The organism is Acidobacteriota bacterium, assembly GCA_016716715.1.
Classification (GTDB): domain Bacteria; phylum Acidobacteriota; class Thermoanaerobaculia; order UBA5066; family UBA5066; genus Fen-183.
The window spans coordinates 115,344-173,014 of the sequence record JADJVE010000006.1 but is presented as its reverse complement, the minus strand read 5'-3'; the positions used below and the strand labels follow the sequence as shown (position 1 = coordinate 173,014).

Annotated in this window: 49 protein-coding genes (2 of these 49 cut by a window edge); 29 read left to right on the top strand and 20 right to left on the bottom strand. The window is 71.5% G+C overall.

The features are described 5' to 3' along the window. The 4 genes from IPL89_11350 to IPL89_11335 form a co-directional block, all read left to right on the top strand. A protein-coding gene (locus IPL89_11350; protein ID MBK9063774.1) for an NAD-dependent epimerase/dehydratase family protein crosses the window boundary here: on the top strand, positions 1-494 show its 3' end. The gene continues 529 nt to the left of window position 1, outside the view; 494 of the gene's 1,023 nt are visible here — the last part of the coding sequence; its start codon lies off the left edge, out of view; the stop codon is at positions 492-494. A 110-nt stretch (positions 495-604) separates the two neighbouring features. Continuing rightward, the gene (locus IPL89_11345) at positions 605-988 is read left to right on the top strand and encodes a cupin domain-containing protein (protein MBK9063773.1); all 384 of its coding nucleotides are present in this window, start codon (positions 605-607) and stop codon (positions 986-988) included. 32 nt (positions 989-1,020) lie between these two features. Then, positions 1,021-1,599 carry a TetR family transcriptional regulator C-terminal domain-containing protein gene (locus IPL89_11340; GenBank protein MBK9063772.1) on the top strand — a complete coding sequence of 193 codons (579 nt, stop codon included), beginning with the start codon at positions 1,021-1,023 and terminating at the stop codon, positions 1,597-1,599. After that, positions 1,596-2,306, top strand: coding sequence for a DNA alkylation repair protein (locus IPL89_11335; GenBank protein ID MBK9063771.1), 711 nt, complete (start codon positions 1,596-1,598; stop codon positions 2,304-2,306). The genes IPL89_11340 and IPL89_11335 overlap by 4 nt, the downstream gene beginning before the upstream one ends. On the opposite strand, the gene IPL89_11330 is transcribed toward IPL89_11335, so the two are convergent. Continuing rightward, positions 2,303-3,163, bottom strand: a complete 861-nt coding sequence (locus tag IPL89_11330) for an NAD(P)-dependent oxidoreductase (protein ID MBK9063770.1) — start codon at positions 3,161-3,163, stop codon at positions 2,303-2,305. The genes IPL89_11335 and IPL89_11330 overlap by 4 nt on opposite strands. A gap of 23 nt (positions 3,164-3,186) precedes the next feature. On the opposite strand from IPL89_11330, the gene IPL89_11325 reads away from it, so the two are divergent. From IPL89_11325 to IPL89_11305, 5 genes are all read left to right on the top strand, one after another. Next, positions 3,187-4,590 (top strand): FAD-binding protein, encoded by a 1,404-nt coding sequence (locus tag IPL89_11325; GenBank protein ID MBK9063769.1) that lies wholly within the window; start codon positions 3,187-3,189, stop codon positions 4,588-4,590. Between the two features lie 80 nt (positions 4,591-4,670). Further along, the gene (locus IPL89_11320; GenBank protein ID MBK9063768.1) at positions 4,671-5,816 is read left to right on the top strand and encodes an MFS transporter; all 1,146 of its coding nucleotides are present in this window, start codon (positions 4,671-4,673) and stop codon (positions 5,814-5,816) included. Positions 5,817-5,854: 38 nt separating this feature from the next. Beyond that, positions 5,855-7,318, top strand: coding sequence for an Asp-tRNA(Asn)/Glu-tRNA(Gln) amidotransferase subunit GatB (gatB, locus tag IPL89_11315; protein ID MBK9063767.1), 1,464 nt, complete (start codon positions 5,855-5,857; stop codon positions 7,316-7,318). Continuing rightward, positions 7,315-8,025, top strand: a complete 711-nt coding sequence (gene ftsE / locus IPL89_11310) for a cell division ATP-binding protein FtsE (protein ID MBK9063766.1) — start codon at positions 7,315-7,317, stop codon at positions 8,023-8,025. Before gatB ends, ftsE begins: the two co-directional genes overlap by 4 nt. After that, positions 8,022-8,927: a hypothetical protein gene (locus IPL89_11305; GenBank protein ID MBK9063765.1), complete on the top strand. Its 906-nt coding sequence runs from the start codon at positions 8,022-8,024 to the stop codon at positions 8,925-8,927. Before ftsE ends, IPL89_11305 begins: the two co-directional genes overlap by 4 nt. Positions 8,928-9,058: 131 nt before the next feature. Here IPL89_11305 and IPL89_11300 read toward each other — a convergent pair whose 3' ends face one another. The 6 genes from IPL89_11300 to IPL89_11275 form a co-directional block, all read right to left on the bottom strand. After that, positions 9,059-10,219 carry an AI-2E family transporter gene (locus IPL89_11300; protein ID MBK9063764.1) on the bottom strand — a complete coding sequence of 387 codons (1,161 nt, stop codon included), beginning with the start codon at positions 10,217-10,219 and terminating at the stop codon, positions 9,059-9,061. Positions 10,220-10,266: 47 nt separating this feature from the next. Then, positions 10,267-11,652, bottom strand: a complete 1,386-nt coding sequence (locus IPL89_11295; GenBank protein MBK9063763.1) for an OmpA family protein — start codon at positions 11,650-11,652, stop codon at positions 10,267-10,269. Between the two features lie 146 nt (positions 11,653-11,798). Beyond that, entirely contained in the window at positions 11,799-12,698 is a 900-nt protein-coding gene (locus tag IPL89_11290; protein ID MBK9063762.1) for a DUF4388 domain-containing protein, read from the bottom strand. 50 nt (positions 12,699-12,748) lie between these two features. Continuing rightward, entirely contained in the window at positions 12,749-13,279 is a 531-nt protein-coding gene (locus tag IPL89_11285) for a crossover junction endodeoxyribonuclease RuvC (protein ID MBK9063761.1), read from the bottom strand. Then, complete coding sequence (locus IPL89_11280; GenBank protein MBK9063760.1) at positions 13,280-14,020, bottom strand: YebC/PmpR family DNA-binding transcriptional regulator; 741 nt, start codon at positions 14,018-14,020, stop codon at positions 13,280-13,282. A gap of 32 nt (positions 14,021-14,052) precedes the next feature. Further along, on the bottom strand, positions 14,053-15,387 hold the full coding sequence (locus tag IPL89_11275; protein MBK9063759.1) for a MiaB/RimO family radical SAM methylthiotransferase: 1,335 nt from the start codon (positions 15,385-15,387) through the stop codon (positions 14,053-14,055). Positions 15,388-15,413: 26 nt separating this feature from the next. On the opposite strand from IPL89_11275, the gene IPL89_11270 reads away from it, so the two are divergent. The 12 genes from IPL89_11270 to IPL89_11215 all read left to right on the top strand — a co-directional run bounded on the left by IPL89_11270 (position 15,414) and on the right by IPL89_11215 (position 29,116). Next, positions 15,414-18,479: a protein kinase gene (locus IPL89_11270; protein MBK9063758.1), complete on the top strand. Its 3,066-nt coding sequence runs from the start codon at positions 15,414-15,416 to the stop codon at positions 18,477-18,479. A gap of 22 nt (positions 18,480-18,501) precedes the next feature. Beyond that, a complete protein-coding gene (locus IPL89_11265; GenBank protein MBK9063757.1) occupies positions 18,502-18,723 on the top strand; it encodes a hypothetical protein in 222 nt (73 codons plus the stop codon). Positions 18,724-18,740: 17 nt separating this feature from the next. Next, positions 18,741-19,541 carry an ABC transporter substrate-binding protein gene (locus IPL89_11260; protein MBK9063756.1) on the top strand — a complete coding sequence of 267 codons (801 nt, stop codon included), beginning with the start codon at positions 18,741-18,743 and terminating at the stop codon, positions 19,539-19,541. Next, entirely contained in the window at positions 19,538-20,545 is a 1,008-nt protein-coding gene (locus IPL89_11255; protein ID MBK9063755.1) for an iron ABC transporter permease, read from the top strand. Before IPL89_11260 ends, IPL89_11255 begins: the two co-directional genes overlap by 4 nt. Next, on the top strand, positions 20,542-21,327 hold the full coding sequence (locus IPL89_11250) for an ABC transporter ATP-binding protein (protein MBK9063754.1): 786 nt from the start codon (positions 20,542-20,544) through the stop codon (positions 21,325-21,327). Before IPL89_11255 ends, IPL89_11250 begins: the two co-directional genes overlap by 4 nt. 15 nt (positions 21,328-21,342) lie before the next feature. Next, positions 21,343-22,188 carry an acetyl-CoA carboxylase carboxyltransferase subunit beta gene (locus IPL89_11245; protein ID MBK9063753.1) on the top strand — a complete coding sequence of 282 codons (846 nt, stop codon included), beginning with the start codon at positions 21,343-21,345 and terminating at the stop codon, positions 22,186-22,188. Between the two features lie 65 nt (positions 22,189-22,253). Further along, positions 22,254-23,462: a bifunctional folylpolyglutamate synthase/dihydrofolate synthase gene (locus IPL89_11240; GenBank protein MBK9063752.1), complete on the top strand. Its 1,209-nt coding sequence runs from the start codon at positions 22,254-22,256 to the stop codon at positions 23,460-23,462. A gap of 8 nt (positions 23,463-23,470) precedes the next feature. Next, a complete protein-coding gene (locus IPL89_11235) occupies positions 23,471-24,973 on the top strand; it encodes a hypothetical protein (GenBank protein ID MBK9063751.1) in 1,503 nt (500 codons plus the stop codon). Positions 24,974-24,983: 10 nt separating this feature from the next. Next, positions 24,984-26,345 carry a dNTP triphosphohydrolase gene (gene dgt, locus IPL89_11230; protein ID MBK9063750.1) on the top strand — a complete coding sequence of 454 codons (1,362 nt, stop codon included), beginning with the start codon at positions 24,984-24,986 and terminating at the stop codon, positions 26,343-26,345. Positions 26,346-26,367: 22 nt separating this feature from the next. Continuing rightward, positions 26,368-27,654, top strand: a complete 1,287-nt coding sequence (locus IPL89_11225; GenBank protein ID MBK9063749.1) for a serine hydroxymethyltransferase — start codon at positions 26,368-26,370, stop codon at positions 27,652-27,654. 18 nt (positions 27,655-27,672) lie between these two features. Continuing rightward, positions 27,673-28,779 (top strand): hypothetical protein, encoded by a 1,107-nt coding sequence (locus tag IPL89_11220; GenBank protein MBK9063748.1) that lies wholly within the window; start codon positions 27,673-27,675, stop codon positions 28,777-28,779. Positions 28,780-28,816: 37 nt separating this feature from the next. Beyond that, the gene (locus IPL89_11215; GenBank protein ID MBK9063747.1) at positions 28,817-29,116 is read left to right on the top strand and encodes a hypothetical protein; all 300 of its coding nucleotides are present in this window, start codon (positions 28,817-28,819) and stop codon (positions 29,114-29,116) included. Here the strand turns inward: IPL89_11215 and IPL89_11210 are convergent. Genes IPL89_11210 through IPL89_11190 form a run of 5 tightly spaced genes read right to left on the bottom strand, consistent with a single transcriptional unit; the run spans position 29,109 to position 34,979 of the window. After that, positions 29,109-29,885, bottom strand: coding sequence for a glycosyltransferase family 2 protein (locus tag IPL89_11210; protein MBK9063746.1), 777 nt, complete (start codon positions 29,883-29,885; stop codon positions 29,109-29,111). The genes IPL89_11215 and IPL89_11210 overlap by 8 nt on opposite strands. Then, on the bottom strand, positions 29,882-30,580 hold the full coding sequence (locus IPL89_11205) for a class I SAM-dependent methyltransferase (protein ID MBK9063745.1): 699 nt from the start codon (positions 30,578-30,580) through the stop codon (positions 29,882-29,884). Before IPL89_11205 ends, IPL89_11210 begins: the two co-directional genes overlap by 4 nt. Continuing rightward, positions 30,577-32,271, bottom strand: coding sequence for an NAD+ synthase (locus tag IPL89_11200; protein ID MBK9063744.1), 1,695 nt, complete (start codon positions 32,269-32,271; stop codon positions 30,577-30,579). Before IPL89_11200 ends, IPL89_11205 begins: the two co-directional genes overlap by 4 nt. Positions 32,272-32,279: 8 nt before the next feature. Next, positions 32,280-32,978, bottom strand: coding sequence for an RDD family protein (locus IPL89_11195; GenBank protein ID MBK9063743.1), 699 nt, complete (start codon positions 32,976-32,978; stop codon positions 32,280-32,282). A gap of 15 nt (positions 32,979-32,993) precedes the next feature. Continuing rightward, the gene (locus tag IPL89_11190) at positions 32,994-34,979 is read right to left on the bottom strand and encodes a hypothetical protein (GenBank protein MBK9063742.1); all 1,986 of its coding nucleotides are present in this window, start codon (positions 34,977-34,979) and stop codon (positions 32,994-32,996) included. A gap of 67 nt (positions 34,980-35,046) precedes the next feature. Between IPL89_11190 and ftcD the strand changes: the two genes are divergently transcribed. Together ftcD and IPL89_11180 are read left to right on the top strand one after the other, a co-directional pair. Then, positions 35,047-35,955: a glutamate formimidoyltransferase gene (ftcD, locus tag IPL89_11185; protein MBK9063741.1), complete on the top strand. Its 909-nt coding sequence runs from the start codon at positions 35,047-35,049 to the stop codon at positions 35,953-35,955. Beyond that, entirely contained in the window at positions 35,952-37,367 is a 1,416-nt protein-coding gene (locus IPL89_11180) for a M20/M25/M40 family metallo-hydrolase (GenBank protein ID MBK9063740.1), read from the top strand. Before ftcD ends, IPL89_11180 begins: the two co-directional genes overlap by 4 nt. Before the next feature lie 9 nt (positions 37,368-37,376). Here IPL89_11180 and IPL89_11175 read toward each other — a convergent pair whose 3' ends face one another. The 8 genes from IPL89_11175 to lpxC form a co-directional block, all read right to left on the bottom strand. Further along, positions 37,377-40,691, bottom strand: coding sequence for a hypothetical protein (locus IPL89_11175; protein ID MBK9063739.1), 3,315 nt, complete (start codon positions 40,689-40,691; stop codon positions 37,377-37,379). A gap of 199 nt (positions 40,692-40,890) precedes the next feature. Beyond that, positions 40,891-43,494, bottom strand: a complete 2,604-nt coding sequence (locus tag IPL89_11170) for a CHAT domain-containing protein (protein MBK9063738.1) — start codon at positions 43,492-43,494, stop codon at positions 40,891-40,893. Positions 43,495-43,498: 4 nt separating this feature from the next. After that, positions 43,499-44,155, bottom strand: a complete 657-nt coding sequence (locus IPL89_11165) for a zf-HC2 domain-containing protein (GenBank protein ID MBK9063737.1) — start codon at positions 44,153-44,155, stop codon at positions 43,499-43,501. Then, positions 44,139-44,696, bottom strand: a complete 558-nt coding sequence (locus tag IPL89_11160) for a sigma-70 family RNA polymerase sigma factor (protein MBK9063736.1) — start codon at positions 44,694-44,696, stop codon at positions 44,139-44,141. The genes IPL89_11165 and IPL89_11160 overlap by 17 nt, the downstream gene beginning before the upstream one ends. 36 nt (positions 44,697-44,732) lie before the next feature. Next, entirely contained in the window at positions 44,733-46,139 is a 1,407-nt protein-coding gene (locus IPL89_11155; protein MBK9063735.1) for a sigma-54-dependent Fis family transcriptional regulator, read from the bottom strand. Positions 46,140-46,146: 7 nt separating this feature from the next. Further along, positions 46,147-48,327, bottom strand: coding sequence for a HAMP domain-containing protein (locus tag IPL89_11150; protein MBK9063734.1), 2,181 nt, complete (start codon positions 48,325-48,327; stop codon positions 46,147-46,149). Next, positions 48,303-48,881, bottom strand: a complete 579-nt coding sequence (locus tag IPL89_11145; protein MBK9063733.1) for a DUF4390 domain-containing protein — start codon at positions 48,879-48,881, stop codon at positions 48,303-48,305. Before IPL89_11145 ends, IPL89_11150 begins: the two co-directional genes overlap by 25 nt. Before the next feature lie 9 nt (positions 48,882-48,890). Further along, positions 48,891-49,775 carry a UDP-3-O-[3-hydroxymyristoyl] N-acetylglucosamine deacetylase gene (lpxC, locus tag IPL89_11140; protein MBK9063732.1) on the bottom strand — a complete coding sequence of 295 codons (885 nt, stop codon included), beginning with the start codon at positions 49,773-49,775 and terminating at the stop codon, positions 48,891-48,893. A gap of 213 nt (positions 49,776-49,988) precedes the next feature. On the opposite strand from lpxC, the gene IPL89_11135 reads away from it, so the two are divergent. The 6 genes from IPL89_11135 to IPL89_11110 all read left to right on the top strand — a co-directional run. Beyond that, complete coding sequence (locus tag IPL89_11135) at positions 49,989-51,722, top strand: HD domain-containing protein (GenBank protein MBK9063731.1); 1,734 nt, start codon at positions 49,989-49,991, stop codon at positions 51,720-51,722. 22 nt (positions 51,723-51,744) lie between these two features. Then, positions 51,745-52,257: an SsrA-binding protein SmpB gene (gene smpB / locus IPL89_11130; protein ID MBK9063730.1), complete on the top strand. Its 513-nt coding sequence runs from the start codon at positions 51,745-51,747 to the stop codon at positions 52,255-52,257. Positions 52,258-52,478: 221 nt separating this feature from the next. After that, positions 52,479-54,257: a hypothetical protein gene (locus tag IPL89_11125; GenBank protein ID MBK9063729.1), complete on the top strand. Its 1,779-nt coding sequence runs from the start codon at positions 52,479-52,481 to the stop codon at positions 54,255-54,257. After that, positions 54,254-55,639: a hypothetical protein gene (locus tag IPL89_11120; GenBank protein ID MBK9063728.1), complete on the top strand. Its 1,386-nt coding sequence runs from the start codon at positions 54,254-54,256 to the stop codon at positions 55,637-55,639. The genes IPL89_11125 and IPL89_11120 overlap by 4 nt, the downstream gene beginning before the upstream one ends. Beyond that, complete coding sequence (locus IPL89_11115; GenBank protein MBK9063727.1) at positions 55,639-57,561, top strand: VCBS repeat-containing protein; 1,923 nt, start codon at positions 55,639-55,641, stop codon at positions 57,559-57,561. The genes IPL89_11120 and IPL89_11115 overlap by 1 nt, the downstream gene beginning before the upstream one ends. A 71-nt stretch (positions 57,562-57,632) precedes the next feature. Continuing rightward, on the top strand, positions 57,633-57,671 hold the 5' end (the start) of the coding sequence (locus tag IPL89_11110; GenBank protein MBK9063726.1) for a hypothetical protein. It continues 417 nt past the right edge of the window; the window shows 39 of its 456 coding nt (coding positions 1-39); its start codon is at positions 57,633-57,635; the stop codon falls past the right edge of the window.

Sequence of the window (57,671 nt, the reverse complement as noted above, 5' to 3'; positions counted from 1 at the left end):
CCGAGAACCAGGGCGGGCGCGTGGACTTCCGCTGCCTGCGTTTCCCGGGCCTCATCTCGGCCGTGACGGTCCCGTCGGGCGGGACGTCCGACTACGCGCCCGAGATGATCCACGCGGCCGCGGAAGGGAAGCCGTACGCGTGCTTCGTCCGCGAGGACACGCGGATCCCGTTCATGGCGATGCCCGACGGCGTCGACGCGCTGCTCAAGCTCGCCGCCGCGCCGGGCGGGACCCTCTCGCGGCAGGTTTACAACGTCGGCGCGTTCGCGCCGTCAGCCGGGGAGATCCGCGACCTCGTCGTGAAGTCGTTCCCGGCCGCGCAGGTCACGTTCGAGCCCGACGACAAGCGGCAAGGCATCGTGGACTCGTGGCCGGCGGACGTCGACGACAGCGCCGCGCGTTCCGACTGGGGATTTGCGCCGAAGTACGGCCTCGAGTCGGCGTTCTCCGGGTACCTCATCCCGACGATCCGCGAGCGCTACCGCCGGGCTTGAAGCCCGGCGGAGAGCCGGCGTCCCATTGACAGCGCCCGTGAAGGGTGTAGGCTTCGAGAATTAGACCGATCGGTCTAGTTCGAGAACCCACCAACAGAGGAGGTACGGTCATGAGGGTCGCGAAGGACAACGTGGATGTGAAGATGCAGATTCCGGGCGCCGTGATCCGTCAGCGAACGGACTTCGGCGATGCGAGCGGATTCGACAAGATCAGCGGCGAGTACTTCACGCTCGCGGCGGGCGTCGACACGACGCCTCTCTTCCAGGGGCTGGAAGGCAACCTCTGTCAGTGTCCGCACTGGGGCTTCGTCGTGCGCGGCCAGCTCACGACGACCGACGCCAGGGGCGCGCAGGAGACGGTGAAGACGAACGATCTCTTCTACTGGCCGCCCGGCCACAACGTCAAGGTGGACGCCGACGCGGAAATCGTCATGTTCAGTCCGCAACGCGAGCACAGCCAGGTCATCGCCCACATGATCGCGAAAGTGAAGTAGAAGGTCGTTTCGGAGAAGATGGCCCGACTCCGATGACGCATCCGACCAAGCAGCGCCTCCTCGACGCCGGATTGAAGATGCTCCTGGAGCATGGGTACAACGATCTGGGCATCCAGGCGCTGCTTGCCGCCACGGGCACTCCGAAGGGCTCCTTCTACCATCACTTCCGGGACAAGGAGGACTTCGCGCTCCAGGTCATCGACCAGTACATGCAGGGCGTGCACGGGGCCCTCGACGCCTGTCTCTCAGACGAGGGCCGCCCCCCTCTAGGGCGCGTTCGCCGCTTCTTCGAGCTGACGCAGGAGCACTACCGGAAAGAGGGTTACATGGGCTGCCTCCTGGGCGGACTCGGGCAGGAACTGTCCGGCGTGAGCGACACCTTCAGGCGCAAGATCGAGGGGTGCTTCTCCGAGATAGCCGGGCGCCTCGCGGTTTGCCTGGAAGAGGCCCGGAGAAGGGGCGACATCCAGTCCGGCTCGGATACGCGGCGCATGGCGAGCGTCCTCGTCGATTGCTGGGAGGGCGCAGCACTTCGTAGCAGGCTGCGGGGGAATGCGGCACCGCTGAACGCGATGCTCGACTTCTACTTTCAGTCCGCTGCCGTCCGATGAAGACCCGCGCGACGGCATCGGCCGGCCCGGATCTCCTCGCGGTCCTCCGCCGGGAGCTGGCCCGGGCCGGCTCGCCGGAGCGAGCCGCAGGCGCACGGGCGTACATGAAGTCCGAGATGCCGTTTCACGGCGTCGGCGCGGTCCCGCTCCGGGCGATCTGCAGGGCGGTCTTCGCCGCGCACCCGGTGACGGGCGCGGCCGCGTGGCGGAGGGACGTTCTCGCGCTCTGGCGCGGCGCGAAGTTCCGAGAGGAGCGCTACGCCGCGATCGGTCTGACGGGCGACCGGCGGGCTCGGCCGTTCCAGACGATGGACGCGCTCCCGATGTACGAGGAGATGATCGTGACGGGCGCGTGGTGGGATTTCGTGGACACTCTCGCGTCGAAGCGCCTCGGGGACATCCTCCGGAACGAGCCCGCGCCGATGCGCAAGGCGATGCGCGCGTGGAGCCGGGGCGAAGACATGTGGAAAAGACGCAGCGCGATCCTCTGCCAGAACTCGTTCAAGAGCGAGACGGACCTCGATCTTCTCTTCAAGCTGATCGAACCGTCGATCGGGTCGAAGGAGTTCTTCCTGAGGAAGGCGATCGGCTGGGCGCTCCGGTCGTACGCGTGGACGGACGAGCGTCCCATCGTGAGGTACGTCGAGAAGAACCGGGCGCGCCTTTCGGGCCTCTCGGTCCGCGAAGCGCTGAAGAACGTCTGCTAGCTCTTGAGGAACTTGAGGACGTGCGAGAAGTCCTTCTCGCCTAGGCCCGCCTTTCGCGCGCGCTCGTAGTCGGCACGCGCGGCCTCGACGACGGGCGCTGCCGCCGGGCCGCCGCCCGCCTCAACCATGAGGCGCAGGTCCTTTTCCATGAGGGCGAGCTGGAACGCCGGCGGCTCGCCGCCCGCCGCGAGGTGGTCCAGCTTCGCCTTGATGTACGGCGAGACGGACGGGATCGAGAGGAGCCACTCCGTCGTCTCCTTCTCGGGCAGGCCGAGGCGCCTGGCGAGGCCGAGCGCCTCGCCGAACGCTGCGAGCGTGACGCCGAAGAGGAGGTTGTTGACGAGCTTCATCGCCGAACCCTGTCCGACGGCTCCGAAGTGCAGGACGCCCTTCGCGACGGCCTCGAGAACCGGAATCGCCTTCTCGAGGTCCGCCGGATCTCCGCCCGCGAGGATCTTGAGGGTCCCGTCCGTCGCGGGCTTCACGCTGCCCGCGACGGGGACGTCGCAGAAACGCGCTCCCTTCTCGCGGGCGAGCGCTTCGAAGGAACGCGATGCCGCGGGTGTCACCGTCGAGAAGTCCAGCCAGAGCGCTCCGGGCGCGAGGCCCGCGAGGAGCCCGTCGGGGCCGGAGGCCACGGCCTCGACGGCCGCGGGGTCGGACAGCATCGTGCAGACGATCTCCGCCGCCGCGGCCGCCGCGCGCGGCGTCTGCGCGACGGAGGCTCCGAGCGCCGCGAAAGGCGCCGTGCGGGCGGGGTTGCGGTTCCAGACGGTCGTGGGAAGGCCGGCGGCGAGGATCCGCCGGGCCATGGGGGCGCCCATGGCGCCGAGCCCGAGAAAGGCGACGCGCGTCATGGGCGCCATCTTAAGATCGCCGCGTGGCGCGGCGCGAAATCTCTCCCGAGGAAGCGCGCGCCCTCGCGGCGATCGTCGGAGAGACGCACCTCCTCGCGGCTGCGGACGACCTCGCACCGTACGCGAAGGACTGGACGCGCGACCTCGTCGCCGTCCCGGCCGCCGTCGCGCGGCCGCGCACGACGGCGGAGGTGTCGCGCCTCCTCGCGTTCTGCAACGAGCGGGCGATCCCCGTCACGCCGCAGGGCGGCCGCACGGGGATGTCGGGCGGCGCGCTTGCGGTCTTCGGCGGGCTCGGCCTCGCCCTCGACCGGATGACGTCCATTCTCGAGATCGACACGGACAACTTCGTCGCCGTCGCCGAGCCGGGCGTCGTGACGCAGACGCTCCAGGAAGCCGTCGAGGAGAAGGGCCTGTACTACCCGCCCGACCCGGCCTCGCGCGGCTCGTGCACGATCGGCGGCAACGTCGCCGAGAACGCGGGCGGGCCGCACGCCGCGAAGTACGGCGTCACGGGACGCTGGGTGATGGGCCTCGAGGCGGTCTTCGCGGACGGCTCGGTCGCCGAGACAGGCGGCAAGACGCGCAAGGATGTCGCGGGCTACGACCTCACGTCGCTCCTCGTGGGAAGCGAAGGGACGCTCGCCGTCGTCACGAAGGCGTGGCTGCGCCTCATCGCGAAGCCCGCGGCCGGGGCCACGGTCCTCGCGCCGTTCGCGTCGCTGGAGTCCGCCGTCAAGGCCGTGTTCGAGATCCACCGCCGCGGCCTCGTGCCGTCGGCCTGCGAAGTCGTCGACAGGCCTGCGGTGGAGGTCGCGTCGAAGAAGAAGGGCGTTCCCGTGCCGTTTCCCGAGGCGGAGGCGCGGCTCCTTCTCGATTTCGACGGCGCGGCGGAGGAGGACGTCGAGCGCGAGATCACGGCGGCGGGAGAGGTTCTCCTCGAGTGCGGAGCGCTCGACGTCGCGCTCGCGGCCGACGAGCCGCGCCGCCGCGCGCTCTGGGACGTCCGCCGCGGCATCGCGGAGGCGATCCACGAGCTCGGGGTTTCGTTCGAGCTGGACCTCGCGGTCCCGCGCTCGGAGCTCGTCGCGCTCGTGACGGGCGTGAGGAAACGGGCCGCCGAGGCGCACCTCCGGGCCTTCGCCTACGGACACGCCGCGGACGGCAACCTCCACGTGCGCCTCCTCAACGAGGGGAGCGCCGCGTTCGACGAGGCGGCGGTCGAAGCGGTCATGGCGGCGGTGTACGAGGAGACCGTGGCGCTCGGCGGGACGATCACGGGCGAGCACGGCGTGGGCCTGACGCTCCGGAAATTCCTCCCGCTGCGCCGCCCGCCCGCGTTTCTCGCCGCGATGCGGGCCGTGAAGGCGGCGCTCGATCCCAAGGGAATCCTGAACCCCGGCAAGCTCGTCCCGGACGCGGGATGAGCGCGGCGCCTGCGCCCGCGGCCGATCCGCCGGGCCGGTGGCGCGTTCTCGTCCTTCTCTCCGTCGCCGAGTTCCTCGGCATGTCGCTCTGGTTCTCGGCGTCCGCGGTCTCGCCGCTCCTGAAGGCCGAGTGGGGGCTGTCGGATTCCACGGCGACCTGGCTCACGCTCGCCGTCCAGCTCGGCTTCGTCGCGGGGACGCTCGCGAGCGCGATCCTGAACCTGCCGGACGTCTGGGCGCCCCGCCATCTCGTCGTCGGTGCGAGCCTTCTCGGAGCCGCCGCGAACGCGGGCCTCGCGCTCTTCGCGCACGGGCCGGCGTCCGCGCTCGTCCTGCGTTTCCTGACGGGCTTCTGGCTCGCGGGCGTCTACCCGCCCGGGATGAAGATCCTCGCGACGTGGTTCAAGGCGCGCCGCGGGCTCGCGCTCGGCGTCCTCATCGGCGCGCTGACGCTCGGCAAGGGCGTCCCGTATCTCGCGAACGCGGTCTTCGGCGCCGCGTGGCGGGCGACGCTCCTCGCGACGTCCGGGGGCGCGGTCCTCGGCGCCCTGCTCGTATTTCTCTTCGTCACGGAGGGCCCGTTCGCGCCCGCGCCCGCGCGTTTCGACCCCGCCCAGGTCACGAAGGTCTTCGCGAACCGCGGCGTCCGCCTCGCGAGCTTCGGCTACTTCGGCCACATGTGGGAGCTCTACGCGATGTGGACGTGGATCCCCGTCATGCTTCGCGCGAGTTTCACGCTCAGCGGCCTGCCGCGCGCCGCCGCGGAGGCGGCATCGTTCCTCGTGATCGGCAGCGGCGCGGCCGGCTGCGTCGCCGCGGGCCTCGCGGCCGACCGGAAGGGGCGGACGCTCGTGACGTCCGTCGCGATGGCCGTCAGCGGAGCCTGCTGCGTCGCGATCGGCTTCTGTTACGGCGGGCCTCCGCTCCTCCTCCTCGCGGTCGCGGCCGTGTGGGGCTTCTCCGTCGTCGCGGACTCCGCGCAGTTCTCGGCGGCCGTGACGGAGCTGGGCGATCCCTCCTACATGGGGACGGCCCTCACGCTCCAGACGTCGATCGGGTTCTTCCTGACGGCGATCTCGATCGACCTCGTGCCGACGTTCCTGCCCGCGCTCTCCTGGAAGTGGGTCTTCGTCCTCCTCGCGCCCGGGCCGGCGCTCGGCGTTCTCGCGATGCTGCGCCTCCGGGGGTTGCCCGAGGCCCTGAAGATCGCGCAGGGCCGGCGCTGACGCCGTCCGAACCCACGCTCCTCCGCTACACTCGCGGGATGCCGACGTCCCCGTTCGAGCCGGTGATCGGGCTCGAGGTGCACGCGCAGCTCAAGACGAAGAGCAAGACGTTCTGCGCGTGCCCCGTGACCTTCGGCGCTCCGCCGAACACCGCGGTGTGCCCGGTCTGCCTCGGCTACCCCGGCACGCTGCCGGTCCCGAACCGCGAGATGGTCACGCTCGCGCTGCGCGTCGCGCTCGCGGCCGGGTGCGCGGTTCAGGCACGGTCCGTCTTCGAACGGAAGAACTACTTCTATCCCGACCTCCCGAAGGGCTACCAGATCTCGCAGTACGAGCGGCCGCTCGCGACCGGGGGCCGCGTCGCCGTCGAGACGGACGCCGGCCGCCGGGAGATCCGGCTGAACCGGATCCACCTCGAGGAGGACGCGGGCAAGTCCATGCACGAGGTCCCGTGGGACGACGTGGCGTCGTCCGCCTCGCTCGTCGACCTGAACCGGGCCGGCACGCCGCTCATCGAGATCGTGACGGAGCCCGAGATCGCCTCGCCGGAGGAGGCCTTCGACTATCTCCTGCGGCTGCGCCGCCTCGTGCGCTGGGTGGACGCCTCGGACGGGAACATGGAGGAGGGCTCGCTGCGCTGCGACGCGAACGTCTCGCTCCGGCCCCGCGGCGCGAGCGCGCTGGGCGTGAAGGTCGAGATCAAGAACCTCAACTCGATCGCGCACGTGAAGAAGGCTCTCGAGCACGAGATCGCGCGGCAGGCGGCGGTCCTCTCCGCGGGCGGCACGGTCGTGCAGGAGACGCGCCTCTTCGAGCCGGCGACGGGCGCGACGAAGACGATGCGGACGAAGGAAGAGGCGATGGACTACCGCTACTTCCCGGACCCCGACCTCGGCGCCCTCGAGGTGGACGCGGTGTGGGTCGACGCGGTGCGCGCCTCGCTGCCGGAGATGCCGGAGCCGCGCGCGGAGCGGTTTGCGGCGCAGTACGCGCTGCCGGACGCGGACGCGGAGCTCCTGTGCTCGTCGCGGCCCTTCGCGGACTGGTACGAGGCGGCCGTCGCCGCGCACCCGTCGAACCCGAAGGCGGTCGCGAACTGGCTCCTGTCGGACCTCCTCGGCCGGATGTCCGACGCGGACCGGCAGGCCGGGCGCGTGCCCGTTTCGCCGGGTCACCTCGCGGCCCTCGTCGCGCTCATCGACGCCGGGACGATCTCCGGAAAGATCGCGAAGGAGATCCTGCCGGAGGTCATCGAAACCGGGAAGGCGCCGGGCGACGTCGTGAAGGAGAAGGGCCTCGTCCAGATCGCGGACGAGGGCGCGCTCGGAGAGGCCGTCGCGACGGTGATCGCCGCGCACCCGGAGCAGGTCGCCGCCTACCGCGGCGGAAAGGCCGCGACGTTCGGGTGGTTCGTCGGGCAGGTCATGAAGGCGACGGGCGGCAAGGCCGCCCCGGCGGTCGTGAACCGTTTGCTGAAGGAAATGCTCGGGCCCCCCGCGTGATCGAGTTCTACCGGGTCGCCAAGGAATACCAGGGCCGCCGCGTCCTCAAGGACGTCACGTTCCAGGCCAAGAAGGGCGAGTTCCTGTTCCTGACGGGGCCTTCCGGCGCGGGCAAGACCACGCTCCTCCGGATGATCTTCCGCGCCGAAGCGCCCACCGAGGGACAGATCATCGTGAACGGAATGAACGTGAGCGGGATGCCGCCGTCGCGTGTCCCGTCGCTCCGCCGCTCGATGGGCGTCGTCTTCCAGGACTACAAGCTCCTGCCGCGCCGGACGGTCCTCGAGAACGTCACGTACGTGCAGAAGTTCCTCGGCGTGCCCGCGGCGGAACGCCGGCGCCGCGCGTACCAGACGCTGCGCCTCGTCGAGCTGCATCACCGCATGTCGGCCCTCCCCGAGGAGCTGTCCGGAGGCGAGCAGCAGCGCGTCGCGCTCGCGCGCGCGCTCGTGAACGACCCCGTGCTCCTCGTGGCCGACGAGCCGACGGGCAACCTCGACCACCGCCTCGCGCAAGAGGTCATGAAGCTCCTCGTCGAGATCAGCCTGCGCGGGACGACGGTGCTCGTCGCGACGCACGACCAGGACCTCATCCGGGAGACGGGGCGCCGCTGCCTGACGCTGGACGGCGGGGGCGTCGTCGAGGGGCTCGTGGAGGGGGCGCTTCCCCCGCAGGCGGCCCACCGCCGCGAGGAGTCGCCCCGGTGAAGGGCGCGGCGTCGCTCGGCGCGCTATGGAGCGAGACGGCCGAGAGTCTCGTGAGGGCGCGCCGCATGACGTCACTCTCGGTCGCGCTCATCGCGATCTCGATCGGCCTCGTCGGCGCGTTCTTCCTCGTCGCGGAGAACCTCCGGGGCGTGGTCGAAACGGTGCGGGACGAGTCGGCGGTGACGGTGTTCCTGAGGCCCGGCGTGACGGATGCGGACCGGGCGGACCTCGAACGCGTCGCGCGGGACTCGCGCCTCGTCGCGAAGACGAAGCGCGTGACGCCCGAGCAGGCGCGCGCGCGCTTCTCGGACTGGTGGCGCTCCCTCGCGCCCGCCGCTCGCGCGCTCCCGACGAACCCGTTCCCCGAGTCGCTCGAGCTGGAGCTCGAGCCGTCCGCCGTCGCGTCCGAGGCGATCCCGGGCTTCCTGAAGAACCTCGCCGCGCACCGCGCGGTCGAGGAGGTCCAGTTCGACGTGGACTGGATCCGCCGGCTGCGCGGCGCCGTGCAGCTCGCGAAGATCGCGGGCTTCGTCCTCGCGGCGCTCCTGACGCTGGGCGCCGCGTTCACGATCGCGAACGTCGTGCGGCTCACGATCCTCCTTCACCGCGACGAGATCGAGATCCTGCGCCTCGTCGGCGCGCCCGAGCTCCTGATCCGCGGCCCGTTCGTCCTCGGCGGCCTCGCGCAGGGCCTCCTCGGCGCGGCGCTCGCGGTCGGGGGGCTTTGGCTCGTGTACCGCGGGGTCATCGCGTGGGTCGCCGCGACGAAGAACGCGTTTCTCGGAGTCTTCGCCGTGCGGTTCCTGCCCGGGTCGACGTCGCTGCTCCTGCTCGCGTTCGGCGTCGCCGCCGGCGTCGCCGGCGGCCTCCTCGCGGTGCGGCGGAAGAACCTGGCCGGCTAGCCCCCCCCCCCCCCCCCCCCCCCCCCCCCCCCCCCCCCCCCCCCCCCCCCCCCCCCCCCCCCCCCCCCCCCCCCCCCCCCCCCCCCCCCCCCCCCCCCCCCCCCCCCCCCCCCCCCCCCCCCCCCCCCCCCCTACAGATTTGCGAGCAGGCTCTCGGGCTCTTCCGGAGGCTCGGGGTCCGGCGTCCGCTCGCCGAGGAGCGCGGCCCACGGCGCGTAGCGCTCGAAGCGCTCCGTGACGACCTTGATCGTCGCCGTGAGCGGCACCGCGAGGATCGCGCCCGGCACGCCCCAGAGGATGCCCCAGAACAGGAACGCGAAGAGCACGGCGAGCGGGTGCAGGCGCACGCGGCTGCCCACGATGAACGGCGTCAGGACGTTGCCCTCGAGGAACTGGACGACCGAGTAGAAGATGAGGACCTTCACGGGAAGGGCGGCGTCGCTCGACGCGAGGATCGCGACGAGGAACGCGGGCGTCGTCGACATGATGACGCCGACGTACGGGATCAGGACGCAGACGCCGGCCATCGGCCCGAGCACGTAACCATAGGGGACGCGCAGGACGAGGAGGCCGGCCGTCGTGACGCAGGCCGTGATGAGGACGACGAACACCTCGCCGAGCACGTAGCCCGACAGGACGCGCGCGACGCCTTCGGCGAAGTCCTGCGCGGCGCGTCCGCCCTTCAGCCGGAGGATCTTCGCGACGGCGCCGCCGTACTTCTCGCGGTCCTTGAGCATGAAGAAGGACAGCATCGGGACGGCGGCCGCGTAGAGGAGGAGCGAGAGGACCGTCTTGACCTGGAGGGCGACGCGCCCGAGCGCGTCGAACGCGTCGGCCTCGAGCCGGACGGAGCGCGTCGTCCGGTCGCTCTCGGGCAGCAGGGAGCGCGTCCGCTCCTCGAGCTGCGCGAACAGCCCCTGCGCCTTGGACGTGAAGGCGCGGATCTTCGTCTCGTAGGACGGAAGGTCGCGCGAGAACGCCTCGATCTGGCCGAGGGCGTTCACGACGAAGAAGACGACGAGCGCCGTGAGAAGCAGGATCACGACCAGCACCGCGAGCGTGCGCGGCAGATGGAGCCGCTCGAGGAGCCCGACGAACGGCTGGAGCGCGAAGGAAAGGAACAGGGCGAAGAAGAAGGTCACGAAAAGGACCTTGCCCGCCCACAGGAGCCCGACGACCGCGGCCGTCGCGAGGACGACGAGCGCGCGGGACCGGAATACGCCGCCGCCGCCCGGGCCGGCGCCCGTCGAAAACGTCCCGGTGGAGAAGAGCCCGCTCGATCCCGCGTCCACGGCAGCGTCAGTGTAACGCTGCCGTGGCGGGTCGAATCAGGAGAGGCTCAGGGGAACGTGACCGAGACGACCGCCCGGCGGTTGCGGGTGGCGTCGCCGGCGTCGCCGTCGCCCTTCACCTCGGTCGCGATGCGGGAGCCGTCGATCCCGTGCCTCTTCATGAGGTAGTCCTTCGCGGCCTCGGCGCGGGCCTTCGCGAGCGCCGCGCGGTCGCCCTTCTCCTTGGCGTCCGTCCAGGCTGAGACGGTGCACGCCGCCGCGAGATTGTTCTTCAGGCGGAGGGCGACGCCGTCCAGGATCGCCTTGGCGATGTTCGTCAGGCGGCTCTTGGCCGGGTCGAACAGGATCTCGTCCGTCGTCGAGGTCGCCGGGCGCGCGGCGGGAGCGGTCACGACGGCGGTCTCGGCCGGGGCCGGCGCGGGTGCGACGACGGGTGCGGGCGCGGGGGCCGCGGGCACCGGTTCCGGCGGCGGCGGGGGCTCGTCGGGCAGGACGATCTTGGTCTTCGCGGGCTGCAGGACCGGCGGCGCGTAGGCGAACTGGACGAGTCCGCCGATGGGGGTGGGGGTCGACCCGTACTTGGACCACTGGTCGATCGCGATGCGAACCGCGCCGGAGGCGGAGAAGTCGCCGAACCAGACGCGCCCGCCGATGAGCGCCTCGGAGTAGTCCGAGGCCTGGGTCGTTCCGCCGTCGTAGTGGACCCGGTTGATCTCGCCGATGGCCTTGAAGACCCTCGGCACGATGGGAACCGCGATGCCGACGGCGTTCCGCCACTCGTTGGAGAGGGTATAGCCGCTCGGGAACCCGCCCGGCGAGGGCGAGCCGGTTCCGATGGTTCCCTTGAGGACGTAGCTCGACTGGAACGTGACCCAGCCGTAGGTGAACGAGGTGCCGAAATCGTAGTCGGCGCGATACGTCCCGATCGCGTTCACGTCGTTCTCGGACTGCGTGGGGATCGCGATGCCGCCGAAAATCGTGACGCGCACCGGATCGCGCGGGTTGAGGAGGAGCTTCGTCCCGATCCGGACCTTGTCCATCTCGGAGTGCGTGAAGCCGCCGTAGAGAGCGCGGCCGTTGACCATGCCGTGCCAGGCGTACGAGTCGGCGTTGTACCGGTTCCCGCCGGTCCCGAACACGAGCTCCCAGCGGTCGGTGAGGCCGTAGCCGATGCTGCCGCCGATGCGCTGGAGGTCGTAGCGGAGCGGGTCGTCCGGATACGGCGACGAGTTGGGGACCGGCGCCGCCGTCCGGGGCCACATGCTCCACGACAGGCCCAGGGAGAATCGGCCGCCCGCAAGCATGTCGGCGGTCGTGATCTCGAACAGGCCCGTTTCGCCCGAGAGGGTCGGGGCGACCTGCGCCCGCGCCGGGAGGGAGAGCACGAAACACACGGCCGCGGCGAGGGACAGTCGGGTCCGCATCCGTCTCATCGAATCTCCTTTGCCGCCTGCATCGGGCGTGCGTGCCCGGGTTTGGCGGGGACTTGCCTCGAACCGATGCTCAGAAGACGGGAAATTGCCGATTGAGTCTAACCCGTCCCGGCCTTCGAGAGCAAACGAGGGGAAGGACTTAACGGTCAGAGGAGGGGATTCATCTTCTCGCGGAACCCGCGGGCGGCCGCCGGGCCGCGCAGCGCGGCGATCGCCTCTTCCAGGGTCCGGATCAGGTCGCGCACGACGTCGAGACCCCGGCCGCGGTCGAGTTCGGCCAGCGCCGCGCGGTACGGGCGCTCGATCGAGACGTCTCCGGCGGCTCCGGCCGCGCCCTCGGCCTCCTGTTTCACCTTCGTGCAGAGAATCTGGAGGCTGCGCTTCTCGTCGCCTTTCGAGAGAGCCTGGAAGGCGCCGCTGTGCGTCGAAACGTTCGCGACGCTCTGGCCCGTGGCGGGAGGCATGGCTGGCGCCGCGACCGTGGACAGAACCCGGGCGGTGGCGGCGCGCGCCTTGGAGATCTCGACGAGCTCGGCCGTCACGAGCCCGTAGAGGGTCTTGGCGACGTCGAAGGACGAGAGCTTCAGGCCGCGGGCGATGTCTTCGATCGAGCGCTGGCCGTCCGTCTTCGTCACGACCCGCCACTCGAGGGGCGTCAGCGTGACGGGGCCCGTCATGCCGTCGCGCGCGACGAGGACGGGCACGGAGTCGGTCGCCGGGATCTTGCGCGACAGGATCTTCCACTCGTCGCTGCGGCGGGCGGCTTCGAGGAGGAGATTCGTGTTCGAGCGCGTGATCGTGTGCGCGTCGCTCTCGACGCCCGGGGAGAACTGGAACGTGCCCTGGTTCCAGAGCGCGAGCGCGTAGATCGCGTCGTCCCCCTCGACGTCGCCGACCTTCGCGTGCGTGATCTGCCCGTTCTGGAGATAGACGTATCCCTTCTCGGACGCACGCGTCATCGAGAACATGCCCGTCTTGCCGGAAACCGCGACCAGCTGGACGATGTCGGCGAGCGGCAGCTCGTTCAGAGAACCTTGAAAAGACATCAGTTGCCGTCCGGACGATAGCAGCCGGAGGCGGCTTTCCTCAACACGCGTCAGCCCGCAGGGCGCCGGACGACGACGCGCGCGGCGGCGGTGAGCGCCTCCGGGCCGCGCGTCGCGCCCCGCCGGGCGACGACGAAGCCGTGCGCGAGGGCCGCCGCGGCCGCGTCCGATGCGTCGAGGGCGAGGCGCTTCCCGAGGAGGGCGGTGACCATCCGGCGGACTTGCTCCTTCTCGGCGGTGCCCGAGCCAGCCACGGCGCGCTTGATCTCGGCGGGCGTGATTTCGGCCGGAGCGAGACCGGCCTGGGCGAGCGCGAGGAGGAGGACGCCGCGCGCCTCGCCCAGGGTGATGAGGCTCTGGGCGTTGACGCCCGCGAAGACCTTCTCCACGACCGCGGCCTGAGGCGCCTCGCGCCCGGCGATCTCCGTGAGTGCGCGGTGGAGGTGGGCGAGGCGCTCGGCGAAGGGGAGGGCCGACGGGGGCCGGATGACGCCGGCCGCCACGAGCCGGGGCGCCGCCGTGAAGTCCACGACGGCCCATCCGGCCGCTCGGCTCCCCGGATCGACGCCGAGGATCCTCATCTACTCCTGGAGGTATTTCTCGTCGATGTCGCCGTTCGACCAGACCTTCTGCACGTCGTCGTTGTCCTCGACCATCTCGAGGAGCTTGATGAGCGCGGGAGCCTTGTCCTCAACGGCAACCGTGTTCTGCGGAACCATCTGGATCTCGGCCGTCTGGACGGCGATGTTCTTCGCCTCGATCGCGGCCTTCACGGTCTCGAAGGACATCGGGTCCGTGTAGACCTCGAAGACGTCCGCGTCCTCCGCCTTGAAGTCCTCGGCGCCCGATTCGAGCGCGAGCTCCATGAGCGCATCTTCCTTGACGGCGCTCTTCTCGACCGCGATGTAGCCCTTCTTCGAGAACTGGAACGCCACGGCGCCGGAAGCGGCCATGTTGCCGCCGTACTTCGTCAGGAGATGGCGGATCTCCGAAGCCGTACGGTTCTTGTTGTCCGTCATGACCTCGATGAGGAGCGCAGCACCACCCGGACCGTAGCCCTCGTACATCAGCTCCTCGTAGGTGACGCCCTCGAGCTCGCCCGTGCCGCGCTTGATCGCCCTGTCGATGTTGTCCGAGGGCATCGACGCCTTCTTCGCGGCGAGGACCGCCGAGCGCAGGCGCGGATTCGACTCGATGATCCCGCCGCCGACCTTGGCGGACATCGTGATTTCCTTGATCAGCTTCGTGAAGAGGTTCCCGCGCTTGGCGTCGGCGGCGCCCTTCTTGTGCTTGATCGTGCTCCACTTACTGTGACCGGACATGACTCACCTCAGGCTTTTTAGGGGGGCGAAGTCTAGCAGGGATGCGCTTCCAGCGTGCCGTCCTCCGGAGATGCGGCCAGGCGAACCGCGAGCCGGCGGCCGGGCGCCGCGTCGGCGGCCGGGAGGCGCAGCCCGACGTCGAGGTAGTGGTCGGTCAGGCCTCGTCCGCCGCGAAGGACGACGAGGTCCGCGACCGTGCCGGACGCGCGGGCCGCGAAGGAGGCGGCCTTTGCGTCCCCGAGGCGGCGAAGCGCACGTGCCCGCTCCGTCACCGTGCGGGCCGGCACCGCGCTCTCGCGGTGCCACGCGGCCGCGTCCGTCCCGGCGCGCGGGGAAAACGGGAAGACGTGAAGGGACGCGAACGGGAGATCCTCGACGAAGCGCAGCGTCTCCTCGAACTCGGCGTCGGTCTCGCCCGGGAAGCCGGCGATGAGGTCGGTCGCGAGGTGCAGGCGCGGGTTCGCGCGCACGGCCGCGAGGGCGAGGGACCGATAGCGCGACGGGACGATCCCGCGGCGCATCCGCCTGAGGACGGAGGCGGACCCCGACTGGAGCGGAAGGTGCAGGTGCGGGACGACGACGCGCGACGCCGCGACGCGCGCCGCGAGCTCGACGCCGGCCTCCATCGGTTCGAGCGACGAGAGGCGCACGCGGCACGCCGGTGGGTCGCGCTCGAGGTCATCGAGGAGGGCGAGGAGGCCGCGTTCGTCGCCTTCGCTCCCGCCGAACGCCGCGAGGTGGATGCCCGTCAGGACGACCTCGGGGACGCCCGATGCGCCCAGCGCCCGCACGGCGTCCGCGACGTCGGCGCGCGAGGCGCTGCGCTCGGCCCCGCGCAGCTTCGGGACGATGCAGAACGCGCAGCGCCGGCGGCAGCCGTCCTGGATCTTCAGGAACGCGCGCGTGCGGCCGGCGTCGAGGAGCGCCGACGCGGCCCGTCCCTCGGCGGGCATCGCGAAGAGTGCAGCGCCGCAGGTTCCGTCGTCGCCCGCGATCTTGCCGGGGAGAAGGCCCGCGTCGCGAGCGTCGAGGAGCGCCCCGAGGCCGGCGCGCGCGGCGAGAGGGACGACGAGGTCGACCTCGCGCATCGCGGCGAGGCCGAGGGCCTCGTCCTCGGCGAAGCAACCCGAGACGACGAGCGTCGCCTCCGGACTCTCGCGGCGGAGCCGGCGGACGGCCCGCCGCCCGTCGCGCAGGGCGCGCTCCGTGACCGCGCAGCCGTGGAGGAGGACGACGTCGGCCCCCGCCGGCGATGCCGCGCGGGCGAAGGTCGCCGCGGCCCAACCCGCGTCGATGCGGCTCACCTTGCAGCCGAGCGCCTCGACGAAGAGGCGCCTCTCGCGGGGATTCGTTGACACGCCCGACATGCGGGCGATAATAGATTTTTCGAATAATGAAATTCCTGTTGATCGAGTACGAACCGCGGTATCTCGACCGCATCCGGGGATTCCTGCTGACGCAGCCGGACGTCGAGCTCGTGGCGGCGCGCGACGGCGAGGAGGGCCTCGAGGCCTACCGCCGCGTCCGGCCGGACCTCGTCCTCGTCTCGTCCGTTCTCCCGAAGATGCGGACGCCGGACGTCATCAAGGGCATGCAGGCCATGGGGCCGACGCCGCCGATCCTGCTCATGATGTCGGGCTACAAGGGGCGCAACAAGCGCTCGGACGCCCAGCGCGTCGGCGCGACGAGCATTCTCGAGAAGCCCTTCACGGAAGAGGTCTTCCAGGCCGAAGTCGCGATGGCGCTGGGTCTGCGCCCGGTCCTCGACATGTCGCCCCCCTCGGGCGCCAGCGACCCCGGCGCACCTCTTCTCTCGGCGTACGACATCTTCTCGGACGTCCTGACCGGGCTCGGCGAGGGCGGCTCGAACGACACCGTGCCGTCTCAAATGGTGACGACCGGCATGCCGCCTCCGCGCTCCTCGTCCGCCACGAACCCGGCGTTTCCGGCTCCGCCGGCGAAGCGTGTCTCGTCACCCGCGGCGGACCCGGTTCTCCAGAAGCGTCTCGAGGACACGCTCTCGGGCCTCATGCCCCCTCCACGAAAGCCCGTGAGCGGCCCGTTCCCCGCCGCGGACGAGCCGCTGCGTCCCGTCCCGACCGAGCGGACCGCGCGCATCAACGTCGAGCAGGCGCTCGGCGCGCTCGCGCAGTCGGCCGCGTCCGGATCCGCCCGACCGGCCGATCCCGCCGCGAACGCATCGGTGGACAAGCTCCTCAAGGACACGCTCTCGGGGCTGATGCCGATTGCGAAGACGGTTCGCCCTGCCGCGCGCGAGGTCTCCGGCGAAACGCTGCGGCTGAAGACTCCGCCCCTCGAGCCTCCGGCGCCGCGGCCCGCGTCCGCGGTCCCGGCCCCCGCCGCGACCGCCGCGGCGCTGACGCCGTCTGCGCCGCCCCGCGTGGCGGCGCCGGCCGCCCCGCCGCGGCGCGTCACGCCGGCGCCCGGCCAGTTCGGGCGGTACCAGCTCCTCGAGAAGATCGGCTCCGGCGGCATGGCCGAGGTCTTCAAGGCCCGCATGCGGGGCGAAGAGGGCTTCGAGAAGATCGTCGCGATCAAACGCATCGTCCCGCACATGGCGGCGAACGACGCGTTCATCACGATGTTCATCGACGAGGCCAAGCTCGCGGCGCAGCTCAACCACAACAACATCACGCACATCTTCGACCTCGGGAAGGTCGACGCGTGGCACTACATCGCGATGGAGTTCGTGGAGGGCAAGGACCTCCGCACGCTCCTGAAGCTCGGCAAGGAGCGTTCGTACCCCCTCCCGCCGGAGCTCGCGCTCTTCGTCGCAGCCAAGATCGCGAACGCGCTCGACTACGCGCACCGCCGGCCTGCGGCGGATGGGACCGAGCTGAACCTCGTCCACCGCGACGTCTCGCCGCAGAACATCCTCATCAGCTACGAAGGCGACATCAAGCTCTGCGATTTCGGGATCGCGAAGGCCGCGAGCAAGGTCTCGACGACGATCTCGGGGGCTCTCAAGGGCAAGCTCCAGTACATGTCCCCGGAGCAGGCGTGGGGAAAGCGCGTGGACCGCCGCAGCGACGTCTTCTCGCTCGGCGCCGTCCTCCACGAAATGCTCACGGGGGCGCCGCTCTTCGAGGGCGACACGGACATGTCGGTCCTCGAGCGCGTCCGCGAGGGCGAGGTCGAAGCTCCGTCCGCGCGCGGCGTCGAGGTGTCGAAACGCGTCGACCAGATCGTCCTCAAGGCGCTCGCGAAGAATCCGCAGGAGCGCTACCAGAACGCGTCCGAGATGGAGAAGGACCTCCACGCGGTCCTCTACGCGTTCCAGCCGTCGCCCGGGCCCGCGGACGTCGCGATTTACCTGCACCGTCTCCTCGAGGCCCCCGAGTCGTCCCCGACGGGCGACGAGATCGACGCGGCGTTCGACAAGGCGCGCGACTCGGTGCCCGCGCCCGCGGCGGCTCCGGTGCTGCAGAAGAAGGGCAGGGGCCTCCTCATCCACCAGACGGGAGAGATGCAGATCCCGTACACGCCTCCGGCGCCCGCGCCGCGCGAGAGCGCTGCCGTGCCGCGACGGGAGGCGCCGCGCGCGGCCGCCGAGGCCGCGGCGTCGATCCCGGCGGCGGGCGAGTCGAAGGGGAGCCGCACGGGTCTCGTCGCGGGGATCGGCCTTGCGGCCGCCGCGCTCGTCGGCGTCGCGCTCTTCATGACGAAGGACAGGTGGTCGGGCCCGAAGGCCGCTCCGCCGGCGCCCGCGCCGAAGACCGAAGTCTCGGCGCCCGCGCCGGAAACGGCGTCCGCGCCGGCCCCGGCTCCCGCGGCCGAGGGGCCCAGGGTCGTCGACCCGAAGGCCGTCGAGGCCGAGGCGCGCCGGCTCGCCGCCGAGCGAGAGAAGGCCGCGACCGCCGCCAAGGCCGCAAGCGCGAAGACGGGAGCCGCGCCGGCGCCCGCCGTCCTGACGCTCCAGCCGAAGACCGTTGCCGAGGCCCCGAAGGAGGCGGCCGTGAAGGCGCCGGAGCCGCTGCCCGTCGCGGCCCCTCCCGTGGTGGCGCCGCCCGTCGTCGCGGCCGCGCCGAAGCAGGAACCCGCGGCCGCCGCGCCGGTTCCGACGGAAGTGTCCGCTCCCGAGAAGGCGCCGGTGATCCCGGCCGCAACGACTGCGCCCGTCAAGGAGGGCGAGCTCGTCGGCCCCGGTGAAGGCGTCGTCGAGCCGAGGCTCGTGCGCCTTGGGCCGATGAGCGGCCTGCCGATGCAGGCCCGGCAGGTCAAGCGGACCCCGGACGGATCCATCGGGACGCCCGTCATCATGGCGCTCGTCGACGAGAGGGGCGTCGTCGTCGAGACCCGCCTCATCCGGCCCTCGAGCTACAAGTTTGCCGACGACGCGGCCGCGCGCGCCCTGAAGGGTGCGACAATCGAGCCGGCGACCAAGGACGGCGTGAAGGTCAAGATGTGGAAGACCTTCCCGATCGCCGTTCGTCCGTGACCGTTCGCCCGAGGAGTTGCGCATGAGCCTTTCCGAAGAGCAAAAGAAGTTCTACGAGCACACGCGGTCGGTCACGAAGGCCGAGATCGACCAGCTCGAGGGCGACATCCAGGCCGAGCTCTCCAAGGTCAAGGAACGGCTGGCCGACCTGCAGAACGCCCAGAAGGCCGCGCGCCAGATGTACGCCGCGGCGTGCCTGAGGCTGGGCGTCCCGAACGACCTCGAGGAAGCCGAGGAATCCTGAGCCTCCGGCTCCTCCTGTTGGCGGCGCTCCTCGCCGCCCCGGTCCCGACTCCCGCTCCGCCCCGGCGCATCGTCGCGCTCGCCCCTTCGGCGGCGGAGATCCTCTTCGCTCTCGGCGCGGCGCCGCGCGTGGTGGGCGTCAGCGACTTCGCCCGCGACCTGCCCGGCGCCGCGGGCAAGGCGCGGCTCGGCGGCTTCGCCCCGGACCTCGAGCGCGTCGTGCAGCTGGCGCCGGACCTCGTCGTCGTCTCGCGGGACGGGACCGACCGCGCCGCCTGGGAGAAACTCACGGCGGTGGGGCTCAACGTGCTCGTGACCTCCGGGACTTCGCTCGACGGCGTGCTCGACGACGTCACGCGCGTCGGCGCGGCCATCGGCGAGCCGGAAAAGGCCGCGGCGCTCGTCGGGTCGCTGAAGGGCCGCATCGCGGCCGCCGAGGCGCGCGGGCGCGCGCACCGCGGGAAGACCGCCCTCGTCCTCGTGTGGCCCGACCCGCCGGTCGTCGCGGGCCGGGCGACGTTCGTGGGCGACGTGCTCGCGCGCGCCGGATTCACGAACGCGGTGCCGGCGGCCGCAGGCGACTGGCCGCGCGTCTCGCTCGAGACGCTCGCCGCGTGGAATCCGGACCTCGTCGTCCGGCCCGCCACCGCCGAGAACGCGGAGGCGTTCGGCGCGGCGCTTCAGGGCGGCGCGTTCCGCGTGGTGCCCGCGGTGAGGGACGGGCGCGTCGCGACGCTGCCCGGAGACCTCCTCGAGCGGCCGGGACCGCGCCTCGTGGACGCGCTCGAAGCGCTCGCGGCTCTCGGGAGCGCGCCGTGACGCCGGCCCCGTCCGGCCGCTCCGCGTGGGCGGCGGCGGTTCTCCTCGTCGCCCTCTTCGCCCTCGTCGGAACTTCGCTCCTCTTCGGGAGCGTGCGGCTCTCGCCCGGAGAGGTCTGGAACGCTCTCTTCGGCTCCGGCGACGCGCAGGCCGTGACGATCGTGCGCGAGCTGCGGCTTCCGCGCGCGCTTCTGGGCGCGCTCGTGGGCGGCGCGCTCGCGGTCTCGGGCGCGGCTCTGCAGGCGCTCCTCGGAAACCCACTCGCCGACCCCTACCTCCTCGGCGTCTCGGGCGGCGCGGCCTGCGGCACGCTCCTCGGCGCTCTCCTCGGCCTCGGCGCGCGCGGCGCGTGGGGAAGCTCGTTCGCGCTCCCGCTCGCGGGCTTCCTCGGCGCCCTCGTGGCGGTCCTCGTCGTGGGCGCCGGCGCGTCCGTCGGCGGGCGGCTGGACCGGGGGCGCCTCCTCCTCTCCGGCGTCGTCGTGAACGCGCTCGCGTCCGCGGTCCTCCTCTTCCTTCTGTCCTTCGGCGACGCGGCGCGCACGCAGTCGTTCGTGTTCTGGATGCTCGGCTCGCTCGCGGGCGCGACGCCGGGCGCCGTGAAGGCGCTGGCCGTCTATGCGGCGCTCGGCCTCGCCCTCCTCCTGCCACTCGCCCGCGCGTTCGACGCGCTCGCGCTCGGCGAGGAGACGGCCGCGACGCTCGGCGTCCGGGTCGAGACGGTGAAGCGCATCGCGTACCTCGCGGCCTCGCTCCTCGCCGCCGCCGCGGTCGCGACGACGGGGATCATCGGCTTCGTCGGCCTCCTCGTCCCGCACGCCGTGCGCCGGCTCGCGCCCGGACACCGCGCGCTCCTCGTCCTGTCGTTCCTCGGAGGCGCGGCCCTTCTCGTCGCGGCCGACGCCCTCTCGCGGTCCCTGTTCGCGCCGGCCGAGATTTCCGTCGGAGCCGTGACGGCCCTGCTCGGCGCGCCCGCGTTTCTCGTCCTCCTGAGGGCCCGCCCGTGACGCCGCGGCTCGAGGCGCGCGGCCTCTCGGCCGGGTACGGCGGGAAGGCCGTTCTCGAGTGCGTCTCGCTCGGCCTCGCGCCCGGGCGCGTCACGGTGCTCCTCGGCGAGAACGGCTCGGGCAAGTCCACGCTCCTCAAAGTCCTTGCCGGCGTCCTGAAGCCAAGGGCCGGAGTAGTCCTCCTCGGCGGGCGGAGCCTCGCGTCCGTGCCGCGCAAGGAAGCGGCTTGCGCGATCGGCTACCTTCCGCAGGGCTTCGAGCCTCTCTTCCCGATGCGGGCGCGCGACCTCGTTCTTCTCGGCCGCACCCCGCACCTCGGAGCGTTCGGAGCGCCGGGTCTCGCGGACCGCGAGGCGGCCGCCTCCGCGCTCCTCGAGATGGACGCGACCGCGCTCGCGGACGCGGACATCCGCGCCATGTCGGGCGGCGAGCGCCAGCGCGTGCTCCTTGCCCGCGTCCTCGCGGGCGCCCCGGACGTTCTTCTCCTCGACGAGCCGACCGCGAACCTCGACCCGCGCCACCGTTTCCTCGTCCTCGACGCGATGCGCCGCCGCGCCGCCGCGGGCGGGAGCGTCCTCTTCTCGACGCACGAGATCGACGTCGCCTCCGAGGGAGCGGACGACGCCGTCCTCCTCGCGGGAGGGCGGGTCCTCGCCGAGGGTCCGGTCGGCGCCACGCTCACGGACCGGCTCCTCTCGGAGCTCTTCGCCGTCTCGGCGTGCGTGAGCCCCGGCCCCGGCGGCAAACCTCTCGTCTCGTTCGGGCCACGCACGGCGCGGTAAGATCGTCGTTCACCCATGTGGTTTCGCAAGGACAAGGGCCCGCGCGCCCCGCGTGACCCCAAGACCGCGGCCTCGCTCGGCGAGGGGCTGTTCCTCAAGTGCGAGGGCTGCCGCGAGACGCTCTATCTCAAGGAGCTGGAGCGGAACGTGCGCGTCTGCCCGAAGTGCGGGTTCCACTTCCGGATGCCGGCAGCCGAGCGGATCAGGCTCCTCCTCGGCGACGGCGCCCAGCTGCTCTTCGAGGGCGTGCGCCCGATCGACCCGCTGAAGTTCAAGGACGGCAAGCGCTACCGCGACCGCCTGCGGGACAGCGAGGCGAAGACGGGGCGGCCGGACGCGATCCAGGCCGCGCAGGGCGAGATCGACGGCGTCCCGGCGGTCGTCGCCGTCCTCGACTACGCGTTCATGGGCGGCTCGATGGGCTCGGTCGTGGGTGAGGTGCTCACGCGCTGCGCCGAGCTCGCGCTCAAGGAGCGCAAGGCCTACGTGATCGTGAGCGCTTCGGGCGGCGCGCGCATGCAGGAGGGGATCCTTTCGCTCATGCAGATGGGCAAGGTCTCCGCGGCGCTCGCGCGGCTCTCCGCCGCGCGGATCCCGTACGTCTCCGTCCTGACGGACCCGACGACGGGCGGCGTCACGGCGTCCTTCGCGATGCTCGGCGACGTGAACATGGCCGAGCCGAAGGCGCTCATCGGCTTCGCGGGCCCGCGCGTCATCGAGCAGACGATCCGCCAGACGCTGCCCGAGGGCTTCCAGCGCGCGGAGTTCCTGCAGGACCACGGCTTCGTCGACCTCGTCGTCCCGCGCCCCGAGATGCGCGCGACGCTCGCGCGCGTGCTGCGGCTGCTCCAGACGAGCTGATGGCCGGGACCGGGAGAAGAAGATTCGGACTCGGATTTTCTTAGAAGGTTAATGGGGCCCGGGACTTGAGCGCCGTCGTCGCTTCTCCGGGGCTGGCGTGGCTGGACGCCCTCGGCCCGCAGCGCATTCGACCCGGGCTCTGGCGCACCCGCTCCCTTCTTTCATTTCTGGGAAATCCCGAATTTTCCTTTTCCTCGATCCTCATCGGAGGAACGAACGGAAAAGGCTCCACCGCCGCCTCCGTCTCCGCGATCCTCACGGCCGCGGGCGTGCCGTGCGGCCTCTACACGTCGCCGCACCTCGTGTCCGTCACGGAGCGCGTGCGCCTTCTGGATCGGGACGTCTCCTTCGCGGCGCTCGACTCCGCCCTCTCTCTCGTCGCCTCCGTCTCGGCGCCCGGCGACAGGGGGCCGACGTACTTCGAGGCGATGACGGTCGCCGCGTTCGAGCTTTTCAGGCGGGCGCGCGTTTCGGTCGCCGTCGTCGAGGTCGGGATCGGCGGGCGGCTCGACGCGACGAACGTCCTCGAGCCCGAAGTTTCCGTCGTGACGAACGTTTCCGCCGACCACCTCGACGTCCTCGGGCCCGCGCTCGAGGACGTGGCGCGCGAGAAGGCCGGCATCTTCCGCAGGGGCCAGCCCGCGCTCGTCGGGGCGGAGGGCACGGAGGACGGGCCGCGCGCCGTTCTCCACGCGGAGGCCCGGCGGATCGGCGCGCGCCTCGTCGAAATCCCGCCCGCGCCGCACTGGGAGGGCCTCTCCCCGCTCGCGGGCGCGCACCAGCTCGGCAACGTCTCCCTCGCGGTGGCCGCCGCGCGCGCGGTCGCGCCGCTCGACGACGCGGCGATCGCGCGCGGACTCGGGGCGACGCGCTGGCGCGGGCGGCTCGAGCGGATCGAAAGTTCGGGCCGGCGGCCGCTGCTCGTGGATGGCGCGCACAACCCGCCGGGCGCCCTCGCGCTCGCGGCGCACCTCGACGCGGCCGGCCTTTCGGGCACGGTCGACCTCCTCTTCGGCGGGATGGCCGACAAGGACCTCACGGCGGTCTTCGCGCCGCTCGCCGCGCGCGCACGCCGGATCGTTCTCGTGGCCCCGGCCTCGCCGCGGGCCGAGGACGCGCGCCGCCTCGCCGAGCGGCTCGGCCGGCCGGACCTCGAGACGGCGCCGTCCGTGGCGGAAGGACTCGCGCGCCTCGAGGCCGCGGGCGGCGACGGGCCGATCCTCGTCGCGGGCTCGCTCTATCTCGCCGGAGAGGTGCTCGCGCTCCGCGGCTAGAATCGCCTGTGCGAAGGAACCCGGGGCTCGTCCTCTTCGCGGGGTCCGCGCTCCTGCTCGGTGCGACCGTCTGGGCCCCGGCCCTCCGGGACGCGTTCTTCGTCTACGACGACTTCGCGCATCTCGACCTCTGTCAGCGGCATGTCTTCGCCGACGTCTTCAGGCAGACGATGGTGAGCACGTTTCGGCCGGTTGCCTTCGGCTCGTTGTGGGCCGAATTTCGGTTCTTCGGTTGGGAATGGCCGGCCGGGTACGTGGTGGTGACCGCGCTCCTCTTCCTGCTCAACGCTGCCCTCCTCTGGCGCGTTCTGCTTGCATTCGGTGAAACGGCGCTCGTTTCCGGGCTCGCCGCGACGTTCTTTCTCCTGTTTCCGGCCACGATCGAGGTTCGCGTATGGCCCGCCTGTCGGTTCGACGCGCTGTGTGCAACGGGAGTCCTGCTCTCCCTGCTTGCCTGGGCGGGGGCGTTGAGGTCGGAAACCAGGTGTGGCTTGCGCTTTGCTCTCGCCTTGATCGCCGTCACGTTCTTCTTCCTGGCCTTGCTTGCGAAGGAACCCGCGGTCGGGTTGCTCGCGTTGCTCCCCGTCCTGGCGATGGAGAGGCGTCGCCGGCCGCGATGTGGGAGTCGCGCCGGGGTTGGGATCGCGGTCGGCTCCTTGGCACTGGCGACGCTGGTCTTCCTTGTCGTGAGGTCCCGCGTCATGCCCTTGACTTCCACGCACTACGGCGAGGCGGTGGCGCTCTTCCGCGGTGCGCCGCTCCTGGAGCACATCGGCGCCTTCGCAAAGGGGTTCGCCGCCGCGCCGTACTTCGAGGCACCTTCCGCGGTCTGCTCTCTCGTCCGCGTTTCAGGTTTCCTGGGCGTGGCCGGGATCATTTCCGGACTCTGGTCGGCGGGAGCGCTCGCGGGCGCCGGCTTCTGTCTCGCATCCGGGGCGTTTCTCGGTCTCGTGATCTGGATGCCGTTCGTGCCGGGAGGAGCCGGTGGAGGCCGTCTCCTGTACATGCCTTCGCTCCCGGCGGCGATCCTCTTCGGAATCGGGGTGGCCGCCGCTCTCGAGACGCCGGCGGCGCTGCGCGATTCTCCGATCGCCGCTCGGGCCGCCCGTGCAGCGGCCGTCGTTCTCGTCGCGGGTTTCGTGCTTGGATCTCTTGCGAGCGGCAGTTCCGCGGGCGGCCGGTGGCGCGAGGCCGCGCGTCTTTCGCGGTCGGTCATGGCTCAGGCCGAGGCGAAGGCCGATGCGCCCGCGCTCTTCCTGAAGAACGTGCCGTGGGGCTTTCGCGATGGCCCACCCGTGATGTCCTGCTATGCCTTTCCGGCCTATCTCGGGCGTCGCGGAGCTCGCGTGCCGCTTTTCCGCTGCGACGGCGTGATCGTCGAGAGGGGCTGGCGGGCCACGATCGAATGGACTCCGCGCCGGCCGGATCCCTACTCCCAGTACTCCACGCCGAGAGAGGACGAGGCCGCCGTGGAGTTGGATCTTCAGAAGAGCGCGCCGGCCGGAGGCTAAGATCGGACGCGTGACGGAAAGCCCGGCGAAGAGCCTCGTCCCCGCCTACGACAAGAAGGCCCTCGAGGCGCTGGAAGACGCGCGCCTTGCCGTCTACGCCTCGCGCGCCTCGCGCGCCGTGCGCCGCTACCCGGTCGCCGAGGAAGGCAAGACCTACGACTACCGGACGGAGTACCAGCGGGACCGCGACCGGATCATCCACTCGCGCGCGTTCCGCCGGCTCAAGCACAAGACACAGGTCTTCATCCCGTTCGAGGGGGACCACTACCGCACGCGGCTCACGCACACGCTCGAGGTCACGCAGGTCGCGCGGACGGTCGCACGGGCCCTCGGCCTGAACGAGGACCTCGCCGAGGCCTGCGCGCTCGGGCACGACCTCGGGCACACGCCGTTCGGCCACTCGGGCGAGAAGGTCCTGAACCGCATTCTCACGGGCACCGAGCCCTCGTTCCCGCTCGACGCGAAGCTCGCGGCGCAGGTCGGCGCGTTCAAGCACAACTACCAGGCCGTGCGCGTCGTCGACGTCCTCGAGAAACGCTACGAACACCCGGGCCTGAACCTCACGAACGACACGCGCGAAGGGATCCTCAAACACACGACGTGGCGGCGGGATTTCCCGTTCCCCGACGTGGACGCCGAAGGGCTGAACCTCTCCTCGGGCGGCCACCTCGAAGGCCAGGCCGTCGCATGGGCCGACGAGTACGCGCAGCAGGCGCACGATCTCGAGGACGGTCTGAAGCTCGTGGACTTCGAAAAAGTCCTCGGGCTCGCCATCTCGAAGGCCGTCGTCGAGGCCCTCGGGCCCGCGTGGACGGGCGCGACGGACAAGGCCGTGCGTCAGGGGATGCTGATCCGCGGGATGATCCACCTCCTCGTCACGGACCTCATCACGTCCTCCCGGACGGCGATCGGGAAGTGGCTCGAGGCGAAGTCCGTGAAGACGCCCGACGACTTCTACGCGCAGCGGCGGAAGCTCCCGGGCTCGCTCGTCGCGCCGTCGAAGGCGGGGCAGCGCTTCTACGAGGAGCTCAAGGAGTTCATTTACCAGCACATCATCCACAGCCACCGAGTCGCGCAGCACGACGGGCGCGCCCAGCTCGTCGTGGCGGCGCTCTTCGCGGCGTGGTACCGGAACCCGCGCCTCCTGCCCGACTACGTCCTCCTGCGCTACCGCGACCTCGCGGGCGTGACCTACCTCCGGGACGTTCCGCTCAAGCGGCTGGATGCCGAGATCGCGGGGAACTACCTCAGAAAGCCGCTCTTCCTGCGTTCCATCGCGGACCACCTCGCGGGCATGACCGACAGCTACGCGCTCTCGGAGTACGACTCGATGTTCTCGGCGTACCCGCGCCACGCGCCCGGCGCGCCGTAAGATCGCGTTTCCGGAGGACCCCATGTCGACCGCCGTCCGCCCCGCCTCGCTCCTGAACCGCTCCCTCGCCGAGGCCGATCCCGAGATCGCCCGCATCGTCGCCGCCGAGACGGCGCGCCAGAACGAGGGGATCGAGCTCATCGCCTCGGAGAACTTCACGTCGCGGGCCGTCATGGAGGCCGTCGGCTCCACGCTCACGAACAAGTACGCCGAGGGCTACCCGGGCAAGCGCTACTACGGCGGCTGCGTCCACGTGGACGAGGCCGAGTCCCTCGCGATCGCACGCGCGAAGGCCCTGTTCTCCCCGGGCAACCCGGATGCGATCCACGCGAACGTCCAGCCGCACGCGGGCTCGCAGGCGAACACCGCCGTCTACATCGCGTGTCTCAAGCCCGGCGACACGATCCTCGGGATGTCGCTCGCGCACGGCGGGCACCTCACGCACGGCCACCCGCTGTCGATCTCCGGCAAGCTCTATCGCGTCGTCTCCTACGGCGTCTCGAAGGACACCGAAACGATCGACTGGGACGCCTTCGCGGCGACGGCGGCGGCCGAAAAGCCGAAACTCATCATCGCGGGCGCCTCCGCCTATCCGCGCACGCTCGACTTCCCGCGCTTCCGCGCGATCGCGGATTCCGTCGGCGCGCTCCTCATGGTCGACATGGCGCACATCGCCGGCCTCGTTGCGGCAGGCGTCCATCCCTCTCCGGTGGGCCACGCGCACTTCGTGACGACGACGACGCACAAGACGCTCCGCGGCCCGCGTGCGGGCCTGATCCTCTGCACGCCGGAGTGGGCGAAGGAAGTCGACAAGGCCGTCTTCCCGGGAATCCAGGGCGGGCCGCTCGAGCACGTCATCGCCGGGAAAGCCGTCGCGCTCCGCGAGGCGGCGACGCCCGAGTTCGCGGCCTACCAGCGGCAGGTCGTCGCGAACGCGAAGGCCCTCGCGGCGAGCGTTGCCGCGGAGGGTTTCCGCCTCGTGTCGGGCGGGACGGACAACCACCTCTTCCTCGTGGACGTGGGGAAGAAGAACCTCACGGGCAAGGTCGCGGAGAAGGCGCTGGACGCCGCCGGGATCACCGTGAACAAGAACGCGATCCCGTTCGACCCGAACCCGCCCATGGTGACGTCGGGCCTGCGCATCGGGACGCCGGCCGTCACGACGCGGGGCATGGGCGAGGGTGAGATGAAGGCGATCGGCGGGCTCATCGCCGAGGTCCTCGCCGTGCCCGAGGACGCCGCCGTTCAGGCGCGCGTGAAGGCGAAGGTGCGCGAGCTCACGTCGGCGTTTCCGCTCTACGGACTCTGAGGTAGAGTCCGCGGTCTCGTGACGCGGGCGCCGAAAATCCTGCTCCTGGCGGGAGCGCTGGCCGCCGCGTTTCTCCCGGCGACCCGCGCGAGCGGCCAGACCCCCACGCCCACTCCGGTGCCGCCGAACGTCATGGTCACCGGAACGTGCGACAACGCGCTGAATTCCTCCTTCACGATCACGAACGTCGGCGGCAGCATGACGGTGAACTGGACGTGGGAGATCCTCCAGAACGGCGTGTTCCTGACGAACGGCACCTTCAAACTCAACGCGGGGCAGAACCTCGTCCTCACCATCAACGGCCTCTCCGGGACCATTGCGGTAAACATCCGCGACGCGGGCAATGCGATCGTCGCGACGGCGACGGCGATCTGCGTGACGCCGACCCCGACCCCGACGCGGACCTTCACGCCGACGCCCGTGCCGCCGAACGTCACGGTCACCGGAACGTGCGACAACGCGCTGAATTCCTCCTTCACGATCACGAACGTCGGCGGCAGCATGACGGTGAACTGGACGTGGGAGATCCTCCAGAACGGCGTGTTCCTGACGAACGGCACCTTCAAACTCAACGCGGGGCAGAACCTCGTCCTCACCATCAACGGCCTCTCCGGGACCATCACGGTGAACATCCGCGACGCGGGCAATGCGATCGTCGCGACGGCGACGGCGATCTGCGTGACGCCGACCCCTACGCCGACGCGCACGTCGACGAGAACGCCGACACTCACGATCACGCCGACGTTCACACGCACGCCAACCGTGACGGTGACGCCCACGCGGACGCCGACACCGACACCGACGCTCACCTTCACGGCGACGTCCACGTTCACGGCGACGTCCACGTTCACGGCGACGTCCACGCCAACGCCGACGCCGACGCCGACACCGACGCCGACGCCGACGCCGACTCCGACCCGCGACTCCGACCGCGACCCCGACCGCGACCCCGACGCCCACGTCGACCGCGACGTCGACCTTCACGTCCACGGCGACGCCGACGGTCACGCCGACGTCGACGCGGACGCCGCTGCCGCCTGGCGGGGCCGTCGGGATCGACGGGCCGAAGCCGGCGCCAGGCGGGACGATCCATGCGTCGGGACAGGTTCCTGTCGCGGGGCTTGAGGCGTGCCTCGCGCTCGTCCCGAATGGGACCTGGGCGGTGGGGGCGCCGTTCGGCGGGACGGCGGTGCTCTCGACGACGCTGCCGGGAGGGCCCTCGGCGCTCTTCACGCACGCGCCCGTAGGGGCCGCGCCGGCGGCAGGGGCGTACGACGTCCTGCTGCTGGACGGCGCGTGCGGGTCGGCCTCACCGGCGATCCTCGCGGCCTACGCGGCGGGGCCGGACCCGGGCCTCGACATGTCCGTGCCGGACGTCCCGGCGGTCGGCGGCGCCGGACGCCTCGCGCTTGCGGCGCTCCTCGCGCTCGCGGCCCTGCCGCTCCTCAGGCGCCTCAGCTGACGCGCCGCGCGCGCGTCGTGAAGCGGATCCGGAGGACGTCCCAGTACGCCTGGGCGCCGCCGAGGAGCGTCACGCGCGAGTCGGCCGAGTTGAACCAGAGGACGGGCACCTCGGCGATCGCGTACCCGAGCTGCCGCGCGAGGAGGAGCGCCTCGACGTCGTACGCGAAGCGGTCCACCTTCGCGCGCGAGAAGATCTCGCGCGCGGCCTCGCGCGTGAAGAGCTTGAAGCCGCACTGCGTGTCGTGGATGCCCGGCACGGCGACGAGACGGACGAGCCGGTTGAAGAGCTTGCCCATGGCCTGCCGGAAGAAGGGCTGCTTCTCCTTGACGAGCGCCTCGTCGAGGGCGCGCGAGCCGATCGCGACGGGTGCGCCGGACGCGGCGAGCTTCTCCCACTCGTAGACCGGCGTCGAGAAGTCGGCGTCCGACACGAGGACGAGCGCGCCGGCCGCCTCGAGGCAGCCCGCGCGCACCGCGGCGCCCTTGCCGCGGTTCTCCGCGAGGCGCAGGAGGCGCAGGGGAAGGGCGTGCCGCCGCGCGGCCTCCTCGGCGCGCGGTCCCGTCGCGTCGGAGGAACCGTCGTCCACGACGAGGACCTCGATCCGCGGCGCGGAAGCCCGGGCCGAGAGGTATGCCGCGATCGTGCCGAGGGAGGCGGGCAGCCGAGCCTCCTCGTTGTACGCGGGGATCACGATCGTGAGGTCGACGGCGCTGCGCGACGGCGCGGCCTCCCGCCGTGTCCGGGTGTCGAGGGCGCCGGCGCTCACGCGGGGGCCGCCTCGAAGACGAACTGGTATCCGAAGAGAGTCGGCCAGGCGGCCGCGAGGAGGCGCGCGCCGGCGCGGACGGGCCCGGCAAGCGGAGGCGTCCCGAGCGCCGGGAGCGCGAGCTCGACGGGCATCGCGGTCGCCGTCTCCCAGCCGATCCGCAGCCCCGAGCCCTCGAGGAGGCCGCGGGCCGAGGCGCGCGTGTAGAAGCGCACGTGCGTGCGGTCGAGGATCCCGCGATCCGCGTACGGGAAGCGGCCCGCGAGGAGCGCGGCGCGCACCGTGACGTTTGCGACGTTCGGGAGCGAGACGAGGAGCGTTCCGTCGGATTTCAGCAGCGGCTTGAGCGCCGAGAGGAGTTCGCCAGGGCGGGGGAGATGCTCGAGGACGTCGCCCGCGACGATGACGTCGAACGGCTCCTTCCAGGGCGTCGAGATTCCTTCGAAGATGTCGCCCGTTACGGCGTCGTCGAAGAACCGGGCGCCTTCCGCGGCCGCGCGCGGGTCGAGCTCGATGCCCGCGAGGTAGCGACACGCCGGACGAATGCGCTCCCCGAAGTGGCCGGCCCCGAACCCGAGGTCGAGAACCGCAAGGCCCCTTCCCCGTGCCAGCACCCTTTCGAGGAGGATGACGTGCGACGACCCCGGAATCTCCTTCCAGGGATACGTCGGCTCTCCCGCTGCCGCGGAGCTCAAAGCGGCGACCTCTGGGCGATCGGCACGCGGCGCCCGGTGCCGAACGCCTTCGCCGAGACCTTCAGGCCCGGCGCGGCTTGCCGGCGCTTGTACTCGGAGAGATCCATCATCCGCGCGATCCGCTCCACGAGCGCGCGCGGGGCGCCGGTGGCGCGCGCGGTCGCGTCGAGCGTGAGGTTGCGCTCCACGAGCCCCTCGAGGATCGCGTCGAGGACGGGGTACGGCGGCAGCGAGTCCTGGTCCGTCTGGCCGGGCCGAAGCTCGGCGGAGGGCGGTTTCTCGAGCGAGGCGAGCGGAATGAGGTCGCGGCCGGCGCGCGCGTTGAGATGCCGCGCGAGCGCGTAGACGCGCATCTTCGGGAGGTCCGAGATCGGCGCGAGGCCGCCGCACATGTCGCCGTAGAGCGTGCAGTAGCCGACGGCGAGCTCGCTCTTGTTCCCGGTCGTCAGGACGAGCGCGCCCCGCTTGTTCGAGAAACCCATCACGAGAAGCCCGCGGAGGCGCGACTGGACGTTCTCCTCCGCGACGTCCTCGGGGCGCCCCGCGAACACGGGTTGGAGCGCGGCCCTGGCGTCCTCGAAGAGCCTCCCGATCGGCAGCACCTCGAAGCGGATTCCGAGGTTCCCGGCGAGCGCGCGCGCGTCCGCGACCGAGCCCTCCGACGAATACGGAGAAGGCATCCCGAGACCCGTGACGTTCTCCTTCCCGAGCGCGTCGACGGCGAGCGCCGCGACGAGCGCCGAGTCGATCCCGCCCGAAAGGCCGAGGACGGCCTTCCGGAACCCGCACTTCCACGCGTAGTCGCGGATCCCGAGGACGAGCGCGCGGCGGAGGGATTCGAGCGGCTCGCCCCCGGCGTCGTCGCCGGAGTCCGCCGGAACGCCGCCCGACACGGGGACGACCCGCGCGCGGCCGTCCGCTGCGCGCACGACGTCCGCGACGAGGAGGTCCTCCTCGAAGAGCGCCGCGCGCGCGCCGACGCGGCCGCGGTCGTCGAGCACCATCGACCCTCCGTCGAAGACGAGCTCGTCGTTGCCGCCGACGAGGTTCAGATACGCGACGCTCACGCGGCCGTCCCGGGCGTAACGCGCGAGCATCCGGCGGCGCAGCCGTGCCTTGCCTTCGGAGAACGGCGATGCGGAGATCGAGACGATGAGCGTCGCCCCGCGCCGGACGAGCGCCTCGCCCGGATCCTCGTGGTAGAGGCGGCGCGCGCGCCAGAAGTCCTTGTCGTTCCAGAGGTCCTCGCAGACCGGCAGTCCGAGCCTCTCGCCGCGGAAGGGAACGACGGCGCAACCGGCGCCCGGCTCGAACCAGCGCCCCTCGTCGAAGACGTCGTACGTCGGGAGAAGAGTCTTCTTCGCGAGGATGCGCACGCGCCCGCGGTGGAGGAGGGCGGCGACGTTGTGGAACGGCTTGCCCGTCTTCTTGCGATTCGGGACGAACGTGCCGACGAGGAGCGCGGTGCCCTTCGTCCTCTTCGCGAGCGCGGCGAGAGCCCGCGCGGCCTCGCGCTGGAATGACGGGCGCTCGAGGAGGTCGCGCGGCGGGTAGCCGCAGAGCGCGAGCTCGGGGACGGCGGCGAGGTCGGCGCCGGCCTCCTCGGCGCGCGCCAGAACCGCCTCGATCTTCGCGGCGTTGCCCGCGAAGTCCCCGATGGTCGTATCGATCTGGCCGAGGGCGAGCCGCACGCGGCCCCCTAGGGCTGTCCGGCCGGCTCGGGCGCCTCGACGCCTTCGATCGTCGTGCCGGAGAGCAGGTCCGCGAGCGTGCGCCCGCGGCGGTCGAATGCGGCGACGAGGAGAGGAACGCCGGCGAGCGCCCCCGTCAGCAGGAAGCCGAGGAACCTCCGGAACGCCGCGGCGAGGGTCGGCGATCCGCCGTCGCGCGCCCGGATGCGAAGGTCCGCGAGCGCCATCCCCGGCGTCGTGCCCCAGACGAACGGCGCGAGGACGAGGAGGACGAGCGCCGCGAGGAAGAGGAACGCCGCGAGCGGCGCGAACGCCGCGGGCGGGAAGCGCAGGTCGAGAAGGAGCGCGCCCGCGGCGAGCTCGACCGCTCCGACGAGCGCGAGGATCAGGAGGTCCGCGAGCCCCGCCGCGACGCGGCGCGCGAATGCGACGGCATGGGGGCCTTCGTCGCCGGGCTCGGACTCGACCTCGCCGGGCCGCGGCGGCGCGAGGATCTCTTCGGCGGGGCGGACCGCCGACCGCGTGCGCTCACGCGGCGGCTCGGCGGCCGCGCGGGGCTCGTCCCGGGGCGGAACGCCGGTGTGGAGCGGAGTCTCGGCCGCGTCGCCGAACAGGTCCAGCGTCCGACCGGCCGCCCGCTTCCGCCCGCTCTCCGGCTCCGGAGCAAGTGGGTGCTCGGCGAGGGGATCGCGCGGCGGCTCGGCCATCTGCGGCGGTCCGGTCTAGGGCCGGACGGCGAGGTGTTTGATGAGGATCTTCGAGAGAAGGTCGGTGGCGCCGCGCGGGTACTTGCGGGCGAAGCGCAGGAGCCTCTGGGCGTCGGCGTCGCCTGGCCGCAGCTCCGTGGCCTCCTTGAGGGCGGCCAGGGCCTTCGCCATGTTCCCGGCCTGGAGGGCCTGGATCGCCGCGTTCACGTAGGCGTTCACGAGGTACTCCTCGACGTCCTGGTTCTTCGCGTCGCCCTTGCGGGCTTCCCAGAGGAGCTTGATCGCGCTCTCGTAGTCGCCCTCGTTGTAAGACCGGACCGCGCTCGAGAGCGCGGCGACCTGCTCGAGGGCTTTCCTGAGAGCGGCCGCGGCCTCCGCGTCCTGCGGGCGCGTCTTCACGACGGGATCGAGGTTCTTGACGGCGTCGATGTAGCGGCTCGAGGCGATCGCGGCGAAGCCCGCGACGCGCATCTCGTCGAGCGCCGCATCGCTCGGCGCGGCCGGCGCGGGGGTGGGCGCCGCGGAGGACTTCATCTTCTCGATCCGGACGAGGGCCTCGTTGTGGCGCGGGTCCGCGTCGGGGATCTTCACGAGGATGCCGATCGCGTCGTCGATCTTGCCGGCGTCGAAGAGCGCCTGCGCTTTCAGGAACGCGTCGTCGGCGGGCCGCACGGGGCCGCCGGTCTTCGGGGCGCCGGGGCCTGCGGCCGTCGCGGGCGCCGGGCGGTTTCGGCGCAGGAACCAGTACGTCCCCGCGCCGACGACGGCGAGGAGAACGAGGCCGGCGGCGAGGAGGACGCGCAGGTCGACGCGGCTCTTGACCTTCGGGAGCGTCGCGCGCTCCGGGATGGACCCCGAGGCGGACATGCCGTCTTCGATCGGCGAAACGTCGTCGGCGAACGACGGGGCGTGCGGCGCCTCGATCTCGTTCCGCATGAAGTCCGAGTCGGGCGTCGAGGTAGACGCGGGCGCGCCGCCCGCTCCGGGCGTCGAGAGCGCGGCCTCGATCTGGTTCAGGTAGCCGCGGGCCGTCGCGTCGTGCTCGGAGAGCGCGAGAACGTCGAGGAACTTGTTGCGCGCCCCCGCGAGGTCGCCCGCTTCGTACGACTGGACGCCCTCGGAGAGGAGCATGTCGATCTTGCGGGCCGTCTCGGCCTGCGCTTCCCGCGCCGAATCGATGCGCCGCGAGGCTTCCTCGTTCGAGAGGTCGATGAGGAAGACCCGGCTCCAGAGGTCGATCGCCTCCTGCGCGTTGCCGCGCGCGAAGGCCTCGTCGCCCTGCTTGAGGAACTGCGTGATGCGCGCGTCGACCTGGCCGCCGGCGCCGGACATGGGGCGCGGCGCGGCGGCCGGCTTGGCCTCGGGCGCCGCGGGTGCGTCCGCCGGCCCGGGTTCCGGTGCCGGAGCGGGCATCGGCGGCGGCGCGCCGGGCGCGAAGGAGGCGGGGGCTTCGAGGGGCGCGCCGACCAGCGAATTCCCGCTTCCGCCGAGGCTCAGGTCGTCGAGACCGGCGAACGGGTCGCTGCCGGCAACGGGGGCGAACGAGGGCGGCGGCGGCACGGCGGGCGCGGGTGGCGGCGTCGGAGGAGCCGCCGGGGCCCGGGGCGCGGCCTCGTCGCCGAAGACGAGGTCGTCCATGGCGCCCTGGGGGGCGGACGGGGCCGCCCCGGGGAACGCGTCGCGGAGGGGCGGCGCGGGCGGCGCCTTCGGGACGGCCGGCAGCTCGGCCGAGCCGGGCAGCTCCTCGACCGCGCTCTCGAATCCGAGGAACTCCGAGAAGCGATTGACGTCCACGGGGGCGCCGGGCGCCGCGGTGCGGAGCGCGTCCAGGAGCGCCCGGGCCGGAGCGAAGCGGCCGTCCATCTTGAGGATGAAGTCGCAGCCGAGAAGGGCCTCGTCGGCCTTGCCGGACTGGGCGAGAGAAAGGGTGTGCCGGAAGGTCTGGAGGACCTTGTCCCGCGCCTCCGGCGAAAGGGCGGCGCTGCCCGCGTACGAAGCCATTGGACGAATGCTAGCAAGAACCTCCCGCCGACGCGTCGGGTACGATCGCGGCCTCGCGGGAGGCGACATGGCACGGCTCATCGAATGCATCCCGAACGTCAGCGAAGGGCGGCGCGACGAGGTCGTCGCGGCCATCGCCGCGGCGGCCGTCCAGGCGGCGCCCGGCGTCGTCCTCCTCGACCGGACGTCGGATTCCGACCACAACCGTTCGGTCCTCACGTTTCTCGGCGACGGCGAGCCGCTCGTCGCCGCGATGACGGCGCTCGTCGAGGCGTCGCTCGCGGCGATCGACCTCCGGACGCAGAGGGGCGCGCACCCGCGCCTCGGCGCCGTCGACGTCATCCCGTTCGTCCCCGTGCGCGGCGCCACGAACGCCGAGTGCGTCGCCCTCGCGAGGACGCTCGGAAAGACGCTCGCCGAACGCTTCTCCCTTCCCGTGTACCTCTACGAGGACGCGGCCGCGACGCCCGAGCGCCAGAACCTCGCGAACATCCGCAAGGGCGAATTCGAGGGCCTCGCGAAGAAGATGGAAGACCCCGCGTGGAAGCCCGACTTCGGGCCGGCCGTGCCCCATCCGTCCGGCGGCGCCGTCGTCGTCGGCGCGCGCGCGCCGCTCATCGCCTACAACATCAACCTCGCGACCGCGGACCTCGCCGTGGCCGACCGCATCGCGAAGGCGATCCGCCACCTCTCGGGCGGCTACCGCTTCGTGAAGGCGATGGGAGTGAAGCTCGAAGCGCGCGGCCAGGTGCAGGTCTCGATCAACATGACGAACTTCGAGAAGACCCCGCTCCACCGCGTCTTCGAGACCGTGAAGAGCGAGGCCGAGCGCCAGGGAGTCTCGGTCGTCGGCTCCGAGATCGTCGGTCTCGTCCCGCAGGCCGCGCTGCTCGCGGCCGCCGGCCACTACCTGCGCCTCGAGGCGGATCCCGGCCCGCAGGTGCTCGAAAACAAGCTCCTCGAAAGGCTTTCATGAAGATCTTCGCCGTGGGCCTGCTCGCGTCCGCGCTCGCCGCCGCTCCTCTCGCGTCGGCCCCGCCGCTCCTGACGGACGGCATGCGCGCGGACGTCGCGTCGCTCGTCACCTCGGGGAAGGCCACGGACGGCGCCTACGAGACGATCCGCGAGCTGCTCGAGGCCGCGGGCCCGCGCCTCGCGGGCTCGCGCGGCGACGCCCTCGCGGTCGCGTGGGCCAAGCGGGCCCTCGAGGCCCGCGGCTTCTCGAACGTTCACACGGAACCCGTGACGGCGCCGCACTGGGAGCGCGGCGAGGAGAGCGGCGAGCTCCTCCTCCCGATCCCGCTCCGCCTCTCGCTCTGCGCGCTCGGCGGCAGCGTCGGGACGGCGCCCGAAGGCGTGGAGGCCGACGTCGTCGAAGCGACGTCGCTCGAGGGCGTCGACGCTCTCGGCGAGAAGGCGAAGGGGAAGATCGTCCTGATCTGGAAGGTCATGGAGCGCACGGGCGAGGGCAGCGGCTACGGTGCGACCGTACCCATCCGGTCGAATGGAGCGAGCCGGGCGGCGAAGGTTGGCGCCGTCGCCGTCGTGATCCGGTCGGTCGGCACGTCGAATGCGCGCTTCCCGCACACGGGCGCGATGAACTACGCCGAGGGCGACGCGAAGATTCCCGCGGCGGCGCTCGCGGTCAACGACGCGGACCTCCTCCATTCGTACCTGTCGAAGGGGACGCGCGTGCGCCTGAAGATGAAGCTCGGGGCGCGGACGCTCCCCGACGCGCAGACCGCCAACGTCGTCGGCGAGATCCCGGGCCGCGAGAAGCCCGGCGAGATCGTCCTCGTGGGCGGCCACCTCGACTCGTGGGATCTCGGGATGGGGGCCATCGACGACGGCGCGGGCTGCGGGATCGCGATCGAGTCGGCGCGCCTCGTCGGGAAGCTCCCGAAACGGCCGCGCCGGACGATTCGCGTCGTCCTTTTCGCGAACGAAGAGAACGGCCTCGCGGGCGGACGGGCCTACGCGAAGGCCCACGCGGACGAGCTCATCAAGCACGTGGCGGCCGTCGAGACCGACTCCGGCGCGGGACGCGTGAGGGGATTCGCCTGGAGCGCGGGCCCGGCGACGGAGCCGCTCATGAAGGAGCTGGGCGCGGCGCTCGCGCCGTTCGGGCTCGGTGAGGTGACGAAGGGCGGCGGCGGCGCCGACATCTCTCCGATGCGCGCTGCGGGCGTCCCGATGTTCTCGCCCGTGCAGGACTCCTCGCGCTACTTCGACATCCACCACACGGCGGACGACACGTTCGACAAGATCGACCGCGAGGAGCTCAACACGGGCGTCTCGGCGATCGCCGCCCTCCTCTACACGCTTGCGGAAACGGACGCCCCGATCGAGAGGATTCCGGAAGCCGAGCGCGAGCGCCGGAGGCGCTGAGGGCCCGTTTCATCGCGCCATCGGCACGTAGGCGCCGTCGCCGGTCCTCTGGCCCGGCTGGCCTCCGTCGTTCACGACTCCGTAGGCGATCCACGGGGCGCTTCCGGCCGTGCGGGAGACCTTGACCCAGCCGGAGCTCACGCCGGCCTGGGCGAGCGGGCCGCTCAGCTGCCCCCACTCGCCCGGGTCGAGCGTCATCGACTGGCTGGCGCGCACGCCTCCGCCCGCGCCGTCGAAGATCTCGAAGAGAAGCGTGATCGGTCCTGCCTGGGCGCCGTAACCCGTGTTGACCGCCGCGACGTTCGAGCGGTTGTTCGCATCCGCGCGCAGGCCGTAGAGGAAGGCCGTCGCCGCCGCCTCGTCGCCCGCGAGGGCCGCGGACGAGAAGAGGCCGAACTGGCCGCCGGCGGGAGAGGGCGCGGCGGTGCGCGAGCCCGCGAAGATTTCGCCCACCGCGGCTCCCGACGAAACGAAGACGTTCAGGGCGCCGGCGTCGGCGCCGCCGGCGGCGCCGACGGCGATGTTGTGGCTGCGCAGCCAGTCGATGGCGTTCGGGATGATCCGCTGGGTCTTCGGCGGGAGCGTGATGAGGATGCTCTGGTTTCCCGGGCCGGGTGTCTCGAGCGCCTCGACGTACGTCAGGACGAAGTCGCCGGGCTTCGTCGAGCCGTTCGTCAGGACGAGCTCGCTGAGGAAAGCTCCCGTCTCGACGAGAACCGGAACGTTCATGAAGAGCGGGCGCGGCTCGACGGCATTGGGTGTGACGAAGGAGCCGTCGTTCGTGCCGTTGTCGTTGATGACCCCATAGGCCGAGAAGGAGCCGGCGGCGGAGGTTCTCTTCACCTCGACCCATCCGTTCGTCATGCCGGCGGTGTTCAGGACGCGGTTGTACTGCTTCCATCCCCACGCGGGCAGCACGTCGGCGGCGGCCACGATGGCGCTTGCGCCGCTGCCGTCGCCGGAGACGGCCTTCACCTCGACGGTGACCGGCTGGCTGGAGGTGTTGTAGACGGCCACGTTGGAGCGGTCCGTCGCGGATTCGCGCAGGGCGTAGACGCGGAGCGTCCCGGCCGACGCCGCGTCCGGATCGATGGCCGCGTACGCGAGCCCGGCCCGGCCCGCGGGCTGCGGCGCGGTGGTGGCCGCGGCCGTGCGCGCGAGGACGCCGACGGCTTCGGGGTCCGAGACGTCTGTGAACGAGAGGAGGAGCGTTCCGGCCTGCTGCCCGTCGGTCGCCACGGGAACTCCGTTCTGGCGGAGATAGCCGATCACGTCGGGGACGTCGAACTGCGTGCGGGCTCTCACGGGGACGCTCACGGAGCCGCCTCCCGAGCCGAGCGACGGCGTGTACGTCATCGTCACCTGCGTGTCGGACGTCCCGCGGTTCGTGACGCTCATGTCGGTCGTGTAGCGGGTCGTGCCCGTGTCGACGTCGAGGACGACGGGTACGAGCCGGCGCGTGGCCCCGATCGTCGGAAGCGAAAGAACGCTCTCGCCCGCCGTGCCGAGGTGAAGGGTTCCTCCCGATGCGAGGATGGAGCGCACGGCGAGACCGCGCGCGCTCTCGGAGACGAGCGTCCAGGTGGCGCCGCCGTCGTCGGAGACGTACGGACCGGCGCGCGTGCCCGCGTAGAGGCGCGAGCCGGAAGCCGAGATGTCGTAGACGGGCTCGTCGTTCGGGATGCCTGTCTGGGATCGGGCCCACGTCGCGCCGACGTCCGTGCTTCGGAAGAGACCGTACTGCGTGCCCGAGGCCCCGCCGACGGCGGCCCAGAGCGTGCTCCCGGTGAACGCCACCTTCGAAACTTCCCAAAGGCCGCCCGGAAAGAGGGCCCCTCCCGCCACGTAGTGAGCCCCGCCGATCGACCGGTACAGGACGGACCCGCTCGCGAGAACGATGTTGCTCCCGCTGACCGCGAGGGTCCTCGCTGCGAACGGGACCGGCGGGGAGACCGCCTGCCATCCCAGGAACATGTCGGAGGTTCGATAGAGGCTGGTGCCGAGCAGATTCGCGGCATAGAAATACCCGTCCGCCGCGGTCAGGGTCAGCGGGAACGTGTTTCCCGGCAGGTTGTACGCGCCGATCCAGGTCGCGCCGCAGTCCGTCGAGTAATTGAGGGACTGGCTGGCCCCCCCCGCGAAGGCGAGCGATCCGGTCGCCGCGAGGACGCCGATGTTCTGGTTCGCAAAGGAGGGACCGGCCGTCGTCCACGTCGCGCCGCCGTTCGTGGACCGATAGAGCCCGCTCGCCTCGCCCGGCGTCGCCGCGAGGATCGAACCCCCGCAGGCCGCCATGCCGGGGACGGTCAGGTTCGTGAGCCCGGCGTTTCGACCCTGCCATGTCACGCCGCCGTCTCCCGAGAAGAAGACGCCCGCGTTCGTCGCGGCCCACGTGCCCTCGGGTGTCGCCAGAAGCCGGTTCAGAGTCCGGCCGCCGATTCCCGCGTGCGGGCCCGTCCAGGACGCCCCGCCGTTCGTGGACCGATAGATGGCCGGGTTGCTCGTCGTGCTTCCGTTCACTCCCGCGAGGAGGACTCCGTTTCCGCCGCCGACAGCCCCGAGCGTCGTCGGCGGAAGGTCCGCGGGTGTGCTCCCCGCGCGCGCGATCGACCAGGACGCCCCGCTGTTCGTGCTGCGCCAGACGGCGCCGAACACGACGACGGCCGGGTGGCCGTCCACGTCTGCGGCAGAGGAGACCTGGTTCGAGGGCAGGCCGGTGCTGGACAGCGAGAACGTCCGGCCGCCGTCGGTGGAACGCCAGGCCCCGGAAGCGCGCATGACGAGAAGGATCGAGCCGTCGGCGGCCGTCATGAGCAGGAGCGCGCGATCCGCACCGAAGACGACGATCCCGCTCGCCGCCGCGTCACACCTTCCTGTCGCCGGGTCGCAGCGAAGAACCGGGCTCGCCCCGCCCGTGGACGGTGTCTGGGTCAGGCCCACAAGGACGGTCCCGTCCGCGAGGGGCAGGACGGCTGAAGCACCCGTGGCGTAATGAGCGAAGCTCGACGAGAAGCGGCGGGAGGACCCCGACCGGAGCGAAGCGGACTCGAGCCCCCGGTCTGTCGCCGTGTAGAGCCAGTCGCCCCCGCAACGAGCGGCCCGCGCCGTCGAAGCGCGGCCGGTCAGCGCGCGAAGCGGAATGAATCCCCAGCCGTTCGAAACGGACGGGGATGCGATCCACGAGGACTCGCCATACGCGAGGACCGATCCGGCGGGAGGCGCCATCCACGACAGGTCGCATCCGAGCGCTCGAAGCTCGCCAAGGTCCGAGACCGCCCCTCCGTTCAGCTCGGCCGGCGCCGCGAGAGCTCCGACGTCGACCATCGGGAGCCGGGTGCGCAGTTCGCCGCGATGATCCTCCGGGTACCAGCAGTGCCAGGCAAAGAGCCTTTCGCTTCCAACACAGCAGCCAAGACCTCCCGGCACTACGAGGAGGATGAAGAGAAGGAAACCTATCCGGGCGTTCCACCGACGGCGCATTTTCTTCCTCCGTCCAGAAGACGGAGACGAGGCCCGTTTCTTCTCAGCGTTGCTCGGGAGACCGCGCGAAACCGTCGGACGGACCTTCCGCTTTTCGGCGGGCCATCAGGATCAGGATCGCCGCGAGGCTCGCGGCCGTGACGAGAATCACAAGCGCCGCGATCCACGGATTTCCGGCCGCCCGGATCGGGGTGATCGTTCCATCGCCCAGCAGAACGAACGCCGCCCACGCGGCCGGAGGCCGACCCCGCGCGCGTAGGTTCCTCTGCGTGGCCGCCAGGGCCGCCGAGGCCGTGCGCCCTCCGGCGAGGTTCGCGTAGAACGCCTTCGAGAATTCCTCGGCCTCGTCGTCCCGGACGGCCCAGAGCGTTCCGAGAACGGCGCGGGCGCCGCTCAAGAGAAAGGCCGAAGAGAGTCCGAGAGCGCCCTCTCCGTGAATATACGCGCCGGTGGTGCTCCGGCAGGCCGCGAGGATCACGAGCTGGCCGCTCAGGGGAAGCCGCCGGATCTCCTCGAGATTCAGCCGGCCGTCTTCGCCGTCTCCGGGCGCGAGGAGCAGCACGGAGCGCACGGCGCCTTCGTCGTCCGCGAGGGCATGAGCTCCGAGGTGAAGGACACCGTAAGACGCGAACGACGTCTTCTTGAGCGCGCGTTCGCTCGCCTCGGCGCCGACGAGGAGACGGCTGCCCGAGCCGGCGCGGGCCACGAGAGACCGCCCTTCGCGCTGCGCAAACAACAGAGGTCCCAGGCGGCCCGACCGCTCGACCGGGCCCGCGGCGGCCGATCCGGCGGCCGGCGACAGGCTCGGATCCGCGAACGAGACAGCGGCAGCTCCCGGTCGGGCGAGACCGCGCAGCCGCAGCCAGACCGTCGCCGACGGGATCGTCACGAATTCGTACCTCGAGACGACGGGGTCGACTCCGGGGCTCGGCCGCAGGAGATTCAGCGGGAGGGTGTGGAGCGCCCTGTCGGGAACGACGAGCAGACGCCTCACACCGGCCGGGAGGGAAGACAGAGCCTCCTTGAGGAGGACATCGTAGAGAGCCGCGGCCCCCGTCGCCTCGTGCCCCGAGCGGCCTTCCACGAGTCCGACGAGCAGGGACGCCTGCTCCTCGAGCCCTTTTCGGTGGGTCTTGAGCCGGAAGAAGCGGACCGATTCCCGAGAGACCGTGAAGACCCAGGAGCCGCCGTCGAAGGCTGACGAAACATTCGAATGCTCTGCGTTGATCAGGAAAGACAGGAGCGCCTCGTCGGGCGCGAGGGCCGCCCGCACGTCCTCCAGAGATGCGAAGGCCGGCGCGACGTCGCGGATCTGGGCTGCCGCGTCGAGGGAGTCGAGGAGGCTTCTCGCCTTCATGCGTTCCGAGATCCGAAAGGCCAGCGCGATATCGGTCGTCGGGACGTCTTCAGGCCGGTCGAGAAGCGCGCCCGAGAGCAGGTAGCCAGCGGCGCGGTAATAGAGGAGATTCCACTGCCCGAAGCGCACGGCGCGAGACTCCGCCGAGGCCGGCCCGGTGCGTGTCGCCTCGGCGGCGTGGAGGCTGGCGAGTGAGGCACGGACCGCCTCCTCGCGGGGCCCGACCTCCCATAGTGCCCGCGAGAAAACGAACCGGCAACGCGTCTCTTCCGCTGGGTCACCTGCCCGCGTGGCACTCTCGACCGCTTCCCGCAAGAGATCGAGGCCCTCTCGGCGGCCACTCTTCGCCAGACGGAATCCCGCGGCGCGAAGGGCCATCCGGAGTTGGACACCGTCACCGAGCCGGCGGGCCGCGACCAGCCCCCGAAGGGCGTGCGTCAGTCCTTCTTCACCGTCGTCGATCTCCGAGAGAGTGAAGCGCGCGGTGACCTCCGCCCTCAGGTTTCCGGTGCGTTCCGCCCGGTCGAGCGCCTCCTCGGCGAGCGAGCGCTTCAGCTTCACGTCGCGCGTCGAGAAGGCCATGTTCGCGAGCACGCTCGCGATGCGCGCGGTTTCTCCAAGGCGCTCGAGGACCGCGATCTGACTCCGGTACGCCGCTAGGCTTTCCGGATACCGGGCCACCGTCCAGAGCAGCACGGCCCGCGTCTCGTGCCAGTTCGCGAGCAGAGAGTCATCGCCGGACGCGTGCACGGCTTCCTCTCCCGCGTCCAGCCTCGTGAGCCCGCCGACAGGGTCCTGACGACGACTTGCGACGAGTGCCTCCTGAAGCCGGACGCGAGCCACCGCGTCCGGCCGACCGGACTTCGTGGCGAGCTCGTCGGCCCGCCGGAGCTCCCGCTCGGTTTCCTCGAACCGCCTCTTCCGCGAGAAGAAGTCCGCCAGCGCCGCGCGCGCCACGGCCTCTCCCCGGAGATCTCCGGCCGCGTTGAATGCGGCGACGGCGCTCACGAGCGTCGCCTCGGCCTGTGGCGCGCCAGCGAAGGCCTCACGTGCTCCGAGGACGCGAAGGAGCCAGCCGCCGGCTCTGCCCTCGTCCCGGAGCGCGGAGAGCCGCGTCCCGACCGCCGGCGCCGAGGCGGGAATCCAGCTCGCCTTTTCAAAGCACAGGGCGGCCCGTTCTTCGTCTCCCTTCCGGAGCAGCCGCTCGCAGTCCTCGAGCGAATCGCCGCGAGACGACGACGACGACGCGAGGATGACGATCGCGGCGGCTGCCGGGAGTCCGCGCCGCACGGCGTCACTCCACGGTCGTCACGAACGTCGGAGAAGAGAGGCCAGGTGAATCAGGTGATGTCGACCGGACGTTCCAGACGACGTTGGAACCCGTAGGGAGATCCGCGAGGAGACGGTCCTCGACGAGGAACTCGGGCACCGTGAGGCCCTCGGCGCGCGCGACCGGCGTCAGATCTTCTTTTGCGACGAGAACCGAGTAGCGGGAGCCAGCGGGTCCGGGCGTCCATCGGAGGCGGAAGGCGGCGCGCGGGAGCGGGCGATCGGGTTCCAGAAGAGACCGGAGCTCCACGGCGGCGCCCGCACGATACGAAGGCGAACCTGCCGGGCGGAAGCGGCTCACGACCACGAGCCCGGCAGCGAGGACGACGACCGCCGCCGCGGCCAGCGGCCAGAGGGTCCGGAACGACATCTTCGGCCGCGCGGCACCGAGGCGGGTCGAGGCGCGGTCCGCCCAGCTCTTCACGTCCGGAAAGAGACGGACGATCTCCGCGCACGTCTCGCACGAGGCGACGTGCTCCGCGAAGGCCGCTCGTTCCGCGTGCGGGAGCTCGCCGGCGGCTCCGCGCGCGAGAACCCCGGAGGACGGGCAGGGCCCGGTCGGGACGGCGCCGCGCCGCCAGAGGGCTTCGAGCTCCTCGAGATCTTCAGGGCGCGGTTCCATCGTTCCCTTCCCTTCTGCGGAGCTCCGACCTCAGGCTTTCGAGGCCGCGGTACGCGAGGTTGCGCGCCTTCGCCGGACTCCAGCCCATGATCCGGCCGACCTCGTCGGGCCGAAAACCGCGGAGGTGGAGCCGAACCGCGGACCGGCGGGGCTCGGCCAGCGAGTCGACCGCAAGTCGCAGCACATCGAACCTCTCCTTCTGCAGCACCTCGGCCTCGGGGCTGAGGTTCAGCGAAGGGGGGCCTTCAGCTGTCGATGCCTCGTTGCCAGTGCGCGCGGCTTCCAGCGGTTCCTCCCTGTGGCTCCTGGCTGTCCGGATTGCGTCCACGGTCGCGGTGAGAGCCACCCTGCAGAGATAAGACGGAGGGCTTGTGATTTCCGTCCCACTTTGAAGAGCTCTCCAGACGCGAATCCGGGCTTCCTGCTCGACGTCGTCCGCGAGGACTCCGGAACGGCCGGGCGCAAGCCGCTCGATGGCGCGCCGCAGAAGGCCGCCGTACTCGTGCAGGATCTCCTCCAAGCGATCGTCCGGTGTCGGCATTCGCTTTCGCCGGGCTCCGGGAATCGGTCCCCGAGCCTAGTCGGCGCCCTTCTCGCCGTCGAGGCCGAGGGACTTCATCTTGCGGTGGAGCGTCGTGCGGTCGAGGCCGAGGCGCTCGGCCGCGCGCGACACGTTGCCCTTCGTCTCGGCGAGGACGCGCGCGAGGTAACGCTTCTCGAACGCCTCGCGCGCCTCGGCCAGCGGGAGCGTGCCCACGATCTCCTCGGCGGCGTGCGAACCGGAGACGGTGCGGGGCGCGCCCTCCACGGGCGGCAGGTCCGCGAGTCGCACGGAGGGACCGGGCGTCATGAGGAGGACGCGTTCGACGAGGTTCTGAAGCTCGCGGACGTTGCCGGGCCAGCGCCGCGTCGCGAGCGCGTCGAGCGCGGCCGGCTCGAACGTCTTCGCGCGCCGCCCGCGCCTCCGGGCGACCGACTCCGCGAAGTGGGCCACGAGGAGCGGGACGTCCTCGGGCCGCTCGGCGAGCGGCGGAACGACGAGGGGGACGACGGCGAGCCGGAAGTAGAGGTCCTCGCGGAACGTGCCGGCCCGGATCATCGCGGGGAGGTCGCGGTTCGTCGCCGCAACGATCCGCACGTCCGTCGCCACCGTCTTCGTGCCGCCGACGCGCGTGATCTTTCCGTCCTGGATCGCGCGCAGAATCTTTGCCTGCGTGCGGGGCGACATGTCGCCGATCTCGTCGAGGAAGAGCGTCCCGCCGTCGGCCTGTTCCCACTTGCCCTTGCGGTCCTCGAAGGCTCCCGTGAACGACCCCTTCACGTGGCCGAAGAGCTCGCTCTCGATGAGCTCCTCGGGGATCGCAGCGCCGTTGACCTCGACGAACGGGCCCGCGGCGCGCGGCGAGGCGCGATGCAGCGCCCGCGCGACGAGCTCCTTGCCCGTCCCGCTCTCGCCCGTGATGAGGACGCGCGCGTCCGAGGCGCCCGCCCGGGTGATCTCGGACTTCAGGCGCGACATCGCGGCGCTCTCGCCGAGGAGGACCTCCCCCTCTGCGGCTCGCGCGTCGCGGCTCGCGAGCTCGCGCTTGAGGTCGTCGCGCTCGCGCGCGAGGCGTGTGCGCTCGAGCGCCTTCTCGAGCGTCAGGAGGACGCGCTCGAGGGCGAGCGGCTTCTCGAGGAAGTCGTCCGCCCCGCGCTTGACGGCCCCGACCGCCGTCTCGACCGTGCCGTGGCCGGAGATCATGATGACGGGGCCGGCGAATCCGCCCGCGCGGAGCCGGTCGAGGACCGCGAGTCCGTCCCCGTCCGGCAGCCAGACGTCGAGGAGGACGGCGTCGGGCGGCGCGTCGCCCAGCGCCCGCCGGACGGCGTCCTGCCCGAGGCCGACCGCGTCGACGGAGTAGCCTTCGTCGTCGAGGATCTGCCCGAGCGTCTCGCGGATCCCGGGCTCGTCGTCGCAGACGAGGACGCGCGCCGCGCTCATGCGCGCCTCACGCCGCAGGCCATTCGAGGAGGAATCGGCATCCGTGGGGTGCATTCTCCTCCACGCGCACCGTGCCGCCGTGCTCGGCCGCGATCCGCGCGACGATCGCGAGGCCGAGGCCCGAGCCCCTGCCCTTCGTCGAGTACTCCGCGTCGAAGACGCGCTCGCGGTCCGCGGCGGCGATTCCGGGGCCGTCGTCCTCGACGGAGACGACGGCGCGGCCATCCGCGACGCGTACGGCCACCCGGACTCGTCCGCCCTCCGGCGTCGCGGCGACCGCGTTGTCGACGAGGTTGATGAGCGCGCGGCGGAGCTGGCCCGCGTCGGCCCGCGCGGGCGCGAGACCCTCCGGCGCCTCGGCCGTCACGGCAATCCCGCGCTTGACGCCGTCGTAGAGCTTCGCGACCTGGTGGGCGACGGCGCCGAGGTCCGTGGGCGCGAGGACCGCCGCGGGCAGGCGCGCGAAGCGCTGGAACGTGTCCACGAACGCCGAGAGCGCGGTGACCTCCTGGACGATCGTCGAGGCGCCTTCCTCGACGACGCGGGGGAGGCCGTCGCCGGAGTCGGCCGAGGATGCCGCGCGGCGGCGCATGCGCTCGGCGGCGAGGCGGATCGGCGTGAGCGGGTTCTTGATCTCGTGGGCCATGCGGCGCGCGGCCTCTTCCCACGCGGCCGCCCGCTCGGCGGCGACGAGGGCCGTCGTGTCTTCGAGCGTGACGATGCTGGGCCCGGCGCCGCCCGACCCGGCAGGCGCCTGCGCGAGGTGCGCCTCGAGGACGCGCCGGCCGATCTTGAGCGTCTCCTCGCGCGGCCCTGCACTGCGCGCGCGGGTCAGGAATTCGCGGAGCGGGGCGAGGAGAGCGGGCGCGAGGAGGTCGTCGAGACGCTCGACGGGGCCCTCGCAGTCGAGGAGGCGGCGCGCCGTGTCGTTCAGGAAGGCGAGACGGCCGTCCTCCCAGAACGCGACGACGCCCGCGTCCAGGCGCTCGAGGATCGAGCCGAATCTCTGGCGCTGCTCGTCCAGCTGCCGGTTCGTGGCCTCGAGCTCCGCGTTCGCGGCGACGAGCTCGGTCCGGCGCCGCCTCAGCTCGGACGTCATCGCGTTGAACGCGCGCGACAGCGCACCGATCTCGTCTCCGCCCTCCACCTCGACGAGCGCGTCGAAATCGCCCGCGCCGACGCGTCGCGCCGAGGCTGCGAGCGCTCCGATCGGACGCGTCACGCGCCGCGCGAGGAGCAGCCCGACCCAGACCGCGGCGAGGAGGACGACGAATGCGAGGAGGAGAAAGAGGAGGATCTGGATCGCCTCGAGCGAGGCGCGCTCGGCCTTCAGCATCGCGTAAGCGGAGGTCGCGCGGCCGAGCTCCCGGATGGGCTCGGCCTCGGCGGGAGGCTCGAACGTGCCGACGAGAAGCGTTCCGGACGGCGAGGCGAAGAGCGACCGGCCGGTCTGCCCGCCGTCGTGCGTCGCCTCGATCCGGCGCGAGACGCCGCGGGCCTTCGCGTCGGCCACCCAGTCCGCTGCGGCGTCGGCGACGTCGCGGACCGGCCAGCGCGGAGAGCTCACCGCGACGGGCGGGGCGCCGGGCTGCCGCCACTCGAGGTAGTCCACGCCGGACTCCTCACGCGCGGACGACAGGAGCGCGACGAGGTCTTTCTCGGGCGCGGCCGCGAGCCGCGGCAGGAGCCGGTCGGCCGTCCGGCGCTCGAGGGCGGCGGAGCGGGCGCGCACGAGGTCGGCGACCTGCCGGCCCGCGCGGATCGTGTTCTCCACGGGCGGCGCGAACCAGCGCTCGACGCTCTTCTGCAGGAGGCCCGTCGTCGGGAGGATCAGGAGCGAGATCGGGAGCAGCGCGAGCCCGACGTACGCCGCGACGACGCGCGCGCGAAAGCGGGAGCCGAAGACGCCGCGCCGCGACTCGAGGACGAGCTTGACGCCGTTGCGCACGAGGACGAACAGGAGCACGAGGATGAGAACGACGACGATGTAGAAGAGGACGAAGATCAGGACGCGGTTCGTCGCGGCGGCGGCCGTGAGGTCGCGCGTCCTGAGGACGAGCGCGTACCCGCCCGCGAACGCGGCGCCGAGCACGAGGCCGATTCCGAGGAGAATCCGGTTGTCGCGCGTCCACCGGTACGGCGGGACGGGCGGCACGGACTCCGTCAGCGGGCGCTCGCCGCCGTCCATTCGAAGATCCCCGACCGTGCCCAGTCGGTCTCGTCGCTCGTCGGCACGACGCCGAGCGCGACCCCGCTGCCGTAGCGGCAGCGCAGGCGCACGACGAGCTTCTTGCCGAGAAGGTGGTCGCCCATCGTGAAGACGGGCAGGCCCGGCACGCGGGAGAGCGCCGCGGCGGCTTCGTCCCGTGCCGGGACGACCTGCGTGTCGAGGAGGCGTGCGTCGAGGCGCCGCTCGACGAGGTAGTCGGACGTGTCGGGCCGGTACGTCGCCGTCACGGCGTAGAGGCGCTCGTCCTTCAGCGCGTCCCACCAGAGGTTGCGGAAGACGAAGAGGCGGATCGTCCACCCGACGGTCGTCGGGAGCCCGGACGCGAGGCGCTGGCGCACCGCCTCTGGCAGACCCGGGGAGAGCTTCGCCTCGACGTGGAGCTCGCGGCCCGTCAGCCAGCTCGAGACGCCCGGAACCTCGGCGGCGGGAGGAGCCTGGGCGGACGCCGTTCCGGCGAAGGCGAGAAGGGTTCCGAGGAGGAGGGAGGCCGTCGGCCCGGGGCGCGTGCGCACCCGCGGACTTTAGCGGTTTACGTGACGGGCTGCGGCCGCGGGGGCGCGGGAAGGCGCGTGCTGCTCCGCGCGGACCTCTTCGCGGAGGAGCGCGGCGAGGCTGGCGTGCATCGCGTGCCCGGCCTTGTGCGCGACCACGTGGCCGGTGACGGGGCGCCCCACGAGCGCGAGGTCGCCGAGCAGGTCGAGAACCTTGTGGCGGACGAACTCGTCCGGGAAGCGCAGGTCGCCGTTCTCGACACGGTCCTCGCCGACGACGATGCAGTTCTCGGGCGAGGCGCCGCGGGCGAGGCCGTGCTGCTTCAAGAGCTCGTACTCGGACAGGAATCCGAACGTGCGCGCGGGCGCGACGTGCGTCGCGTACGTCTCGGGCGAGAGCATGACGGTGAGCGACTGGCGCCCGACGGCCGGGTTCGGGAAGTCGATCGTGTACGTCACGCGCAGGTCGCGCGCGGGCCGGATCTCGAGCTTCTTGCCGCCTGCCGCGGTCAGCGACAGAACGCGCGAAGGCGTGAACGGCGCACGCAGCGCCGCGAGCGGGGCGATGCCGGCCTTCGAGAAGGCTTCGAGCCACGGCAGCGCGCTCCCGTCGAGGATCGGGATCTCGGGCCCGTCGACCTCGACGAGAACGTTGTCGAGCCCGGCGCCGACGGCGGCCGAGAGAAGGTGCTCGACGGTGCTCACGTCGCGGCCGCGCTCGCCGAGCGACGTCGCGTGATCGAAGCGGCCCGCGGCTTCGGCGATGGCGGGGACGAACGCGTCCACGTCGGTGCGCCAGAACACGATCCCGTGGTTCGCCCCCGCGGGACGGAGCACGGCGTGGACGTGGCGGCCGCTGTGGAGGCCGATTCCCGAGAGCCGGACCGGCCGGGCAAGCGTGGTCTGCAGAAGCATCGCCCGCCCGTTTTGCACGGCGGGTGCCACGCCCGGTCCCCCGTGTTTGCAGAGAGTTGCGTGCAGCCGGCGGCCGGCGGCGGCACCCGCGGTGCGGCGATTCCGCGGCGACTGCGGCGAAATCGCCACAGTTCCTGGGACGCCCTCTGGGCCGGCGTTCGGGCGGGCCTGAGGGACGTGGCTGCTATCCTGTTCACACTCCCGGAGGAACGTGTGCTCGCGCCCGAGGAAGAAAAGTATTACCAGGACTTCCTCTCCGTGGTCGCCCAGAAGTGGCGCCCGGCGAAGGCGGCGTTCTACACGCTCGACCCGGGCGGGGCGGTCTTCCGTCTGAAGGCGCAGTTCGGGTTCACGCGCGGCGACCGGCTCGCGGACCGCATGGGGCGCAACGAGCCGCTCGTCAACCAGATCTACGAGCACCGCGAGCCCACGTTCATCAACAACGTGAACCAGGCGGGCCGCCTCGCGGACGCCATGATCCAGTCGACGTCGACGCGCATGCTCGTCGCGCCGCTCTACCTCGACGGGCGGATCATGGGTCTCGTCGACATCCGCGACAAGGCGGGCCGGGTCGCCTTTTCGCACGACGACGCGCTCGAGCTGGCCGACCTGCTCCGGCGTTTCGCCGTCGAGCTCCGCCGCCTCAGCGACGCGAGAGCCATCGGCTCGATCCTCCGCGAGCCGCCCCCGGTCGTCGAGCGGCCGCTCGACCCGCCGACGCCCACTCCGGCCATGCCGGGGCCCCTCGAGAAGACGTCCGGGTTCGCGTCCATCCCGGCCGGGACGTCGGGCGTCTATCGCCGCGCGCCGCAGCCGCCCTCCGTCTCCGAGCCGGTCGACACCGCGCTGCCCGGTGTGGCGGTGCGCACGCTGCGCCTCGTCGAGGAGACGCTCGCGCGCGGCGGCGCCCAGCGCCTCGCGGCGGCTCCGGCCGGCGGACTCTCGCCGCGCGAGGCCGAATTCGTCCAGCTCTACCTTCCGACCTGCCTGAACTACGACGAGGTCGAGGTCGCGGCCGTGTCGTCGTTCCTGCCCTCCGTCGGGATCGTGACCGTCACGTCGCGCCGCCCGCTGGACGCCGACGTCGTCCCGGCGCTCACGGAGAACCTCGAGAAGATCTTCGCGAAGACGGCGGTGCCGTTCGCCTTCACGCGCGAACCGGTGGTCCGGCCGCTCGACGCGCCCGGGGAGGGGCGGCCCGTGCGCCGCGCGGACATCGCGGCGATCCAGTCCTCCGTCCTCGACAGCTCGCCGGAGGGCGTCGTCCTCTTCTCGCTCCTGTATCGGCACGGGCCGAACCCCGAGGCGCGCGAAGCGCTCCGCTCGGCTCACGTCGTCCTGCGCAACGTCCTCGCCGGGACGCGCGGGGAGACGCGTTTCCGCGAGAGCTATCGCGGCCTCGTCAACAAGCTCCTCGAGCCCGGACTCCTCAAGCGCACGGCGCTCAAAACGCACTCGTTCAACGTCGGACGCATGGCGCGCAAGCTCGCCGTCCAGATCGGCGTCGCGCCCATGGACGTCGAGCAGATCACCGTGGCCGCGATCCTCCACGACGTCGGGCTGCGCGAGCTGAACTACGACACGCTGTACGCGAAGCGCACGCTCACGGACGAGGAGCTCACGCTCCTGAAGACTCACCCGCGCGTCGGGGCCTACCTCGTCGAGGACATCCCGTGGCCGTACCCGGTCGCGCCCCTCATCAAGCACCACCACGAGCGCTGGGACGGCGGCGGATACCCGGACGGCCTGCGCGGCGAGCAGATTCCGCTCGGCTCGCGCATCATCCACCTGTGCGAGGCCTTCGACGCGATGACGGCGCCCACGTCCTATCGGGCGGTGCTCTCGGACTACCAGGCGCTCGACATCATCGAGTCGAAAGCGGGCACGCAGTTCGACCCCGAGCTCGCGCCCGAGTTCAAGCGCATGGTCGAGAGCCCCTCGGACTGACGGGACGCGCGTGAAGTCGCGGCTGGACCGCGAGGAGCGGAAGAAGGACGCGCGCGCCGCCGCGAAGAACTCGGGGACGCGCCCGATCGCGACGAACCGGCGCGCGCTCCACGAGTACTTCGTCGAGGAGAAGTTCGAGGCCGGCCTCGCGCTCACGGGCAGCGAGGTCAAGTCGCTGCGCGAAGGGAAAGCGAGCCTGCAGGACGGCTACGTCGCCGTCGAGGGCGGCGAGGCCTGGCTCTGGAACGTCCACGTGCCGCCGTACGGCGCCGCGAGCTACAACAACGTCGACGCGAAGAGGAAGAGGAAGCTCCTCCTCCACAAGCGCGAGATCGTGCGGCTCGCCTCGAAGATCCAGAAGTCGGGCGCGACGTGCATCCCGCTGACGCTGTACTTCAAGGGCGCGCGCGTGAAGGTCGAGATCGCGCTCGTCACGGGCAAGAAGCTGCACGACAAGCGCGAGACGATCCGCCGCCGGGAGGCCGAGCGCGAGGCTCGCTCCGCGATGAAGGACGCGCGCGCGCCGAGGCGCTGAAGATCCTTTTCCCGGGGTCAAATTTCGAGGACCTGTCTCTCCGAAGCGAACAATTTTTGACGGCCCCCGCAACGGGCCCGGCCGGCGCGCGTGGGTCGCCAGCGGGTCCCTGGTGACGCAAGTCACGGGAAAGGCGTGATTTCGCGTGAGCCGGGGTCACTCCCCGGCGAAGGCTTCGGGTCGGCACGGGTCCCGCAATGGACGGTGCAGCGAGGGGACACATGGCGCTCCATTTCCGGTGTACGGCTCGACGTGTCGCCGCGCGACCTCTCGCGCTGCTCACGGCGCTCGTCCTCGGTGGGCCGCTCGCGGCTGCGCGGCCGGACGGGCCCTTGTCCGCCGGCGCCCCCGGGAAGATCGTCGACCTCGCCGGGGGGCGTGGCGAAGGCGAGCTCCTGCATCTCGACGCGAGGCTCGTCCCGGCCCTCCTCGCGCTCGCACCCGAGGAGAGCGCCGTCGTCGCGGACTGGCCGTTCGCTCCGGGCGTCCGCCGCGCCGTGCGGGTCGAGAGACACGAGGTCTGGGCCGAAGGCGCGAAGGTCTTCCGCGTCGACGCGGGAGGCCGGACCGAGATCCCGCGCTCCTCGCTCGTCTTCTTCTGGGGCGGCGACACGGAGGGCGCGGGCGCCCGCGTGCTCGTCGTCGTGGATCCGTCGACGCGGACGCTGACGGCTCTCGCTCACGGCCCCGAGGGCGTGCACGAGATCGCGCGCGATCCCGCGGACATGGCGGGCCGCCACCTTCTCGCGGCTCCGGTGCGGCCGGACGGAGCGACCACGCGGTGCGGCCAGGAGGACTTCCCGGAGACGGCCTCGCTGCCTGCGTCCGTCGCCGGGCGCGCGGCGCAGGGCCGGACCGCCGCCGTCCTCGGATCGCTCTACAAGGGAATCCTCGCGATCGACACGGACACGGAGTACCTCGCCTCATTCGGCAACAACACGACGACGACGACGAACGCCATCGCGACGCTCGTCGCGAACATCAACGTCATGTACGAGCGCGACCTGAACCTGCGCCTCGTCGTCGGGACGACGTTCCTCCGGATAGGCACGGACCCGTGGACCGTGGCGGGCTCCGGCGCGAGCGGCAGCCAGTTGAACGAGTTCACGAACTACTGGAACACGAACTATCCGAAGGCGACGTATCCCAGATCGTTCGGCGCCCTCTTCTCGGGCAAGAGCACGTCGGGCCTCTCGGGCATCGCGTGGGTCGCCGGCTCGGTGTGCGGCGGAGGCAGCGACTACAGCTTCAACCAGATCTCCGCGAACGGGGGCTGGCTCTGGGGCGACACGCTGATCGTCGGCCACGAGATCGGCCACAACATGGGGTCGCCGCACACGCACTGCTACGCGAATCCCGCCCCCGACCGGTGCTACGCAGGGGAGGGCTGCTATTCGGGCGCGACGTCGTGTCCCGCGTCCCAGACGATCAACGGCGTCGCGAACGTGACCGGCACGCTCATGAGCTACTGCCACCTGTCCGGGTTTGGCGGGTGCAGCTCGTCGCTCGTCTTCCACCCTCTCACGGTCACCCGTTACGTGGGCCCGGCCCTCGACGCGGGCGCCGCGTCCGCGTGCATCGCGCTCGTGGTCCCGCCGCCGCCTCCCCCTCCACCCGTGTCCTCGGCGACGACGTTCAACGCCGTCACGCCGTGCCGCCTGCTCGACACGCGCAACGCCGCCGGGCCGCTCGGCGCTCCGGCGCTCGGGGCGCTCGCGTCGCGGTCGTTCGTCGCGACCGGGAGCTGCAACGTCCCGGCGGGCGCCGTGGCGATCTCCGCGAACGTCACGGTCGTGAACCCGACCGTCACCGGCGACCTCGTCGCGTATCCGAACGGCGTCGCGTCACCGCCCGCGACGTCGACCGTGAGCTTCCGCGCCGGGCGCACCCGCGCGAACAACGCGCTCATCTATCTCGCGGGGGACGGCAGCTTCCTCGTCACGAACAGAGCTGCGGGCTCCCTGGACCTCGTCGTGGACGTCAACGGCTACACGAAGTGAGGGCCGTTCTGCGCGCGGCCGCGCTCGCGTTGCTCCTCCCGGGCGCGCCGCTCGCGGCTCAGCCCGTGCAGGGCGGGCCGCTCCCGGGGCCGCTACCCCTCTTGCCCGCCGACAACTGGTGGAACGCCGACGTGAGCGCCGCGCCCGTCGACGCGAGCAGCGCGGCCCTCATCGCGTGGATCGGCGCGACGAAGGGGATGCACCCGGACTTCGGCGGCGACGCGGGAGCGCCCGCGATCTACGGCATGCCGTACGTCGTCGTGCCCGGTACGCAGCCGCTCGAGCCGATGGCGTTCGACTACGCCTCCGAGAGCGATACGGGCGCGCCGGGCCGCCCGGCGGGCTACCCGATCCCCGTCGACGCGAAGACGCAGAGCCACTGGATCGAGGGCGGCTATCCGGGCAACTGCGACTCCTCGTACGCGGGCTCCCCGTGCCGCGGCGACAAGCACATGCTCATCGTGGACGTCGACCACCGTCTCCTCTTCGAGACGTGGAACACGCGCTGTCTGCCCGCGGGCTCTCCGTCGTGCGCGTGGCGGGCGGGCTCGGGCGCGGTCTTCTCCCTCGACTCGAACGTCCGGCGGCCCGACGGCTGGACGAGCGCCGACGCTGCCGGCCTCGCGATCCTGCCCGGTCTCGTGCGGTACGACGAGGCGTACGGCGCCTCGCCCATCCGACACGCGTTCCGCGTCACGGTGCGCGACACGAACGGCTACGTTTACCCGGCCTCCCACGTCGCGGGTTCGAACTCCAGCGCGCCGCCGATGGGAGCGCGTCTGCGCCTCAAGGCGTCGAAGGACATCTCCGGATTCACGGCGCCGGTCCAGCGGATCTTCCAGGCGATGAAGACGTACGGCCTGATCGTGGCCGACAACGGGTCGGACATGTACGTGCAGGGCACGTACGACGCTCGGTGGGACAACGGCATCCTGAACCCCGCGTTCTCCTCGATCCGCGCCGGAGACTTCGAGGTCGTGCAGCTGGGCTGGCAGCCGTCCGCGCCGCCCGTCGCGACGAGCCTTAACGTGGTTCCCCCGTGCCGCATTCTGGACACGCGGACGGTGCTGGGCGCGCTTTCGATCGCGGCGAACGCCTCGCGCACGTTCGTCCTCACGGGCTCCTGCGGAGTTTCCGCGACGGCCGTAGCCGTGTCGGTCAACGTGACGGTCGTCACCCCGCAAGTGTCAGGCGACCTCGTCTTCTACCCTGCGGGCACGGGCGTTCCGAACGCCTCGGCGATAAGCTTCCGGGCGGGACGGACCCGGGCGAACAACGCCCAGGTCCTTTTGTCGTCCGACGGCACGGGGCGTGCAACGGTGAAGAACAACGCGGCTGGCGCGCTCGATCTCGTGATCGACGTCAGCGGGTACTACGAATGATGCTCGCGAAAACTGTCGCTTGGGCCGCTCTCGCGCTGACGATTGTCGTCGCCGGTGAGGCCTCCGCGCAGTCGCTGCCCTCGGGTTACGCCGTGCGGCCGGGCTTCCCGAAGGTGCTGCCGGGGAGCACCGGGCACCCCTCGAACGAACCCGTATGGGCGAACCTCGGCCTCCCGGGCGGCAAGTCCCTCATTCTCGGTACGAGCTCGAAAGAGCTCTACGTCCTGAACCAGGACGGCAGCGTCGCCACGGGCTGGCCGCAGCCGCTGGGGGGCCAGGCCGTGAGCAGCGCGGCGGTCGGCGACGTCGATGGGGACGGCATTCCCGACATCGTCGTCGGCTTCGGCGGTGGGGTCTGGCCCCCTGCTGATCCGGTCACGGTCGGCGGCGTCGCCGCGTTCAAGAGGAACGGAGCTCTTCTCTGGGTCGTGTTGAGCGCGAACGACGTCCCGAGTCACAGCAGTTTTCCGCTCGGCGTCGTCTCGACTCCGGCGATCGGCGACATCGACGCCGACGGCCACGCCGACGTCGTCTGGGGCTCATGGGACGGACACATCTACGCGGTCGACGGCCGCGACGGCACCGCGAAGACCGGGACGTGGCCCCTCTTCGTCCGCGACACGATCTGGTCCTCGCCCGCTCTTTACGACCTCGACGGGAACGGCAAGCTCGAGATCATCATCGGCACGGACTCGCACGCCGATCCCACCGCGAATCCGCCGGGCGTCCCGCCGACGATCAACGGGGGACGCCTGCACGTCCTCACGTATCTCGGGCAGGAGTTCCCGGGCTTTCCGTACGACGTCGACCAGATCATCATGGCCTCGCCGGTCGTGGGCGACATCACGGGCGACGGCACCCCGAAGATCGTGTTCGGGACCGGCACGTACTGGGGGAACCCGGCGCCCTGCGGGAGCGGGATCGGCCCCCTCCGCAAGCGTGCGATTTACGCTCTCCGCTGCAACGGGCAGCTGTTGCCGGGCTTCGGCGTCGCAAACATGACGTCGGGCGAGGTCACGACCTCGCCCGCGCTCGCCGACCTCGACGGCGACGGCATTCTCGACGTCGTCGTCACCGACATGGACTGCTCGACGGGCGCCGCGCAGAACTTCAACGTCTACGCGTTCAAGGGCACGGGCGCGCTGATGTGGAAGACGAAGCCGATGGCGTACGCGGCCGTGAACCTGAGCGCGGGGCAGCCGGTCGTCGCCGACGTCCTCGGCGACACGAAGCTCGAGGTCCTCGTTCCGACGAACTCCGAGATCTGCATTCTCTCGAGCACGGGCGTTCAGCTGACGGACGCGGGCACGCCGCACACCGCCGGCGAGTTCTCTCTTTACATGCCCTCTTCCGCCAGCGGCGCCACGCTCGACGTCGTCGGGGGCGTCTTGAACATCGCGGCCGCGTCCTCGACGTCCGGCAACGTCAGCGTTCACGCGTGGACGACGGGCAAGTCGGCCGCCCCCGTCTGGGGCTCTTACCGAAGGGACTCCGGGCGGCTCGCCGTCGCGCCAAACGCAGGCACGTGCGCCCCACGCACTCCCGCCCCGACCGTGTTCTATCCCCTGCCGCCCTGCCGCGTTCTCGATACGCGCGGGATGAACGGTCCGCTGGGAGGGCCGGCGCTCGCCCCGATGACGCCGCGAAGCTTCCAGGTGACGGGCGTCTGCGGAATCCCTGCGCTGGCGGTCGCCATTTCCGCCAACCTGACGGTGACGAACGTGGCCGGATCAGGGGAGCTGATCGTGTTCCCATCCGATGTCGCGCAGCCCGGAACGAGCGCCGTGAGCTTCCGGGCGGGCAAGACCCGGGCGAACAACGCCGTGGTCTACCTCTCGGCGACGACCACAACCTTCAGTGTTTTCAACAATTGCATTGGGGGCGTGGACTTCATACTGGACGTCAACGGGTACTTCGAGTGAGGTACAGACACTACCAAACGAAATTCAATCTCAGTTAGACTCCGTTCAAAGCCGGAAAGAGGAGAAAGTTCATGAGCAAGGTTCGTATCGTCCGCGCCCTTCTCGTCGCG

Bases quoted from the DNA above. Each gene is read 5' to 3' on its own strand.
- IPL89_11275 (MBK9063759.1), bottom strand. From the start codon at position 15,387: ATGTCGGGCGTGTCAACGAATCCCCGCGAGAGGCGCCTCTTCGTCGAG.
- IPL89_11195 (MBK9063743.1), bottom strand. From the start codon at position 32,978: ATGGCCGAGCCGCCGCGCGATCCCCTCGCCGAGCACCCACTTGCTCCG.
- IPL89_11345 (MBK9063773.1), top strand. From the start codon at position 605: ATGAGGGTCGCGAAGGACAACGTGGATGTGAAGATGCAGATTCCGGGC.
- ftcD (MBK9063741.1), top strand. From the start codon at position 35,047: ATGGCACGGCTCATCGAATGCATCCCGAACGTCAGCGAAGGGCGGCGC.
- lpxC (MBK9063732.1), bottom strand. From the start codon at position 49,775: ATGCTTCTGCAGACCACGCTTGCCCGGCCGGTCCGGCTCTCGGGAATC.
- IPL89_11335 (MBK9063771.1), top strand. From the start codon at position 1,596: ATGAAGACCCGCGCGACGGCATCGGCCGGCCCGGATCTCCTCGCGGTC.
- IPL89_11155 (MBK9063735.1), bottom strand. From the start codon at position 46,139: ATGAGCGCGGCGCGCGTCCTCGTCTGCGACGACGAGCCCGGGATCCGC.
- IPL89_11330 (MBK9063770.1), bottom strand. From the start codon at position 3,163: ATGACGCGCGTCGCCTTTCTCGGGCTCGGCGCCATGGGCGCCCCCATG.
- IPL89_11295 (MBK9063763.1), bottom strand. From the start codon at position 11,652: ATGAGACGGATGCGGACCCGACTGTCCCTCGCCGCGGCCGTGTGTTTC.
- IPL89_11125 (MBK9063729.1), top strand. From the start codon at position 52,479: ATGGCGCTCCATTTCCGGTGTACGGCTCGACGTGTCGCCGCGCGACCT.
- IPL89_11225 (MBK9063749.1), top strand. From the start codon at position 26,368: ATGTCGACCGCCGTCCGCCCCGCCTCGCTCCTGAACCGCTCCCTCGCC.
- IPL89_11180 (MBK9063740.1), top strand. From the start codon at position 35,952: ATGAAGATCTTCGCCGTGGGCCTGCTCGCGTCCGCGCTCGCCGCCGCT.
- IPL89_11150 (MBK9063734.1), bottom strand. From the start codon at position 48,327: ATGGACGGCGGCGAGCGCCCGCTGACGGAGTCCGTGCCGCCCGTCCCG.
- IPL89_11175 (MBK9063739.1), bottom strand. From the start codon at position 40,691: ATGGTCGACGTCGGAGCTCTCGCGGCGCCGGCCGAGCTGAACGGAGGG.
- IPL89_11280 (MBK9063760.1), bottom strand. From the start codon at position 14,020: ATGTCCGGTCACAGTAAGTGGAGCACGATCAAGCACAAGAAGGGCGCC.
- IPL89_11115 (MBK9063727.1), top strand. From the start codon at position 55,639: ATGCTCGCGAAAACTGTCGCTTGGGCCGCTCTCGCGCTGACGATTGTC.
- IPL89_11160 (MBK9063736.1), bottom strand. From the start codon at position 44,696: ATGCCGACACCGGACGATCGCTTGGAGGAGATCCTGCACGAGTACGGC.
- IPL89_11265 (MBK9063757.1), top strand. From the start codon at position 18,502: ATGAGCCTTTCCGAAGAGCAAAAGAAGTTCTACGAGCACACGCGGTCG.
- IPL89_11190 (MBK9063742.1), bottom strand. From the start codon at position 34,979: ATGGCTTCGTACGCGGGCAGCGCCGCCCTTTCGCCGGAGGCGCGGGAC.
- IPL89_11245 (MBK9063753.1), top strand. From the start codon at position 21,343: ATGTGGTTTCGCAAGGACAAGGGCCCGCGCGCCCCGCGTGACCCCAAG.
- IPL89_11165 (MBK9063737.1), bottom strand. From the start codon at position 44,155: ATGGAACCGCGCCCTGAAGATCTCGAGGAGCTCGAAGCCCTCTGGCGG.
- IPL89_11340 (MBK9063772.1), top strand. From the start codon at position 1,021: ATGACGCATCCGACCAAGCAGCGCCTCCTCGACGCCGGATTGAAGATG.
- IPL89_11320 (MBK9063768.1), top strand. From the start codon at position 4,671: ATGTCGCTCTGGTTCTCGGCGTCCGCGGTCTCGCCGCTCCTGAAGGCC.
- IPL89_11285 (MBK9063761.1), bottom strand. From the start codon at position 13,279: ATGAGGATCCTCGGCGTCGATCCGGGGAGCCGAGCGGCCGGATGGGCC.
- gatB (MBK9063767.1), top strand. From the start codon at position 5,855: ATGCCGACGTCCCCGTTCGAGCCGGTGATCGGGCTCGAGGTGCACGCG.
- IPL89_11270 (MBK9063758.1), top strand. From the start codon at position 15,414: ATGAAATTCCTGTTGATCGAGTACGAACCGCGGTATCTCGACCGCATC.
- IPL89_11290 (MBK9063762.1), bottom strand. From the start codon at position 12,698: ATGTCTTTTCAAGGTTCTCTGAACGAGCTGCCGCTCGCCGACATCGTC.